This is a genomic window from Oligella ureolytica DSM 18253 (assembly GCF_000373745.1).
GTDB classification, from domain to species: Bacteria; Pseudomonadota; Gammaproteobacteria; order Burkholderiales; family Burkholderiaceae_B; genus Oligella; species Oligella ureolytica.
Genome location: NZ_KB892283.1, coordinates 1 through 57,671 on the forward strand (window position 1 = coordinate 1; position 57,671 = coordinate 57,671).

At 45.5% G+C, this 57,671-nt stretch carries 53 protein-coding genes and 7 tRNA genes (1 of these 60 running past the window's edge); 24 read left to right on the forward strand and 36 right to left on the reverse strand.

Going from position 1 to position 57,671, the window contains the following annotated elements:
- A partial coding sequence (locus B092_RS0102015) for a transposase (RefSeq protein WP_018573577.1) occupies window positions 1–217 on the reverse strand: 217 nt, incomplete at its 3' end.
- Window positions 218–357: 140 nt separating this feature from the next.
- Here B092_RS0102015 and B092_RS13485 point away from each other — a divergent pair.
- Window positions 358–669 (forward strand): IS3 family transposase, encoded by a 312-nt coding sequence (locus B092_RS13485; protein ID WP_018573579.1) that lies wholly within the window; start codon window positions 358–360, stop codon window positions 667–669.
- An 89-nt stretch (window positions 670–758) separates the two neighbouring features.
- Here B092_RS13485 and B092_RS0102030 read toward each other — a convergent pair whose 3' ends face one another.
- From B092_RS0102030 to B092_RS0102040, 3 genes are all read right to left on the reverse strand, one after another.
- Complete coding sequence (locus B092_RS0102030) at window positions 759–1,865, reverse strand: alpha-hydroxy acid oxidase (protein ID WP_018573580.1); 1,107 nt, start codon at window positions 1,863–1,865, stop codon at window positions 759–761.
- Window position 1,866: 1 nt separating this feature from the next.
- Window positions 1,867–2,547, reverse strand: a complete 681-nt coding sequence (locus tag B092_RS0102035) for a Fe2+-dependent dioxygenase (protein WP_018573581.1) — start codon at window positions 2,545–2,547, stop codon at window positions 1,867–1,869.
- A gap of 163 nt (window positions 2,548–2,710) precedes the next feature.
- Complete coding sequence (locus B092_RS0102040; protein ID WP_018573582.1) at window positions 2,711–4,915, reverse strand: TonB-dependent receptor; 2,205 nt, start codon at window positions 4,913–4,915, stop codon at window positions 2,711–2,713.
- Between the two features lie 780 nt (window positions 4,916–5,695).
- Here B092_RS0102040 and B092_RS0102045 point away from each other — a divergent pair.
- A complete protein-coding gene (locus B092_RS0102045; RefSeq protein ID WP_018573583.1) occupies window positions 5,696–6,616 on the forward strand; it encodes a DMT family transporter in 921 nt (306 codons plus the stop codon).
- A gap of 49 nt (window positions 6,617–6,665) precedes the next feature.
- Here B092_RS0102045 and B092_RS0102050 read toward each other — a convergent pair whose 3' ends face one another.
- From B092_RS0102050 to B092_RS0102060, 3 genes are read right to left on the reverse strand one after another with little or no spacing between them, the layout of a single operon-like run.
- Window positions 6,666–7,556 carry an NAD(P)H-hydrate dehydratase gene (locus B092_RS0102050; RefSeq protein WP_018573584.1) on the reverse strand — a complete coding sequence of 297 codons (891 nt, stop codon included), beginning with the start codon at window positions 7,554–7,556 and terminating at the stop codon, window positions 6,666–6,668.
- Window positions 7,557–7,587: 31 nt separating this feature from the next.
- A complete protein-coding gene (locus B092_RS14625; protein ID WP_018573585.1) occupies window positions 7,588–10,884 on the reverse strand; it encodes an AAA family ATPase in 3,297 nt (1,098 codons plus the stop codon).
- The gene (locus B092_RS0102060; RefSeq protein WP_026253542.1) at window positions 10,881–12,119 is read right to left on the reverse strand and encodes an exonuclease SbcCD subunit D C-terminal domain-containing protein; all 1,239 of its coding nucleotides are present in this window, start codon (window positions 12,117–12,119) and stop codon (window positions 10,881–10,883) included. Before B092_RS0102060 ends, B092_RS14625 begins: the two co-directional genes overlap by 4 nt.
- A 133-nt stretch (window positions 12,120–12,252) precedes the next feature.
- Between B092_RS0102060 and B092_RS0102065 the strand changes: the two genes are divergently transcribed.
- The 3 genes from B092_RS0102065 to B092_RS0102075 are packed head-to-tail and all read left to right on the forward strand — an operon-like array spanning window position 12,253 to window position 13,331.
- Window positions 12,253–12,750, forward strand: a complete 498-nt coding sequence (locus B092_RS0102065; protein ID WP_018573587.1) for a HugZ family pyridoxamine 5'-phosphate oxidase — start codon at window positions 12,253–12,255, stop codon at window positions 12,748–12,750.
- Window positions 12,751–12,781: 31 nt separating this feature from the next.
- Window positions 12,782–13,060, forward strand: coding sequence for a hypothetical protein (locus B092_RS0102070; RefSeq protein WP_018573588.1), 279 nt, complete (start codon window positions 12,782–12,784; stop codon window positions 13,058–13,060).
- A 34-nt stretch (window positions 13,061–13,094) separates the two neighbouring features.
- Window positions 13,095–13,331 carry a hypothetical protein gene (locus B092_RS0102075; protein ID WP_018573589.1) on the forward strand — a complete coding sequence of 79 codons (237 nt, stop codon included), beginning with the start codon at window positions 13,095–13,097 and terminating at the stop codon, window positions 13,329–13,331.
- Here B092_RS0102075 and rnhA read toward each other — a convergent pair.
- Together rnhA and B092_RS0102085 are read right to left on the reverse strand one after the other, a co-directional pair.
- Window positions 13,328–13,807 carry a ribonuclease HI gene (gene rnhA / locus B092_RS0102080; protein ID WP_018573590.1) on the reverse strand — a complete coding sequence of 160 codons (480 nt, stop codon included), beginning with the start codon at window positions 13,805–13,807 and terminating at the stop codon, window positions 13,328–13,330. The genes B092_RS0102075 and rnhA overlap by 4 nt on opposite strands.
- 8 nt (window positions 13,808–13,815) lie before the next feature.
- Window positions 13,816–14,685: a class I SAM-dependent methyltransferase gene (locus B092_RS0102085; RefSeq protein WP_018573591.1), complete on the reverse strand. Its 870-nt coding sequence runs from the start codon at window positions 14,683–14,685 to the stop codon at window positions 13,816–13,818.
- 26 nt (window positions 14,686–14,711) lie between these two features.
- Between B092_RS0102085 and gloB the strand changes: the two genes are divergently transcribed.
- The 10 genes from gloB to ttdB all read left to right on the forward strand — a co-directional run bounded on the left by gloB (window position 14,712) and on the right by ttdB (window position 24,137).
- Window positions 14,712–15,500: a hydroxyacylglutathione hydrolase gene (gene gloB, locus B092_RS0102090; RefSeq protein WP_018573592.1), complete on the forward strand. Its 789-nt coding sequence runs from the start codon at window positions 14,712–14,714 to the stop codon at window positions 15,498–15,500.
- Between the two features lie 100 nt (window positions 15,501–15,600).
- On the forward strand, window positions 15,601–17,427 hold the full coding sequence (locus B092_RS0102095; protein ID WP_018573593.1) for a lytic transglycosylase: 1,827 nt from the start codon (window positions 15,601–15,603) through the stop codon (window positions 17,425–17,427).
- Between the two features lie 116 nt (window positions 17,428–17,543).
- Complete coding sequence (locus B092_RS0102100; protein WP_018573594.1) at window positions 17,544–18,326, forward strand: enoyl-ACP reductase FabI; 783 nt, start codon at window positions 17,544–17,546, stop codon at window positions 18,324–18,326.
- A 79-nt stretch (window positions 18,327–18,405) separates the two neighbouring features.
- Window positions 18,406–19,119, forward strand: coding sequence for a DNA polymerase III subunit epsilon (dnaQ, locus tag B092_RS0102105; RefSeq protein ID WP_018573595.1), 714 nt, complete (start codon window positions 18,406–18,408; stop codon window positions 19,117–19,119).
- Between the two features lie 173 nt (window positions 19,120–19,292).
- Entirely contained in the window at window positions 19,293–19,643 is a 351-nt protein-coding gene (locus B092_RS0102110) for a protein tyrosine phosphatase family protein (RefSeq protein WP_018573596.1), read from the forward strand.
- A gap of 13 nt (window positions 19,644–19,656) precedes the next feature.
- Window positions 19,657–20,121, forward strand: coding sequence for a universal stress protein (locus B092_RS0102115; RefSeq protein WP_018573597.1), 465 nt, complete (start codon window positions 19,657–19,659; stop codon window positions 20,119–20,121).
- A 190-nt stretch (window positions 20,122–20,311) separates the two neighbouring features.
- Window positions 20,312–21,217: a LysR family transcriptional regulator gene (locus tag B092_RS0102120; RefSeq protein WP_018573598.1), complete on the forward strand. Its 906-nt coding sequence runs from the start codon at window positions 20,312–20,314 to the stop codon at window positions 21,215–21,217.
- 105 nt (window positions 21,218–21,322) lie between these two features.
- Entirely contained in the window at window positions 21,323–22,612 is a 1,290-nt protein-coding gene (locus tag B092_RS0102125) for an SLC13 family permease (protein ID WP_018573599.1), read from the forward strand.
- A 17-nt stretch (window positions 22,613–22,629) separates the two neighbouring features.
- Window positions 22,630–23,529: a L(+)-tartrate dehydratase subunit alpha gene (gene ttdA / locus B092_RS0102130; RefSeq protein WP_018573600.1), complete on the forward strand. Its 900-nt coding sequence runs from the start codon at window positions 22,630–22,632 to the stop codon at window positions 23,527–23,529.
- Entirely contained in the window at window positions 23,526–24,137 is a 612-nt protein-coding gene (gene ttdB / locus B092_RS0102135) for a L(+)-tartrate dehydratase subunit beta (protein ID WP_018573601.1), read from the forward strand. Before ttdA ends, ttdB begins: the two co-directional genes overlap by 4 nt.
- Window positions 24,138–24,189: 52 nt before the next feature.
- On the opposite strand, the gene bioB is transcribed toward ttdB, so the two are convergent.
- Window positions 24,190–25,167, reverse strand: coding sequence for a biotin synthase BioB (bioB, locus tag B092_RS0102140; RefSeq protein WP_018573602.1), 978 nt, complete (start codon window positions 25,165–25,167; stop codon window positions 24,190–24,192).
- 246 nt (window positions 25,168–25,413) lie between these two features.
- On the opposite strand from bioB, the gene B092_RS0102145 reads away from it, so the two are divergent.
- On the forward strand, window positions 25,414–26,547 hold the full coding sequence (locus tag B092_RS0102145; protein WP_018573603.1) for a succinylglutamate desuccinylase/aspartoacylase family protein: 1,134 nt from the start codon (window positions 25,414–25,416) through the stop codon (window positions 26,545–26,547).
- On the opposite strand, the gene rarD (B092_RS0102150) is transcribed toward B092_RS0102145, so the two are convergent.
- From rarD (B092_RS0102150) to B092_RS0102205, 12 genes are all read right to left on the reverse strand, one after another.
- A complete protein-coding gene (gene rarD / locus B092_RS0102150; protein ID WP_018573604.1) occupies window positions 26,539–27,525 on the reverse strand; it encodes an EamA family transporter RarD in 987 nt (328 codons plus the stop codon). The two genes, B092_RS0102145 and rarD (B092_RS0102150), sit on opposite strands and share 9 nt — an antisense overlap.
- Before the next feature lie 6 nt (window positions 27,526–27,531).
- Window positions 27,532–28,086 (reverse strand): NUDIX hydrolase, encoded by a 555-nt coding sequence (locus tag B092_RS0102155; RefSeq protein WP_018573605.1) that lies wholly within the window; start codon window positions 28,084–28,086, stop codon window positions 27,532–27,534.
- Between the two features lie 40 nt (window positions 28,087–28,126).
- Window positions 28,127–29,047, reverse strand: coding sequence for an EamA family transporter RarD (gene rarD / locus B092_RS0102160; protein ID WP_018573606.1), 921 nt, complete (start codon window positions 29,045–29,047; stop codon window positions 28,127–28,129).
- A 15-nt stretch (window positions 29,048–29,062) separates the two neighbouring features.
- Window positions 29,063–30,544, reverse strand: coding sequence for a cardiolipin synthase (gene cls, locus B092_RS0102165; RefSeq protein WP_018573607.1), 1,482 nt, complete (start codon window positions 30,542–30,544; stop codon window positions 29,063–29,065).
- A gap of 181 nt (window positions 30,545–30,725) precedes the next feature.
- On the reverse strand, window positions 30,726–31,676 hold the full coding sequence (locus B092_RS0102170; RefSeq protein WP_018573608.1) for a glutathione S-transferase family protein: 951 nt from the start codon (window positions 31,674–31,676) through the stop codon (window positions 30,726–30,728).
- A 140-nt stretch (window positions 31,677–31,816) separates the two neighbouring features.
- A complete protein-coding gene (locus B092_RS0102175; RefSeq protein ID WP_018573609.1) occupies window positions 31,817–32,818 on the reverse strand; it encodes an ABC transporter ATP-binding protein in 1,002 nt (333 codons plus the stop codon).
- A complete protein-coding gene (locus B092_RS0102180; RefSeq protein ID WP_018573610.1) occupies window positions 32,815–33,786 on the reverse strand; it encodes an ABC transporter ATP-binding protein in 972 nt (323 codons plus the stop codon). The genes B092_RS0102175 and B092_RS0102180 overlap by 4 nt, the downstream gene beginning before the upstream one ends.
- 10 nt (window positions 33,787–33,796) lie before the next feature.
- Entirely contained in the window at window positions 33,797–34,711 is a 915-nt protein-coding gene (locus B092_RS0102185; protein ID WP_026253544.1) for an ABC transporter permease, read from the reverse strand.
- Window positions 34,711–35,694: an ABC transporter permease gene (locus B092_RS0102190; protein ID WP_018573612.1), complete on the reverse strand. Its 984-nt coding sequence runs from the start codon at window positions 35,692–35,694 to the stop codon at window positions 34,711–34,713. The genes B092_RS0102185 and B092_RS0102190 overlap by 1 nt, the downstream gene beginning before the upstream one ends.
- Before the next feature lie 96 nt (window positions 35,695–35,790).
- The gene (locus tag B092_RS0102195; RefSeq protein WP_018573613.1) at window positions 35,791–37,368 is read right to left on the reverse strand and encodes an ABC transporter substrate-binding protein; all 1,578 of its coding nucleotides are present in this window, start codon (window positions 37,366–37,368) and stop codon (window positions 35,791–35,793) included.
- 357 nt (window positions 37,369–37,725) lie between these two features.
- Window positions 37,726–37,802, reverse strand: a tRNA-Asp gene (locus B092_RS0102200).
- A gap of 54 nt (window positions 37,803–37,856) precedes the next feature.
- Window positions 37,857–37,932, reverse strand: a tRNA-Glu gene (locus B092_RS0102205).
- Window positions 37,933–38,118: 186 nt separating this feature from the next.
- Here B092_RS0102205 and B092_RS0102210 point away from each other — a divergent pair.
- Both B092_RS0102210 and B092_RS0102215 read left to right on the forward strand, forming a co-directional pair.
- Entirely contained in the window at window positions 38,119–39,279 is a 1,161-nt protein-coding gene (locus B092_RS0102210; protein ID WP_018573614.1) for a M20 aminoacylase family protein, read from the forward strand.
- Complete coding sequence (locus B092_RS0102215) at window positions 39,276–40,592, forward strand: DUF3100 domain-containing protein (protein ID WP_018573615.1); 1,317 nt, start codon at window positions 39,276–39,278, stop codon at window positions 40,590–40,592. The genes B092_RS0102210 and B092_RS0102215 overlap by 4 nt, the downstream gene beginning before the upstream one ends.
- 122 nt (window positions 40,593–40,714) lie before the next feature.
- Here B092_RS0102215 and B092_RS0102220 read toward each other — a convergent pair.
- The 14 genes from B092_RS0102220 to icd form a co-directional block, all read right to left on the reverse strand.
- Window positions 40,715–40,791, reverse strand: a tRNA-Asp gene (locus B092_RS0102220).
- A gap of 55 nt (window positions 40,792–40,846) precedes the next feature.
- Window positions 40,847–40,922 (reverse strand) — tRNA-Glu (locus B092_RS0102225).
- 16 nt (window positions 40,923–40,938) lie between these two features.
- A tRNA-Ala gene (locus B092_RS0102230) sits at window positions 40,939–41,014 on the reverse strand.
- Between the two features lie 162 nt (window positions 41,015–41,176).
- Window positions 41,177–42,829, reverse strand: a complete 1,653-nt coding sequence (gene lnt / locus B092_RS0102235) for an apolipoprotein N-acyltransferase (protein WP_018573616.1) — start codon at window positions 42,827–42,829, stop codon at window positions 41,177–41,179.
- A 21-nt stretch (window positions 42,830–42,850) separates the two neighbouring features.
- Window positions 42,851–43,771, reverse strand: coding sequence for a CorC family transporter (locus tag B092_RS0102240; protein ID WP_026253545.1), 921 nt, complete (start codon window positions 43,769–43,771; stop codon window positions 42,851–42,853).
- A gap of 75 nt (window positions 43,772–43,846) precedes the next feature.
- Window positions 43,847–44,347, reverse strand: coding sequence for an rRNA maturation RNase YbeY (ybeY, locus tag B092_RS0102245; protein ID WP_018573618.1), 501 nt, complete (start codon window positions 44,345–44,347; stop codon window positions 43,847–43,849).
- Window positions 44,347–45,471 (reverse strand): PhoH family protein, encoded by a 1,125-nt coding sequence (locus tag B092_RS0102250; RefSeq protein WP_018573619.1) that lies wholly within the window; start codon window positions 45,469–45,471, stop codon window positions 44,347–44,349. Before B092_RS0102250 ends, ybeY begins: the two co-directional genes overlap by 1 nt.
- Window positions 45,471–46,973 carry a tRNA (N6-isopentenyl adenosine(37)-C2)-methylthiotransferase MiaB gene (gene miaB, locus B092_RS0102255; RefSeq protein WP_018573620.1) on the reverse strand — a complete coding sequence of 501 codons (1,503 nt, stop codon included), beginning with the start codon at window positions 46,971–46,973 and terminating at the stop codon, window positions 45,471–45,473. Before miaB ends, B092_RS0102250 begins: the two co-directional genes overlap by 1 nt.
- Before the next feature lie 167 nt (window positions 46,974–47,140).
- Complete coding sequence (gene secF / locus B092_RS0102260; RefSeq protein WP_026253547.1) at window positions 47,141–48,082, reverse strand: protein translocase subunit SecF; 942 nt, start codon at window positions 48,080–48,082, stop codon at window positions 47,141–47,143.
- A 32-nt stretch (window positions 48,083–48,114) separates the two neighbouring features.
- Window positions 48,115–50,052 (reverse strand): protein translocase subunit SecD, encoded by a 1,938-nt coding sequence (gene secD, locus B092_RS0102265; RefSeq protein WP_018573622.1) that lies wholly within the window; start codon window positions 50,050–50,052, stop codon window positions 48,115–48,117.
- 85 nt (window positions 50,053–50,137) lie between these two features.
- Entirely contained in the window at window positions 50,138–50,476 is a 339-nt protein-coding gene (gene yajC / locus B092_RS0102270; protein ID WP_018573623.1) for a preprotein translocase subunit YajC, read from the reverse strand.
- Window positions 50,477–50,562: 86 nt separating this feature from the next.
- Window positions 50,563–51,702: a tRNA guanosine(34) transglycosylase Tgt gene (gene tgt, locus B092_RS0102275; RefSeq protein WP_018573624.1), complete on the reverse strand. Its 1,140-nt coding sequence runs from the start codon at window positions 51,700–51,702 to the stop codon at window positions 50,563–50,565.
- A 26-nt stretch (window positions 51,703–51,728) separates the two neighbouring features.
- Window positions 51,729–52,811 (reverse strand): tRNA preQ1(34) S-adenosylmethionine ribosyltransferase-isomerase QueA, encoded by a 1,083-nt coding sequence (queA, locus tag B092_RS0102280; protein WP_018573625.1) that lies wholly within the window; start codon window positions 52,809–52,811, stop codon window positions 51,729–51,731.
- Window positions 52,812–53,023: 212 nt separating this feature from the next.
- Complete coding sequence (icd, locus tag B092_RS0102285) at window positions 53,024–54,280, reverse strand: NADP-dependent isocitrate dehydrogenase (RefSeq protein WP_018573626.1); 1,257 nt, start codon at window positions 54,278–54,280, stop codon at window positions 53,024–53,026.
- 253 nt (window positions 54,281–54,533) lie between these two features.
- Here icd and B092_RS0102290 point away from each other — a divergent pair, with 253 nt between their 5' ends.
- The 6 genes from B092_RS0102290 to rhuM form a co-directional block, all read left to right on the forward strand.
- The gene (locus tag B092_RS0102290; RefSeq protein ID WP_026253549.1) at window positions 54,534–54,962 is read left to right on the forward strand and encodes a DUF1841 family protein; all 429 of its coding nucleotides are present in this window, start codon (window positions 54,534–54,536) and stop codon (window positions 54,960–54,962) included.
- 13 nt (window positions 54,963–54,975) lie between these two features.
- A complete protein-coding gene (locus B092_RS0102295; protein ID WP_018573628.1) occupies window positions 54,976–55,821 on the forward strand; it encodes an AAA family ATPase in 846 nt (281 codons plus the stop codon).
- Between the two features lie 2 nt (window positions 55,822–55,823).
- The gene (locus B092_RS0102300) at window positions 55,824–56,993 is read left to right on the forward strand and encodes a vWA domain-containing protein (protein ID WP_018573629.1); all 1,170 of its coding nucleotides are present in this window, start codon (window positions 55,824–55,826) and stop codon (window positions 56,991–56,993) included.
- 131 nt (window positions 56,994–57,124) lie between these two features.
- Window positions 57,125–57,211, forward strand: a tRNA-Leu gene (locus tag B092_RS0102305).
- A 5-nt stretch (window positions 57,212–57,216) separates the two neighbouring features.
- Window positions 57,217–57,307 (forward strand) — tRNA-Ser (locus B092_RS0102310).
- Between the two features lie 348 nt (window positions 57,308–57,655).
- Window positions 57,656–57,671, forward strand: partial view of a RhuM family protein gene (rhuM, locus tag B092_RS16095; RefSeq protein WP_018573630.1) — the beginning only. Its footprint extends 203 nt past the window's final position; the window shows 16 of its 219 coding nt (coding positions 1–16); it begins with the start codon at window positions 57,656–57,658; the stop codon falls past the right edge of the window.

Consider the following 57,671-nt stretch of genomic DNA (forward strand, 5'->3'; position numbering starts at 1 on the left):
AGAGGCTATGCCATTGACCCAATAGGACTGCCTTAAACATGGCGAGCACGGGATAACTCGGACGACCTTGTTGAGTCGTCAATCGACGCTGCTTTTGTGAATTGAGGTAGCATTCAATCGGTCGCCAATCAATCACTTGATCTAACTTAAGTAACGGAAAACGATCAAGGTGTTTGGCAATACGGGCTTTGGCGGTTTGTTGAAAGAAACTACTCATAGGACTAAAGTAAGAATGCAAGAAAACAAGCTATATTTTAGGAAATTTGAGGGGTTATTGCAAAGGTCTCACCTTAAGCAAATGTATGCCGAGTTAAGCTTAACGTCTCAGCTACAGGAAGAAATTATAAAAAAGCTATAGTGCCTGTAGCAACACGTAAGCAATGGGCTAGTGAACTACAGGCAGAATACCGAGTAAGTATCGTCATCAGCTGTCAGGTAGTAGGTATCAGTCGGACGGCGTATTACTTTCGTAAACGGTTAGTAGACGATAGCAAGGTGATTCACGAGCTACAAGATCTTGTTGAACATTATCCTCGTTGGGGATTTCTTAAGTATTTTATGCAACTAAGGAAGTTAGGTTATCGTTGGAGTCATAAGCGTGTCCAACGTGTGTATAGCGCCTTAAAGCTTCAGTTGAGAAGTAAGGAAAATTTCGTACCTTCAACGTGATTGATGATTTTAACCGTGAGGTACTGGGTATTGAGGTGGCTACTAGTATCATCTTTATTAGTGCTGCTAAATGCCAGGTAGCTAGTAAGTCATTGCGCCTTAATGAGTTCTACTTGTCTTATTTCATCCAATGTTCTACAGCCTGTTAGTGCCATTGTTACCTCAAGTTCAGTTCTTAATATATGTAAAACATGGGCTACGCCGCTTGCACCGGCTGCTGCCATAGCCCAGATATAGGGACGACCGATTAAAACAGCACTTGCACCAAGAGCAAGGGCGGTAAAAATATCAGAGCCACGACGAATGCCACCGTCAACCAGTATGGGAATATGACCGTCGATACTATCGCAAATTCGACCCAAAATGCTGGCAGTTGCTGGTAGAGTGTCTAGGGTACGTCCCCCGTGATTGGAGACTACAATGCCTGCGGCACCTATCTGAACCGCTTTAAGAGCGTCTGAGGGGTTTAGGATTCCTTTTAAAATGACCGGTAGGGGGCTGTGTTGAATAAACTGTTCTACTAAATCCCAAGTGGGTGCATTGGTTAAAAAACCGCTGCCAAATAATGGGCTTTCGCCTGCCGATCCAACTGTTAGAGGGGCTGATTTAAAGTTCTTTAATAGTACGGCTTCTACGCCACTTGGTACTGAAAAACCGACACGTTGTTCACGATTACGCACACCATTAACCGGTGCATCGATGGTCAAAACAATGGCTTCAACTCCTAGTTTGGCAGCTTCAGCTAAAAGCTTCTGTGAGGCGATTTGATCCGGTTGCCAGTACCATTGCAACCATTTTGTGCCAGGTATCTGCTCACAAAGTAGTGTCAGTGAGGTCGAGCTCTGCATGCTGATAATATAAGGTGTCTGCATTGCAGCAGCAGCCAGAGCAGAGATAAACTCACCGTCAGGGTGAAGCATTTTTTGATAGGCAACGGGTGCTAATAAAATCGGAAAATCATGGCGTTGTCCGAGAAGCGTGTAGTGAGTGTGTGCCTCTTCAAAATCCTTTAACATACTGGGTAACACTTGATATTGTTGCCAAGCTGTCTGGTTTCTAGCTAATAATTTCTCATCAGCCACGCCACCTGAAAAATAAGCCCAAACTTCCGGGCTAATACGTTCTTTTGCGTAGGGAATATAGTCATCCGCTGCGACAATGCTAGCAGGGATTTCGTTTAAAGGTGCTAATGACATTTTAGACTTCTGCCCATTCACGAATTAGGTTGTGATAAATACCACTGAGTGCAGTGGCTTCGCTTAAGCCATCATCTTGCATTGATAAGCGTTGGATACTCTGATCTAATTGCCATAAAAGACGGCGACGATGGGCATGTCGGATCATGCTTTGAGTCCAAAAAAATGAGGCAAATCTAATACCCTGTGTAACCGGCTCTACGCGGTGTAAGCTGTCGCCCGGATAAACCACCATATCACCTGCTTTTAGCTTCACTGAGTGTGTACCGTAAGTGTCTTCAATGATTAGCTCACCGCCTTCATACTCCTCGGGTTCACTAAAGAAAATGGTGCTAGACACATCGGTACGCATGATGCCTTGCGTATCCGGAAGATTGAAAATGGAGTTATCAATGTGATTGCCATAGCTGCCGCTGTCTTCGTAGCGATTAAAGCGTGGAGGAAGGATTTTTGCGGGTAGTGCTGCGGCAATAAAACCGGGATCGGCTCTTAAGACTTGTTTAAGAAAGTTTCCTAATTCCAGTGCTAACGGGGATTGCGGGCTTAGCTGTAAATTTTCTTTAACTTCCTGTGCTAGATAGCCAGCTGTTTTTTTACCGTCTTCCCATTCAGCTGTTTCCAGTTTCTGACGAATAATTTTTATTTCTTCAGGCTTAAGTACCTGTTCCAATATAATGATCATTATCACTCCGTGCTAGTTCTATTGGTAGTTCGACATTTATTTTAGTTTAGCGTTTATACTCAAAAAACTGAGGTTATTTTATTGAAAAACCCCGATGTGGGTTGATTATAATCAAAACATCGGGGTTTTTAAGTGTCGCTTTAGAGACTAGTCTTTGGGTGGATTAGTACCTAAAGTTAGCATTTAAAGTAGCAGAGCGACCATAGCCTACGTTAGCGAATAAGCCCACGTGAGAGGCGTCATAGCTACGAGCGTCAGTGATGTTATTAACGTTAAGTTGTAGGTCAACATGTTTGTTGATGTCCCAACGTACCATGGCATCCCAAATCAGATGTGATGGTAGCTGTAGGGTATTGGCATCATTCACCATGCGCTTACCGACATAGGTTAAACCGGTACCGACGGTCCAATCAGGAAGTACTCTATAAGTAGTCCATACGTTGGCACTGTGTTTAGCGACAAACTTAGTTTGATTGCCATCAAATACGTTAAAAGTTCCGTCTCTATTCTGGCTTTGATACTTAAGAACCTTAGGATCTAGGTAGGTATAGCCTGCCCAAATATCCCATTGATCAGTTAGAGAACCAGCAGCAGAAAGCTCAAGACCCCTTACGCGGTTTTTACCGATATTTTGTACTGAGCCATCAATATCACTTGAACGGGCATTACTCTTGCGAGTTTCAAAGATAGAAGCGTTGAGACTTAAGCGCTCATTGAGAACTTCCCATTTGGTTCCTAGCTCAATACTGCGCGCGCGTTCCGGATCCAGGTCGCGAATGGCAGCAGAGCCAGCTGGGCCGTCAGCACCACCCGCTTGACCTAGGTTTTCACCTGCCGGGTTCGCAGAAGTAGAATAAGATAGGTAAATAGAACCGTTATGAGTGGGTTTGAAAATTACAGCACCTTGCCAACTCCAAATGTTTTGTGTTGATTCTTTTGAACCGTCACTTACCTTAAAGTTATCAAAACGCACTCCCGCATTAATTAACCAACTTGGCGTAAGTTCAATGGTGTCAAATACGTATAAAGATTTGGTTTTAATGTCGCCCGCTTTGCTTCTGGCGCCAAAGGTTTTGTTAAGAGCACCCCAGTTCTGGTGAGGATTAGGGTGCCAGAAGTAGTCTGTGCTTGAACCTACCCCAACACCTGTTGTACTTCGGTTATAGATATCCTCTTTAGAAAACTCCATACCTGCGCTGATGTTGTGCTTAATAGAGCCTGTATTGAAAGAGCCATAAATATCAGTTTGGTTAACAATGGACTCAGCCATACGCCAGCGAGCTCTATCAGCTCGAGTAAACATGAGGTCCCCATCTAAGGTGTAGCATGATAAAGCCGGTGTATTTCTTCTACTTGGGGTGCAATTATCAAATGATGGGCGAGTAAAGACATATCTGTTAAGGCTTTTACCATAGCGAGTGATGTTACGGATGGTAAAGTTTTCATTGAGATCGTGCTCGATTTCAGCAGTTGCTGTATCAAAGATATTGTCTCGGAAGTCCACGCCCGCTCGGCCATAGTAATGATTACGATCCGGTTTTAGTGGCTCTGTGATATCAGGCCTGGATTGATTTTGAAACGGTATACCCATGTCAGGCGTGTCGTTGTTTTCGATATGAGAATAGCTTAAGGTCACGCGTGTCGGTGTACCTAGGCCAAAAGCCAATGAAGGAGCAAGACCCCAACGATCAAATTCGACTTCCGCACGACCCGGTACATTACCACCCATGCGCATGGCATTTAAACGGAAAGCCGCACTATCAGTAAGTGCTACGTTACCGTCAAAGGTGAAACGATGCTGGCCGCGATTACCATAAGAGGCTGAACCGCGGAAAAAGTTATCTAATTGAGGTTTTTTGGTAACCATATTGACGCTACCACCGGTACCACCACGGCCTGTATAGGCTGAGCTAGGACCTTTAATAACTTCAACGGATTCAAGGTTAAAAATCTCATGTGAACCACGAGCATAATCGCGGACACCATCGATAAAGATATCCGTGCTGGCTTCATAACCGCGGATAATCGGTCTGTCTCCCACAGGAGTGCCACCCTCACCTGAGCCTAAAGTGACTCCCGGTGTGGTTCTTAGGACATCTTTAAATGAAGTCAGACCACGATCTTTCATAAGCTTCTCGCTAACTACATTAACAGTGCGTGGTGTGTCAAGTAGTGGGGCAGTCATTTTCGGTGACTGCGCACGAGTAGGCTGGTAACCGGGGATGGTTACCTCTAACCCGATAGCTGGTAGTTGCTGTACCTCTTCCTGTTCTTGTGCAACTGCAATACTAGCACCTAATGAGGCTGATATTGTTGAAAACAAGACAGTCTGAGTAACGGGTTTAGAGAGTCTGTTCCTTTTAGACATGCGTCTTTCCTTGTTATAATAAATAATAATTAAGCGTAAGGTCTGTAATAGTTTTAATTTTAAAACCCACCAAGAATAGTAATGGTTATCATTACAACAGTCAAGACGATTAGGGTTGTATGTAATAAGTTGTGAGTTAATTACAACAAAGTGTATCTCATATCACAAAAGTCGTTTAACACAACCACAAGCTAATAGTCCTGACGGACAAATACCGTTCACTTGAGTTTTATCATCGGTGAGAGTCTTTTATAAATATTTGCTATGTGGTGAGGGTTAACTGGTGCTTTTAATAAATTGGCATAGTTTTTTATAATTTTTTTGAGCTGTGTCGAACATTGAATATTACTAATAGACAGAGTGGAATAATCACTATGCCCACCACCTGTTGAGTCTAACGGTGCTAATGAGTTACAACACATACCCATGGAAGAAGTGCCGGATGATAGTGAGCACTCTTTTAGGTTAGGCGCTCAGTAGACGGTAGATACGCCGCCTCGTACAGTCCAAGAGTCAAGTTGGGTGGCAAACCATATAAGCGTGTGGGCTTACATAGAAATCATAACCGTCGAATTTGTCACTACGGGTATCTAAGATTAAGTTGAGGTCATGTCATTTGGTCGGTCAGGTCGTAGATGAGTGGGTAAGTTTGTTTAGTAAAAAGCATTGACGGCAAAATTTGGGGCATACTATCTTAAGTTTTATTAAAAAGCTGATAAAAAAATAATTAATCATCTCGGGTGAACGTGTTGTTTGTCCATTTAGCGCTTCTAGGCAACTATGTCCAATCATCGTCCTTTTGTCGGTATTATCGTTTTAATTCTTTCCACGTGGGCACTTTCGTCTTTAGATGCGGGTGGCAAGTGGTTGATGCAGTTTGGTTTATCGTTGGCGGCTCTCTCATGGGTACGCTATTTAATTCACGCGGTGTTGGTGTTGGCGTTTACTTTACCTACCCGTGGCCCGGCAATTTTTAAATCCAAGCAGATGAAGTTCCAGGTGTTGCGAGGGGCGCTTGTCTTATCGGCAACGATGACATTTTTCTCAGCGCTAAGCTATTTACCGCAAGCAGAGGCCACTGCCATTAATTTTCTAGCGCCATTATTGGTGCTGTGTTTGGCGCCATTTTTCTTAAAAGAGCCGTCGCGTATTCATCGATGGATCGCTGCTTTTTGTGGGTTTATAGGGGTCTTTGTCATTGTGCGACCGGATTCCGGTTTGCATCCTTTGGGGGTGATGTTTGGCTTGATGACCGCAACTATTTTCTCTTTGCAGTTTATGGTGACGCGTAAATTGGCAGAAGATGATTCCATGACCACCTTGCTTTGGACTGGCCTTGTTGGCATGGCACTGAGTAGCGTGTTGGTGTTTTTCTCTCTGGAAAATTTAGCACATATTGTGACTACCTATGATTGGCTAGATTGGGCAGTACTTGCCTCAACAGGTGTTTTTGGTACTCTAGGTCATTGGTTGCAAATCAAGGCCTATCAAAATGCACCCGCTTCATTATTAGCACCTTTTGTGTATTTGCAGATTGTTGCCGCGACGGTGTTAGGCTGGATCATCTGGCGTCAGTTTCCGGATGCGTTGAGCTGGTTGGGAATCGCTATCGTGTGTGGTAGTGGTGTCGTTGTATCTATTATTGAGTGGCGTGATAATCAGGCGGTCAAGCGCATGATACGGCAGTCTTTGTCTAATTAATTACGAACAAGGTCAATATGGCGGTAACTTGCCGGTGCTAGTCAGCTTTTTAAGCGGCTATCAGTACATTACGCAAAAATCTGGCTGCTGTCGCTATTTCACCACTGCAAAGTCCGATAGGACCGATTTGATTAAGAGCGAGTAAATCGGCTGCTGCACCATGGAGCCAAACGGCACCGGCGACGGCTTCATCAGCCGCTATGCCTTGTGCTAATAGGCTGCTAATCATGCCGCTTAAGACATCACCGCTGCCGGCTGTCGCTAGGCCGGGGTTGCCGCTTTGGTTGATGATTAGCGCTTCATCGGGGGCGGCGATGATGCTTTGGTGGCCTTTTAATACCACTCGACTAAAGTATTTTTCGGCGAGTTCCAGCGCCGCTTCTTCTCTATTAGCTTGTATTTCATCGGTGCTGCAAGCTAATAAACGGGCGGCTTCTGCCGGGTGAGGAGTAAGAATAGCTGGGATTAGTCTTGCGCTTAAGTGCTCTGATAATTCAGGGTAGAGACTCAGTAGGTTCAGGGCATCAGCATCAAGTAGCAAAGGTTGGTGTTTTGCTACTTGCAGCAGCGTAACTAATACGTCATAGGCTGCTTGATCCGTGCCCATCCCGCACCCTACTGCCCAGTGTGTGATGTCCTTGCGTTTAAGTAGAACATCAGCAGTTGCCAGCATCAGCTCCGGTCTTTCGCTAATAAAAGGTAGGGGAAGTTTGTCTTGGCAAAAGCCGAGCCATAACTTACCGCAGCCATTAACCAGGGCAGCTGTGCCGGCCAGCACAATAGCGCCGCTCATGCCTTCGGTACTGCCGATAATGCCGACCGTACCGAAGCTGCCCTTATGGCTGTCTAGGGTCCGCTCAAGTAGGAGCCCGGGGAAGTTCTGATGACAATGGGTAAGCCATTCTTCAAGTAAGTTGTCACTTAGTTCATAGATTGTCATCAATTAACTCCTTGGCTATATACCTGATGTCTTATGCCGGCTTGACACCGGGACCTTCTAAACGGCTACGTCCGCCACTCATCGGAATAACTTGGATTTGTGTGCTGATTCTTTCTTTTAAGGCGGCGACATGAGAAATAATACCGATGGTTTTTCCGCTTTGCTGTAAATTGGACAAAGAACTTAAGGCAATATCCAGACTATCCTCATCCAAGGTACCAAAGCCCTCATCTAAAAATAAGGATTGCAGCTGCATACTACCCGATACCATCTGCGATAAGCCGAGTGCCAGCGCTAAGCTGACAATAAAGCTTTCGCCACCTGAGAGGTTTTTGATTGAGCGGATTTCATCACCTTGGTAATGATCTTCTACCGTAAGCTCCAACTTGCTATCAAGACGATTGTCAATGCACAGGGAGTAACGGTCGCTCATTTGATTTAACTGTAAATTGGCATAATGAAGGACCAATTCAAAGGTCAGGTTTTGAGCGAAATTGCGATACTTTTTACCATCTGCTGAGCCGATCAGCTCATGTAACATGCGCCAACGGTTAGTCTCTTTTTCTTGAGCCTCGATGAGTTTATTTTGTTCGGCCACTCGTGAGACGGCGTCCAGATGCATAGACAGCCTTTCCTGGTCTCTACCTTTGACAGCGTTTAGTTTTGCTTTTTGAGCTTCAAGCGACTCGTGTTCTAAGCGATAAATATTTAAGGCTTTGTGCTGCTCAGGTTGTTGCTCAGCTAAGAACTGTAAATTAGCCTCAACTTGCTGTAGCTGCTCTTTTAACGTGCTTTTGCGTTCGGCTAATAAGCGCTGCTGTTGGTCTAAATGGAGGCGCTGCTCCTCATTCATGCAGGCAGCTAAGAAGCTTTCTTCATTATCAAATTGCTGCTTCTCCAGTTGCTTGTTAAATTGAGGTTCCAGTAAATGCAGTCGCTCTTTAAGTGTCTCAATCGCTTCTTGAAGGCTTTTGATTTGTTGCTTCAGACGAATAAAAATAGCATCAGCTTCTTGTTGTTCTGTGCTTTTTTCGTCCAACTGCGCTTCAATGCGCTTAAGTTCAAGCCTGAGCTGCTCTTCCGCTTTATTTGGATCCTTATCACCAAAAAGTGCTTGCCTTGTATCTCTTGATACATTCAAGGCGTGTTGCTTGTTGCTCTTGCTTTCTTGGAGTGCTTTGGTGTCCGCTTCATATGCCTTGATCTGTTCGCTAAGGTAGGCGATATTGACTTTGACTCGCTCAAAGGTTGTGCTTGTGTTGTTACTCCAATGCAGTGCATTATTTCTGACCGTCAGCTCTTTTTCGTGTCGTTTAATTTGCTCTTGGAGGCGTTGGATTTGAGTTTTGAACGCAGCAGGCGAAATTTGTTGCTGATTGAGTGCGTTTTTTAAATCAGCGGTGTTTTGGATGGCTAAGCTCGAGCCGAAGGTGTTGATTAACAGTTCATGCTTGACTTCGATATTGCTTAATAGCTTGGCGAGATCAGCGGCATCTTCGCTTAGTTGCTGTTCAACTGCCTTGGCACCAGCATCAAGATGAGCGATTTGTCGCGCATTATCATTAAGCATCATTAGCACGGCTCTTTCGGTTTTTTTGCTTTCTTCTAAGTCACGCTCAGAGATTTTAGGCACGCTTAGCTCACCCTTGATTAATGGGTGTTCTAAGGCACCGCACAGAGGGCAGGGGCTACCGTCGGCTAAGTCATGGCGATGCTCTTCCAGTGATTTAATGGTGACGGCCAATTTGTACTCGGCTTCATGCTGGGCTACTTTGGCTTCATGAAGTTTATGCTCTTGCTCTAATCTTGTGCGTTGTGCGATGCGTTGGTTGATTTCATCATAAAACTGCTTAATAGACGCGCGATGCTTGCCTAACTTCGCATTTTTGTCGTAGTAGCGTTGTGTTTCATCACGAATTGCCTCTAAATTACGTAAGTCATCTTTTAAACCATCAATCAGATGATTCAGCTTAGTAATTTCCGTGTTGTCTTTTAGGAGTATAAAGAGCTTTTCAATGGCCTCTGCTGTTGAGCATTGTGCGAGTGAGCTCAGGTTTAAATCACCCAAGGAATAGCCCTGCTCAAGAATACGCTGACAAAGCTGCTTAATCAGCGTCGTGATTTGCTCATAATGGGTATGATGGTTTTCAAGTTCAGTCGTACTGTTATTTAGGCGGGTGGCGATAAGCGCTAGGCGTGCTTGCTCTTCATCGAGCAACTTTTTCTCTTGCGCAATAAGACTGTCCAGTTCGCGCACCTTATTAAAGGTGACTCTTTGCTCCTCAAGAAATTGAGCGGTACTGCTTTTTTGATGTCTGATTTCAATTAATTGCTTTTCTCTAAGCTCGCGAGCGTGTGCAATGTCGTCTAATTGAGGGCTTAGTTTTGTTAACGATTGTTGGTTGTGTTTAAGGCTGTCACGTAAGCCGTTAATCTCGGTGTGGGTTTTGATGAGCGGCAATGTTTTATTGGCTAGTGCAAGTGTGTGTGCTTGAGGGGAAAAGTCTTGCTCCGCCTGTAGGCATTGTGCCAATTGATCGTTGAGGTTTTGTTGAGACCTCTGATTTTGTAGTGATTCTTCCCACCATTTAATACCTGCAGCAGCATGTTTTTGCTGCTCATTAACGTGGCTGAGTTGTTGCTCAAGATTGGCTAGTGAGTTCTGTAATGCGTCGACTTCGTCCGTTTTTAATAAGCTGATGCTATTGACGCCGATAGCCAGTTCAGTGAGCTTTTTCTCTTCCTCATTTTTTATTTGATGCACTTTAATCGAGATGTCGCTATAAATCTCAGTGCCGGTAATTTGCTCAAGAATGGGTGAACGTTCTTCTTCTTTAGCATTTAAGAAGTCAGCAAAACGGCCCTGAGCTAGCAGAACAGTACGGGTAAAGCGTTGAAAATCCAGCCCACTGATTTGAGTGATTAATTGAGACACCTCATTAATTCGGCTGGAAAGTAATTTCCCCGAAATCATATCAAATAATTCACGCTTAACCGGCTGCAATTTGCCGTCAGGTCGATTATGCGCTTTGCGTTGACTCCAGTGCGCGTTATAGGTGCCACTGGCGGTTTGAAACTCAAGTTCAGCAAAACACTCTGCGTGCTGTTTAGAGATAATCTCGTTTTGTGATTGAGAAATGGTCTCTAATCTTGGTGTACAGCCAAAAAGTGCCAAGCAAATGGCGTCTAAGAGGGTGGTTTTGCCGGCACCGGTCGGTCCGGATATGGCGAAAATACCGTTTTGTTCATACTCCGGATGAGTAAAGTCAATTAGCCATTCCCCTTCAAGAGAGTTCAGGTTTTTAAAACGTAAGGCGAGTAATTTCATACTGTTTCTGTGGTGCTTTCTTGTTCTTGATGCAGTCTAAAAATAGTTTCCTGGTAGGTTTTTATCAATTCGCTTTGTTGCTCTTCGGGAATGTTTTGACGTTCGAGTAGTCGTTTAAACACTTCCTCAACGCTAAGCTCGTTGAGTGTTTCAAGTGACTCCTCGCTCTGTAGACGCTGGTTGCGACGTTGATGATTAATGAGTTTTAATATCTCAACCTCTGAGTTTTTGATGCATTCCTGCAGCAAAGAACGTAAATTTGGTTGCAGCTCCTCACTGTCATAGGTGACTTCTAACCAAATGGGTTCGTTTAGGGCTTTGAGCGCTTCTAATTGAGAGAGTAAAGACGTTAAATTACCGGAAATTTTATCCAGACGTTGGAAACTGGGCACTTCAAGCTCATTAATGTCAGCCTCATGGTGCTCATTGAAGTCGATGATTAATACTTTTTTGGAACGTCCGGCTTCAGCAAAACACATAGCCAACGGGCTGCCACTATAGCGAATATGGTTGAAACCACCCACTTTTTGATGTTGGTGGATATGACCCAAGGCGACATAATTAAAGTCCGTGCTGAATAGATCGGTTTTTAACTGTCCCAGGGTGCCCACATATAAGTCGCGCACTCCGTCACCGTCGTTAGTCAGGCCGCCAGTCATAAATAGGTGACCCGTAGCCACTATCGGTACATTGTGTTGAGTCGCTAATTGTTTGGCGTACTCGGCTACCGCTTGATAGTGCTGATGATGGGCTTCGATAATGCGTTGATCTTTATCTTCTAAGCTCTCCAGAGGTATATAGCGACGAATATCTCTATCACTTAGAAAGGGTACCGCACAGACAATCAGCTTCACCTGATTTTGCTCATCTTTGAGAACAAGAACTTCGTCTTTGAGGTCTTCACAGGCCTGACCTACCACATGGATATCAAGACTTTTTAAAATAGCTCCGGGAGCGTTTAAAAAATTGGGTGAATCGTGATTGCCGCCGATCACGACAATGTGCTGACAAGACGCTTTTGTCGCGGCTTTTGCTAAAAAATTATAGTATTGGTCCTGAGCGGTCACGCTGGGTGTGGTTGTATCAAAAATATCACCGGCGATAATCAACACGTTAATTTTTTGCTCGTCGATACACTGCAGCATCCAGTCAAGAAATTGAGTAAATTCCGGATACCGTCTTTTTCCTAATAAGGAACGACCTAAGTGCCAGTCAGAGGTGTGTAAAATTCGCATGTCGTACTAAGATAGTTGAGGTAGTAAAGCTGAATGGTGGATTCAATTAATAGTAAAGCAAATTATCTAAAGTGAGCGCTAAACGGTTATTATTTATCAAATTGCGCCTTAATAATTGAATGGAGGGTTGAGCGTGACCGAATCAAATGCTGATAAGCATAGAGAATTGGCAGAAAAGTTGTCTATATTACATCAACAGAAGACCATGATGATAGCGAGCCTTAATGAAGATGGGTCGCCTTTAATCAGCTATGCTCCTTTCGTTGAAAAAGAGGCTGCTTTTTATATTTTCATTAGCGATTTGGCAGAGCATACGCCAAACCTGATTGAGCGTCCAAAGGCGTCAATTATGCTGGTGGCAGATGAGTCGACGACGTCTAACCCCTTTGTTAGGGCGCGTGTGCGCTATGAGGTCGCGTGTACGGTGATTGAGCGTCAAGAGACACTGTTTGACGAAGTGCTTAATGACCTGGAGCAGCGACAAGGCAAAATGGTCACATTACTGAAAAGCTTGGGAGATTTTCGTCTGCTTTGTCTTAAGCCCCTCACAGGGAGTTTGGTGGTGGGTGCCGGCGCGGCTTATCGCTTTAAGCCGACGGTCCATGACTTTACACAGGTGACCGGTCGATAATCAGATAAAATAGCAGCTAAAGGAGATGTTAATGAAAAAAGTTGTGTTTTTACCCTTAGTGGCGTTGACGCTGAGTGCTTGTGTGCAACTGCCGGTTTATCCGCCCATGACAGAAACTGAAATGAGCGAGGTCAATTGCCGTGCCCTCTGGAAAGACGCCGAAAGGCTAAATCGTGTCATTTATAATGTTCGAGCTAAGTACCCTCATTCAACACCGGCTGGCCGTGATGCTGAGGTGATGGATGCGGCTCAAACGCGTTTGAATCAAGTACAAGAGTTGAGTGTGCAAAATATGTGCACTTATGGGTAGTTAAGTAAGTTTTAAGATTTTTTTGGTTTAATTGATGCTTAAATTTAAATTGGTTGCTGTGTTTGCCACAGCATTTACGTTGGCCGCATGCACAACTCAAGCCGGTCATGATCCTGAGGGCGATGGTTGTGCAGTTTCTAATCAGCGTATTATTCAAAGCGATGCACAGGTAGGTGCAGGCTCCGGTAATTTCTTAAATCGTCACCGGGTGGGCAAACAGGCAGACTATGAGCGCGAGCGCGCCCGTCGCCTGGGTTGTGGGCAGTTCTAGTTCGACCGGTGCCGGTCAGCGAGAACTTGCTCAACACCTTTGTTAGCAAGTTGATCTGCGCGTTCATTGCCGGCATCGCCACTATGGCCTTTGACCCAAAACCATTGGATTTGATGGCGATTCGTTTGTTCAAGCAGTTGTAGCCACAAGTCTTTGTTTTTTACCGGCTGGTTGGCTGAGTTTTTCCAATTCTTTTTGATCCAACCGCTTATCCACTCTGTCAGACCTTTTTTGACATATTGTGAGTCGACGTACAGTTCGATTGGCCAAGACTCTTTAAAAAATTCCAAAGCCTTGATAACCGCCATCATTTCCATGCGATTGTTGGTGGTTTCAAGCTCACCTCCAAAGAGCTCATGCTCCCGATTAGCAAGCTTTTTGTCTTTGTACTTCATGTAGACACCCCAGCCGCCGGGGCCGGGATTGCCTTTACAGGCACCATCAGTCCAAATTTGTACTATGGCTTTGTTTGACATCGTGTCCTCTAATTCATTTTGTTTTTTGTGACAACCGTAGCAGGTCTAAAGGCGTTTGTTTTCTTTTTTCTCGTGACCGGACCAACGAAGCTCGGGTTGATATGGCGCTTGATCGCCGAAAGGTAAAATATAGCACCGGCAAAAGGCCACCAACGGTTACCTGCTTTGTTCATAAAGGAGAATTGAGCCAATCTCTTTTGATTCATAAAGGCAGGCTCATAGCAAGCGAGTTGACCACGATCAATTTCAAAGGACAGTAATTGTAGCCAATCTTTGGTTTTTTGTAGCGAAATTTGCTTTTTATTGGGAATGGGGAGGTAAGGAAAGCGCGAAAGCTTGTTGCGTAATCCCCAGAGACTATAAGGATTGAGACCGAAAATGAGTAGTCTGCCCTCGTGAACTAAGATGCGATCAACTTCACGCAATATGTGGTGAGGGTTATCGTGCCAATCAAGCGTAAAAGGTAAGATAACTAAGTCAACTGACTCGTTGTCATAGTTAAGGTATTGAGAGGTGAATTGCTGCTCTTTAGCAAAAGGTTGGGGAATATCGCTTTCATCGTGATAGAGCTCCTCCAGCTCTTTTTGAAAGGGTAGGTCGCTTCTTTGCTCAGGCGCCGTATCAGCATCTGTGGCAAGATCCCTAGTGCCAATGTGTACTAAGTCATCTTGAGTTAGAATGACTTTGTTCCGAATTCGGTTGTTGCGTAATAAGTCGCATGACGCTAAGCCAAGTTGCAGGGCAGTATAGCCAAACACATTGACTAATAAGTCATCTGCTCTTGCTTGCATCCAGTTGCAGGCCAGCTCACCCATGGGGGTTGTCAGCCACTCGTCCGGAGATATTTGGCGCTGTGTGTGTTTTTGCTTGCTCGTCATCAAATTGAAATTCTTAGGAGAAATGTATGAATACCGAAATTTATCCAATATCCGCGTTTAATGATAATTATATATGGATTGTTCAACAGGGGACTAATGCCGTTGTTGTTGATCCGGGTCAAGCGGCTCCTGTCATCAGTGATTTAGAATCAAAAAACTTAAATTTAAAAGGCATCTTAATCACGCATCATCATGACGATCACACGGGTGGTGTGCAGGAGTTGGTAGCGCGTTATGACGTTCCTGTGTATGGTCCGGCGTTTGAAACAAGACCGATTCCCTGTTTGAACGAGGGGCTGACAGAGGGGGATAGTGTTCGCATTGAGGGTATCGATGCTGAGTTTCAGGTATTGGAAGTGCCGGGGCACACGATGGGTCATATTGCCTACACTACCCTCATTAGTAGCGATCAGCCCGTTTTGTTTTGTGGTGATACCTTATTTTCCTGCGGTTGTGGTCGTATATTTGAAGGAGATTCTAGGTTAATGCTGCAAAGTGTTGATAAATTAGGAGAAATGCCGCACAATACTCTTGTGTGTTGTGCTCATGAATATACCTTAAGCAATATTGATTGGGCGCTGGCAGTAGAACCTGATAATAGCGAGCTACAAAAATGGTCACATCGAGCGCGCGATTTGAGGGCACAAAATTTACCAACTTTACCGACGACGATGGCGCAAGAGCAGGCAACTAATCCTTTTTTGCGTGTGCGGGAGCCGTCAGTAATTAAAGCAGCACAGTCTTATGCAGGGACTGAGTTAGGTGAAGATGCCGCGGTTTTTGCCGCATTAAGGGAATGGAAAAATAACGCTTAGTATAAATATTGTTACCAAGGTAATATAGCATCGCTTTTTGCCTTATAATGCTAAACAATTTTTCCTTTCATCTCTTGAATCAATTTAAAAGCAAGGCCTTATGATTACGAGATTTTTTGTTTGCGCTTTATTAGCGACGACTGCGATTATCAGCGGCTGCTCTTCAACGGGCGGACAGCTCAAAAATAATAGCGCTGCAATCTCCAAGCAGTACAATAATGTCTGGGACCGTATCCGCGACGGTTACGCCATGCCTGATTTAAGAGATAGTCGCGTTGACTATTGGGTTGACTACTATGCTAAGCGCCCGGGTTCGGTGCAGACCATGGCCAATCGTTCCAGCAAATATATATACTACGTAACAACTGAGCTGCAAAAACGCGGTATGCCGACAGAGTTGGCTTTGTTGCCATTTGTTGAGAGCGCATACAATACCACGGCCTTATCACGTGTCAAGGCATCGGGACTCTGGCAGTTTATGCCGGCGACCGGTACGGATTTCAATTTGACTCAAAACTGGTGGCGCGATGAGCGACGTGACCCGGTCAGTTCAACACAAGCTGCGATTAATTACTTAGCTTATCTATATAATTTCCAAGACAATGACTGGCATTTGGCACTGGCTTCTTATAATTGGGGGCAGGGTTCAGTTAAGCGTGCTCGTGAGCGCAATCTTAGGCAGGGTCTAGGGACTGATTACCTATCGTTGAAGATGCCGACAGAAACGCGTGATTATGTACCCAAGCTGTTAGCCTTTAAGCGTATCATCAGCAATCCAAGCAAGTATGGTATTAGTTTACCTAATGTCCCGGATCAGCCGTATTTTGAAGAGGTTGCCAAAACAGTCGATATTGATGTGGATGTTGCTGCTAAGTTAGCAGGCATGTCTTTAACTGAGTTTAAAGAGATGAATCCACAGTTTCATCGCCCGGTGATTTTAGCTGAGCACCGACAGCGCATCCTTATTCCCAAAGCCAATGTCAATACCTACAAGAAAAATCTTGCCAGCTACAAGGGTAATTTAGCCTCTTACTCGGGCTATACGCCTAACTCAGGCGAGTCTTTAGCGAGCATCGCTCAGCGACATGGTGTCGATTTAGCTTTACTTAAGCAGCTAAATGGCTATAGCGGTAGCCAAAGTGTCGCCATTAGCGGCAGAACACTTATGTTGCCGCGCGGTAATGGTATTTCACCAAGCGCTTCGCCATCAGGGATTAGAGCGACTCCGCCTGCACCTATCCGACCTCAAGCGGTGCCTGAAGCAGCACCCGGTCCTGATATGATGTTGGCATTAATTGAGCGTACCCAGGCAAATCAGGCGGCACCTGCGCTAGCACAAAATCGTATAGCAGCGTCAGCTCCGGTGCCTGCCGCACGCCCAGCGTCGGCGCCTACAACCTCTCAAGCACCTGCATTGGCTAGCAATACGCCAAGAGCAGCGGCTGTTTCGGATCCTTTGGCTGATTTGATTCGTGCTGATGGTTCAGTGGGAACCGCAGTCCCTAGTTTGGCATCCGCTAGCGTCAGTGCCTCGAGCGCCGTTGCTGAACCGACCAGCGCGATGGTGGCAGCCAATAGCCAACCAACAGCGTCCTTACCTAATGTCGGTGGTAGTCGTTCACTCGCAAGCAATGTACAAACAAGTGGTGCAGTCGTTCAACGTGTCAGTTGGGAAGATAGCTCGAGTGCCGCTACCGTAGGAGCTCGCCCGGCCAGTTATCAGCCACAGGCAGCCACGGCTAGCGCTTCATCAGGCGCGTATCGCAATCCGGCGACGCACCGAGTCGCCAAGGGTGAAACACTCTATACGCTGGCACGTCGTTATAATACAAACGTTAGCGATCTGGCTGCCTTAAATCATATCGAAGTCAATGGGTTACAAGCCGGAATGGTGTTAAGATTGCCACACTCAGGCGCTGAAGGATAATCTCAGTCAGACGAGTAGTTGATATTGCCTAAGCCGCTAAGTTGGTTTAGGCATTCCTTGTTTATAAAAAGAAGTTATAATTAATCATTTTAAATTAAGTTGTTACGGAAAAATTCATGGGTATTTTAGCGAATAAACGAATTGTATTGACCGGTTTGATTTCAAATCGTTCTATAGCCTACGGGATCGCCAAAGCTTGTCATGAGCAGGGCGCTGAATTGGCCTTTACTTACGCCGGCGAACGCTTTGAAGATCGTGTCAAAGAATTCGCTGAAGAGTTTGGTACTAATATTGTTGTTCCCTGTGATGTGTCCTCTGACGACAGCATCGAAAACTGCGTCAAGCAGATTGGTGAGCACTGGGGTGATGGTGTTGACGCCGTAGTCCACTCGATTGGTTTTGCACCACGTGATTCAATTGCCGGCAACTTCCTCGATGGCTATAATCGCGAAAACTTCCGCCAGGCGCATGACGTCTCAGCATACAGCTTTGCTGCCATGGCTAAAGAGTTTTTACCTTTGGTTGAAAAGCGCCAAGGTAACTTCTTAACTCTAACTTACTTAGGTGCAGAGCGAGCGATTACCCATTACAATATGATGGGCTTGGCTAAGGCATCACTTGAGGCAAGCGTACGCTACTTGGCCAAAGCGGTTGGCGACAAAGGTATCCGTGTTAATGGTATCTCTGCCGGGCCGATCAAGACACTTGCCGCTGCAGGTATCAAGGACTTTAATTACATTTTTAATTTTGTTGCAGAGCATGCGCCACTTAAGCGCGGTGTAGATATTGACGATGTCGGTAAGTCTGCTGCCTTCTTATTGTCCGATCTGGCGTCAGGTATTACCGGCGAGATCCTACACGTTGATGCAGGTTTCAATGCTGTCGTGTCAGGTCTATAGTTGTTAAGTGTTAATTGATAAAAGCCTAGGTTGATTTTGTCACTTAGGCTTTTTTATTTGAAGGTATAGTATTTCAAAGATGCGTCAAATTGTTTTAGATACGGAAACTACGGGTATAGATGCTAAAAATGGCGATCGTATTATCGAAATTGGTTGCGTTGAATTAGTTAATCGTCAGCCTACAGGCAATAATTTACATATTTACATTAACCCTGAAAGAGAGTCAGATCCCGGGGCGTTAGCAGTTCACGGATTAACTACTGAGTTCTTAAGCCAGTATAATACCTTCGATCAGCATGCTCAGGAAATTGCTGATTATCTGGCCGATGCAGAGCTGCTTATTCATAACGCGCCCTTTGACGTGGGTTTCCTAAATGCTGAGTTTGCGCGCTACAACATGGCTCCGGTTCAGGAGATCGCCGGCAAGGTTACCGATACCTTGGCATTAGCCCGTTCAAAGTTTCCCGGTCAGCGTAATAGCTTAGATGCACTCTGTGACCGACTAAAAATCTCTAATGAGCACCGTGTCTTACACGGCGCCTTACTGGATGCTGAGCTTCTGGCCGAAGTCTGGCTTGCCATGACGCGAGAGCAGTTTGGCTTATTAGACGCTTTTCAAAATGAAGATCAAGCGTCTGTCTCTCAGTCAGACACAGCGGCGGCCGGCTTTATCAATGCCTTAAATTTGCCGGTGATTCAGGCAGATGCAGAAGAGCTTAAAGAGCATCAGGTCTATGTTGAGGTGTTGGACAAAGCAATTGGTGAGCAGTCGCTTTGGCATCGATTCAAGTAATTATCGTATAAATTATGTATGTATTGGGTGACAGCCTGTATACTTTTTCTTGTTTAAAAGCAAATTAATTTAATAATAAAGCAAATAAGCATGGAAATAGCGAATTAGTTATTTATTTAATTGCTTAGATGTTTATAATAGGGATAAGGCACAGTTTTTATGAGTTATCTATCATGAGTGAAGTATCATTTACACAGCTTAATGACGAGTATGCGGTTACCCCTCAGCTTAGACTGGAGGATGTACAGGCAGTTAGCCAAGCCGGTTTTCGCACCTTGTTGATTAATCGTCCTGATGGTGAGGGCGGGCCACAGCAGCCCACCTCGGCAGAGATGATTGCAGCAGCCGAAAGTTTAGGAATCAAGGCCGTTTATTTACCCATTATTAGTGGTGGACCGACTGAGGCTGAGGTTGAGGAGTTCTCAGTCATCATTGAAGAGTTGCCTAAGCCTGTCTTAGCCTACTGTCGTAGTGGTAATCGTAGCGCAACTATTTATGCCATAGCGGCAGCGAGAGAATCTTAACAAGGAGATAATTATGTATAAGAAAATTTTATTACCGATCGACGGTTCTGATATTTCAGTACAAACTGCAAATTCGGGTATTTCATTTGCTCGTCAAATTGGTGCGGAGATTGTAGTTCTTAACGTCACCCAGCCTTTTTCAACCCTAGTCGGTTTTGATGGTGTGGCTGCGTCTTATGCTATCTCTGATACAGACTATGAGGAAGCTGCTCGCAGAGAAGCCGAAGAGTACTTGAAGCCGGTGATGGACCGCGCAGAAACCGCCGGTGTCAAGGCAAATTCTGTCATCGTGTCTAATTACAATGTGGCCGATGGTGTCGTTGAAGCAGCTAAGGACCATGGTTGTGATTTAATTTATATCGCCACTCACGGTCGCAGCGGCTTGTCCCGTTTGCTGTTAGGTAGTGTGACTTCTAAAGTCATTCAACTAGCACCCGTATCAGTGCTCGTATACCGCTTAGAAGGCGATAAGAGCTAGTTGTCAGTTTGACTTTCTTCATTTAGATAAGCACATAAGCACATAAGCCCATGAGTTTTCATGGGCTTTTTTCTTGCCTGCGTCTGTGTGTCATCTACGATAGTGTTGCTTGACCTAAGCTAACGTTGAGGTTTTTAGTTTCAGCTATGATAATTAATTAAGTGTTATTTATAAAAAGGAGAAATTAATAATGCGTTTGGATTGGTTGGAAGATTACATTGCTTTAGCAAAAACCGGTAGCTTCAGTCTTGCTGCACAGAGCCGTTTTGTGACTCATCCTGCTTTTGGACGCCGTATCAAGGCAGTAGAAGAGTGGGTTGGTACACCTTTAATTATTCGTAGTCAGCCTATCAAACTTACGCAGGCGGGTATGGTGTTTTTAGAGGCTGCGCTGCAAGTTGTCGAGTGCCTTCGCTCGGTCAAGGTTCAGTTAAGTGATGACTATCAGGATAACGAAGAGAGTCTGCGTATCACGACGGGACGTGCGTTGGCGAGTTTGTTTTTCCCGCAGTGGTACAAAGACATTGTGGATGATTTGGGATTTTTTCATGCGCACATCTCAACGAGTGGTGCTGAAGGCTCGATCTATAAGCTCATTTCCAGAGAATCTGATTTACTCATTGCATATAAAACACCCTTGACTGAGCTCCTTATTGATGAGCAGGATTTTGACTCTATCGTGGTCGGACACGAGCCAATTGTTCCGGTGAGTGCGGTAGGGGCTTCAGGGGCTCCCTTATTTAATTTAGATCTAAAGTCAAGCGGCGCTATTCCGTGGTTAAGTTTTAGTCAAGCTCTTTCACTTCGCGCAATACTGGTTAGACACTTACAGGAATTAGATTGTTTGCGTCATTTTAAGAGCGTATTTGAAGCCGATACTTACGACACGATACTGGAAATGGTCAAAAAAGGGGTAGGTATTGCCTGGTTACCTTACTCGGTGATTAAAAAAGATATTCAAAGTCAAAAAGTTAAAATTATCGGTGAAAAGCGCTTTCAATTTCAAACAGATATCCTACTCTATAAGCACAAAGACATGCTGCATCCCTACTTAGAGCGTATTTGGCAGCGCAATACCTCCCTTTCTTTGTCCTAAACTTCCCCATTAAGCAAATAGCACAAGATTGTGTCTAAATAGCAATTATTAAAATTTAGCGATTGCTAAGATGGTCTCCTCAATAATGATAATGAGGAGACTACGATGAGTGATGCCACAATCACCATTCTATTTTTACTATTTGCGATTATATTTTTTGTTTCAGAAATTATTCCACTAGCGGTCACAGCAATGCTGTTGAGCGTGGGGCTTGCTCTTACCGGCGTGCTCCCGGCCAAAGATGCGTTTGCAGGTTTTGTGGATTCCAACGTGTTGCTCTTTATGGCGATGTTCATCATAGGGGCGGCTATTTTTGAAACCGGCATGGCAAAACGCATAGGGGGGCATGTGACCCGTTTTGCTAAAACCGAGTCACACTTAATTATTGCTCTGATGGTGATTACCGGGCTAATGTCGGGTTTGTTATCAAACACAGGGACAGCAGCTGTTTTGATCCCGATGGTGTTAGGTATTGCACAGAAAACCGGCTTTAATAAAAAGAGACTTTTGCTGCCTTTAGTGATTGCAGCTGCCATGGGCGGTAATCTCAGTCTGATTGGTGCGCCGGGCAATCTGATCGCTCAAGCAGGTTTACAACAAATGGGCTTGTCCTTTGGTTTCTTTGAGTTTGCCAAAGTGGGATTGCCTATTTTGGGTGTTGGGATTTTGTACTTCGTATTTTTTGGCCAAAAACTTTTACCCAACACGACGTCTGAGGATGTTGCCAAAGGCGATTCAATCAACTTTTTTGATCAAGAGCAAGACGAATCCTGTGAGTCACGCTGGAAGCAAAACGTAGCATTTATTGTGCTTGTGCTCACGGTATTGGCCATGGTGTTTGAGAAGAAATTAGGTGTACCTCTCTTTGTCAGTGCTTGGGCTGGCGCCTTGATTTTAATCGTTAGCGGCGTGATCAGCGAAAACTCGGCGATGCGTTCGATTGATATGAAAACCATCATGCTGTTTGTGGGTTCATTGTCACTTGCGGTCGCGCTCAATAAGTCCGGTGCCGGAGAAATCATTGCAGGCGGCATGATTAATCTGATGGGGTCCGATCCTTCGCCTTTTGTCGTCTTATTGGTCGTGTTCCTGGTTGCCGTTGTTTTGACTAATTTTATGTCTAACACAGCCACGACGGCATTGCTGGTACCTATTTGTTTAGCCATTGCCGAACAGCTACAGGCTGATCCTAAAGCCGTTTTAATGGCGACTGTGGTTGGCGGATCGTTGGCTTATGCAACACCGATTGGGATGCCTGCCAACACAATGATCTATGGCATTGGTAACTATCGCTTTATGGACTACGTAAAAGTCGGTTTACCACTCATTGTATTAGCGATGGTTGTGGCGCTCGTACTACTACCTATTATTTTCCCTTTTTTCCCTAACCATTAATTGATAGAGGGCTCGACATGAGTAAAGAAGATCAAATTCAAACCATGCATGACACGATGAGTAAGTTTATTTCTCTCGTAAGTTATAAATTACCGGATGATGTGACGGCTAAATTATCTGATTTAAAAGCACAAGAAGAATATCCTCTGGCTAAAGTGATTTACGCCACCATGGAGCGTAATCAGGAGTTGGCAGAGGATCTGAAGCGACCGAGTTGCCAAGACACCGGTGTCATGCAGTTTTTTGTGAGTTGCGGTGGGAATTTTCCACTGATAGGCCAAGTGGACAAGATTCTAAAACAAGCGGTTATCAAAGCCACTGTCGATACGCCATTACGCCATAACTCCGTGGAAACCTTTGATGAATACAACACAGGGCTAAATGTGGGTGATGGTACCCCATCTATTTTCTGGGAAATTAAAGAAGATAGTGATGACTGTGAAATTTACACCTACATGGCAGGAGGCGGTTGTACCTTGCCCGGTCAAGCCACTGTTTTGATGCCTGGCGAGGGCTATGAAGGGGTCGTACGTTTTGTGCTTGATCGTATGACGAGTTATGGCCTCAATGCTTGTCCGCCATTATTAGTAGGAATAGGTGTGGCGACTTCTGTTGAAACGGCGGCTTTATTATCCAAAAAAGCCTTGATGCGTCCTGTCGGTAGTCGTAACCCTAATGAACGCGCTTCACGATTAGAGGAGTTATTAGAAGAAGGTATGAACCAACTCGGTATTGGTCCTCAGGGATTGTCAGGCAGCAAAACCGTGATGGGCGTAAATATTGAAAACTCAGCACGCCACCCGTCAACGATCGGCGTTGCTTTAAATACAGGTTGTTGGTCACATCGCCGCGGCAAAATTGTATTTGACCGTGACCTTAACTACACCACACCATCACATCAAGGAGCGCAGCTATGACTAAACACATTTTAATGACACCCATTAAAGATGAAGATATTAATGCTTTAAAGGTGGGTGACATTGTTTATCTCACCGGTATTATGGTGACCTGTAGAGACGTGGCGCATCGCCGTTTAATTGAGCATGGACGTGAATTACCGGTGAATCTGGAGGGCGGTGCCATCTTACATGCGGGTCCGATTGTTAAACAAATGGACGATCAACACTATGAAATGATCTCTATTGGGCCGACCACTAGTATGCGCATGGAAAAATTCGAAAAAGAGTTTATTGCGCAGACGGGTGTCAAGCTGATCATTGGTAAAGGTGGCATGGGGGCGCAAACCCAAGCAGCCTGTAAAGAGCATAAAGCGCTGCACTTGGTGTACCCCGCGGGTAATGCAGTTTTTGCAGCCACTAAAGTCAAAAGAATTGTTGATGCCCAGTGGACTGACTTAGGAATGCCGGAAACGCTCTGGGTATGTGAGGTAGAAGAATTTGGGCCGCTCATCGTATCGATTGATACGGAAGGCCGTAATGTGTTTGAAGAAAATAAAATACGTTACAACGCCCGTAAAGAAGAAGTCTATCAAAACATTATCAAAGAAGTCGGCTTTATTAAATAGTCGTATGGGGTCGTCTTTGTGTCAGCCAAGACAAAGACGACCCGTGTCTTGGTTATGAATAAAGATCTAAGCGTTCAAAGAGCGCTTGATCTTTTTCTCTTTGTGGGTTGGCAGTAGTTAGTAAGCAATCACCATAAAAAATAGAGTTGGCGCCCGCCATGAAGCAAAGTGCTTGCGTGCCATCGTCCATTTGTTCGCGTCCAGCTGATAGACGGACTTTGGCATTAGGCATCAAAATCCGTGCGACAGCGATGGTACGAATAAACTCAAAGGGATCTAAATCCTCTTCGTCTGCGAGTGGGGTACCCGCGACCTTAACCAAATGGTTAATAGGTACGGATTGTGACGGCGGATTCATATTGGCTAATTCAGCAAGCAAACCGGCACGCTCACGGCGTGATTCTCCTAAACCGACAATACCGCCGCAACATACATTAATCCCGGCATTGCGTACACGCTCAAGCGTATCCAGACGATCTTGATAGGTCCGGGTGGTGATGATGTTTCCATAAAACTCAGGTGCTGTATCAATGTTGTGGTTGTAGTAATCAAGGCCGGCTTCTTTTAATTGCTCGGCTTGACCGTCTTTTAGCATACCGAGCGTGACACAGGTTTCCATCCCCAGGGCTTTGACTTGGCGAACCATTTCACTAACGACTTCGACCTGATGCTCTTTTGGACCGCGCCAAGCGGCGCCCATACAGAATCGTGAAGCGCCTTGCTCTTTAGCTGCTTGAGCGGCTTTAACGACTTCTTCGACGGCCATGAGTTTTTCTTTTTCTACGTTGGTGGTGTAGCGCGATGATTGAGGGCAATAGCTACAATCTTCCGGGCAACCCCCGGTTTTAATGGATAAAAGAGTTGATAACTGAACCTCACCGACTGGATGAAACTGTCGATGAATAGTTTGTGCTTGAAACATGAGCTCCATAAAGGGCAGTTCAAAAAGTTTAGTTACCTCAGTAATTGACCACTTGTTTATGTCGAGTTGGTCAGCATTGTGTGTGCGTGATAAAGCAATCGTTTCCATCTAAATCTCCAGTTGAATGCTAACTATCGTAGAGTGTCTTAATCTATTCTGCAAACAATAGTTTTTGCAAGATAGACGAAGTTAAGAGGAGTTGTTGAGTTTTGTGGTTTAATTTTGCTTTTTAGTAAAAACACTAGGTCAATAGTTATTGCTTTTGACAAGATTTTTAGATGTAATTTGAAATAAACACCTTAACTTCCTGTTAAGTTAAACTAGTTATTATCACGTTAAAGATTTGAGGTTTTTATGCAGACACAAACGCTAAGTTTAGTAGGCTCGACGCCGGGGACTACTTATCAACTGAGGGCGCTTCATTTTGGTCCTTCAGGTGGCAAAAAGGTCTATTTACAAGCGAGTTTGCATGGTGATGAATTACCGGGGTCATTGGTAAGCTATTATTTACATCACGAATTGCTAAGGCTTGAACAGGAAAATCGCTTAGAAGCGCACATTGTTTTAGTGCCTTTTTGTAATCCCATCGGTTTAGGCCAGATGCTCGATTATCAGCATATTGGGCGTTTCCATTTAGCCACAGCACAAAACTTTAATCGCCTACAGATCGGTACGGATCTTTTTTCTAAGCTTGTCGATATCATCGAACGCGAAGAGCATGTTTGGTTTGATAATGTCGCAGACAATACACGCTTGATACGCTCTTACTTAAAGCGCCTGATCGACGAGTTGCCGGTGCTTACCGAGACGGACTCTTTACACAAAAGCTTACTTAGTTTGTCCTATGATGCCGATCTGGTGTTGGATTTGCATTGTGATAATCAATCCGTCATGCATTTATATGGTACGCCTGCTGCATGGCCTAAATTAGAGCCACTAGCACGTTATTTGGGGAGTCATTGCCAATTACTCTCCGAGGACTCAGGTACCAATTCCTTTGACGAGGTGTTGTCATTGATCTGGGCACGTTTACAGGCCCAGTATCCTGAGGTGGCGTTAGAATTAGCATGCACCAGTAGTACGGTTGAGTTCAGAGGGGAGTATGACCTGTCCCACGAATTAGCTGAGCAGGATGCAAAAGCCATTATCCAATATTTAAATCATCAGGGTTTTGTCAGTTTGGCGGCCGAATCGGTAGAGGAGCCACCGGCGTTGGTTAATGAGGCTCATCCCTTGGGCGGCATCTGTTATGTGGATGCACCGGTAGCAGGGATTGCTGTGTATCTGGTTCAGCCGGGCGATTGGGTTGAGGCGGGTCAAGCCATTGTTGATATTTTAGATCCGATCAGTCTTAGCAAAACAACCGTCACCAGTCCTGCCAGAGGCGTCGTCTTTGCACATAGTGCTCAGCGTTTGGCTCGTCCGGAGCGGAAGCTGATGAGTATTTCCAGTCCGGATGAGCAGGGTAATACCGGGCTGTCACCTTGATGGTTGATGAGTGTGGGCGTGCGTTTGCGCGTGTGTCTTTTTGTACTGGATATAGCTGCTACTGCTAAAAATAATAACGGCAATCCACACAAACACATAGGCAATAAAACGCATGCCGTCAAAGGGTTCTTTGAGGACGAGCCAGCCTAGAAGAAACTGCATGGTTGGGTTGATATAGAGCAAAATGCCCAGGGTGCTAAGACTCACCCTTTTAGCAGCCGCTGCAAAAAACAATAAGGGGTAGCTGGTCAATAAGCCTGTGCCAATCACTAAAAGGATGATCCCGGTATCCAGCTCAAAGAACCTGAATTCGCCAAGGGTATTAAGCCAAGCCAGATAGACGATAGCAATTGGCAGCATCAGGAGAGTCTCCAGCGTCAAGCCGGGTATGGCGGGCAGGCTGGCTTTTTTACGCAATAAGCTGTAAAAGCTCCATGAGATACTGATGCCAAGGGCTATCCAGGGGATTTGCCCGCCCAATATAGCGAGCCATAAAACACCACAACAGGCGAGAATGACGGCAAAGACCTGCGCTCGATTGATTGTTTCACCAATAAAAATACGCGCTAAGGCGATACTCATGAGTGGTGACATAAAGTAGCCTAAACTTGCCTCAATCACTCGGTTAATGCCGACGCCGTAAATATAGACTAACCAATTCGTGCCTAATGCCATTGAGGCGACAAAGAAGATAGCGACTGTTTTGGGGCTTTTTAGCGCGTTCCATAGGTGCTGCTGTTGTCGAGTCACAGCAAGGAGTAAAAGTGCCCAGATAGTAGCCCAGACCACACGATGCCCCATCAGTTGGGCGGCTGACATGTCTTGGCCATTAAGCATAGACCAATACAGAGGGAAGAAGCCCCAAGTGCAGTAGCAGATGAGAGCGTAAACGACACCAAGACGGGTTTCTTTGTCTTGGCTCGCAGCAGCGTCTAAGGCAGTGGCCTTGGTGCGTGTGGGGCTAGGGTGTATTGACATAGGGGCTTAGCGTGTTTCAAGTAACCAATGCTGTAATGCCGTGATGGTTTTGACATCTTCGATTTCTTTGTTTTTGAGTGCATCAATCACCTCATCGCGTGAGCACAACACCGTATCTACAAACTCACCCTCATCGGGCTCAAGTTGGCTATTTTTCTGGAGACCACTGGCTCGGTATAAATACATATACTCATCACAGAACCCGGGAGCCGTATAGAATTGATGAATCAATTCGAACTTCTCGGCGGTATAGGGTGTTTCTTCAGCTAACTCTCTTGCTGCCGTACCCTCAGGGGTTTCAGATTCATCACCATCCATTTTGCCGGCAGGGACCTCTAATAACGGTTTATCGATAGGGTAGCGGAACTGGCGTACTAAGACGACTTTATCGTCATTCGTAATCGCTAGTACCGCAACAGCAGGACAATGACGTACCACCTCTCGGGTTGCTTGCTGACCATTTGCTAAGGTGACCGTATCCACATACACCTGCACGATTTGTCCATCGTAAATTTCTTTGCTGGATAGTGTTTGTTCGTGAAGATGTGCAAATTCTGTCATGAGTCGGTCCTTTATTAAATAATTGATTGTTAAAACTGCTTTACTCGTGGTGTGATTTTTTGTACTGTCTAAAGGAACTGACACTGAAGACAATCACTGCTAACCAGACCAAAAGATAGCCAAAGAAACGGGTCAGGTCAAAGGCTTCATTCATGATGAGTAAACCAATTAGAAACTGAATGGTAGGTGAAATATATTGTAGTATGCTGATGGTGCCTAAACTACTTCTTTTAACGGCTGCGGCAAATAGTAAGAGCGGTAGGGCAGTAACGACGCCGGTGCTGACAACAACACTCATCTGCAGGGTCGACAGACCGCTAAACACGAGCATCTCTTGGTGATTAAGCCAAGCTAAATATAATAAAGCAAAGGGCAACATTAATAAGGTCTCAAGTGCAAAACCGGGGATAACAGCCAATCTGACCTTTTTTCTGAATAGGCTATAAATGCCCCACGTGCCGCTTAGAATGAGTGCAAGCCAGGGAAAGTCGCCACTTAAAAATGCTAACCATACCACCCCCGCACCTGCTAGTATGACGGCAAGCAGTTGGCTTCTGTTAATCCTCTCACCAACAAAGAGCCTTGCCAATAAAATACTCACAATAGGCGACATAAAATAACCCAAACTGGTGTCTAGTACGCGATGAATTGAAATGCCATAGATATAGGTCATCCAATTAACCGACAAGGTGAGTGCAGATAAAAAGAAGACAAACAGCACATTAGGCTGTGTAATTGCCGCTAGAAAGACCTTATATTGCTTAGAAACCGCGAGCAGAAAAAGGGCAAACACTGAACACCAGACAATGCGTTGGGCCAGTACTTGATCAGGACCTAAGCCAAAGCCGGTCAGTACATCCCAGTATAGAGGAAATGCCCCCCAGAAAAGATAGCAGCCTACGGCGAGGCTAATGCCTAATTTAGCCTCCGTCTGTGTAGGGTGTTTGCGTTTATTATTCATCGTTGGGAAATAGCTTTATAAAATTGGTGACAGCAGGCGGGCTGATGCTTGGATTAGGCGTTCATTAAGTGGCAGTTTTGTCAGTGCCACCAGTTCAGATTGCTCCAAGGTTTGGTAAAACTCATCGGATAAGCTTTTATTGATTTTGTCACTGTAGCTTATAACTGATAGTTCGAAGTTCAAATAAAAGCTGCGGTAGTCAAAGTTTGTACTGCCTATAAAGCTGATATCATCATCAACGATCATCGTTTTAGTATGCAGCATCCTGGGGAGATAGGTGTACACCTCGATGCCACAGGTAATCAGGTCCTCATACCAAGACTGGGCGGCTTTGCCGACAATATAGGTATCTGTTTTTTTAGGTACTAAGACTTTTACATCGACTCCGCGTAAGGCAGCTGATGTCAGTGCGAAAAGTGCTGATTGGTCAGGGACAAAATACGGGGTAGTGAGATATATGCGGCGCTGCGCTAAATGCATGGCCTCGACCATCACACGTAAAATAGGGGCTAACTCATTATCTGGCCCTGAGGGGATAAGCTGCATGGACAGTGAAGGAATTTTAGTCTTTTCGGTGAGGAGTTCTGCCTGTTCTTTTTGTTGTAGCAGACGCGCGTCGCTTTTATTCTTCAGGAACTCCAGCAGTTTGCCATCATTACGATTGGAATAGTACCAATCCTCTGTAAAAACGGTTTCGAACCAATCGACAATCGGTCCCTCAAAGCGCATATGTACATCGTGATAGGCCCCGGGGTCAAGGCGTAAGTCTTGCGTATCAGTGATATTTACACCACCGGTGAAGGCTACGTTGCCATCACAGATGATGATTTTACGGTGATTGCGGAAGTTGATCAGTGATAGCATGCCACCACCTAAGCCTAACTTATGGAAGTAGCACAGGTGACCGCCAGCACGCTCGAAATCTTGCATAAAGCGGCGGCGTAATTTGATTGAGCCCATACTGTCAACCAATAAATATATTTTGAGCCCCTCATTGAGCTTTTTAATCAGCAGATCGCGCAGTGCTGTGCCGGTTTGGTCCGGAGCAAAAATATAGTATTCAAGCAGGATATACTCTGTGGCTTTTTCAATGGCGCTGAATATGGCTTTGTATGTTGCCTCACCACCTGAATAAATTTCATAAGCAGTGGTGTAGGTGGGTGGCATATTGGTGATTTGACGGATTAGATTAACAATCGGGCAATGCCTGTCATCGATGGCGTTAGGCTCTATTTTGTGTTTCCAGATTTCTTGCTGTCGATGAACAAATAGTCGCTTTTCAGCACGCGACATTTTTTGTCTTTCAATTTTTTTAGGGCCAAAGAAATGATAAATAAATAAACCAAGGACAGGTAAAAGAGCTAGCGATAAAATCCATGCGATGGAAGAAATTGGGTTACGTTTTTGTAGGAGAATGGTGCCTACTAACAGTGCAAAATACACTAGCCATATGGTAAATATAATTTGCTGCCAGTGCTCTATAAGCCATGTGATCATTGATTATCTAAAAAGAAAAGTTAATACCTTGGGAAATATGCATACGTTAATACTCGCTAGTTAAGCTTATATGAAAATTATTAAAATTGAAAGTATATGCGCAATTAGTACAAATTGAAAAAATGCCTAGACGGTGTTTGACGCTAGGCATTTAATCAGAATATAAGAGATAAAGAAGTGATTAGTACATCACGTCGGGACCGTGAGGTACGATACCACTTGGATTGATTTGCTTGTGACTGCCGTAGTAGTGATGCTTGATATGGTGGAAATTCACTGTGGCAGCGATTTTTTGATTGCTCATAAAGCGCTCAACAAAACGATGCAAATTCGGGTAGTCTTGGATGCGTTTTTTATTACATTTAAAGTGGCTATAGTAGACAGAATCAAAGCGTATTAAGGTGGGAAATAAGCGAATATCAGCTTCAGTCAACTGGTTGCCCACCAGATAATCTGATTGACTCAGCTCTTCTTCCAGAAAATCCAATGTTTCAAAAAGCGGGACGTAGGCTTCTTCATAGGCTTCTTGCGTCGTGGCAAAGCCACACTTATATACCCCATTATTCAGGGTGTGATAGATGCGCTCGTTAATCTCGTCAATTTCACCACGTAAGGGGGCGGGGTAGTAGTGTCCCGGTAGAGCGCCTAAGTCATCAAACGCTTCGTTGAAGATACGAATGATTTCTGAGGACTCATTATTAATGATGGTCCTTTCTTTTTTATCAAAGAGTACCGGTACGGTTACTTTGCCACTCATGCCCGGTTTGGCAAGTGTGTAAATTTGATGTAGAAACTGAGCATTCATGACCGGATCAGCGACGACACCGGGGGCGTCCTCAAAATTCCAACTCTGAGCGCCCATGTGCCAGTGCACGACGGAGACGCTAATCATATCTTCAAGTCCTTTTAGCACTCTGGTAATCAGCGTGCGGTGAGCCCAAGGACAGGCTAGGCTAACATAGAGATGATAGCGGCCTTTTTCAGCGGGAGAGGCTTTTTGTCCCTCAGGACCCGGACTGCCGTCAGTGGTTATCCAGTCTCTAAAAGCAGAGTCCGGACGAATGAATTTTCCATCTTCTTTGTTTTTAATGAGATTGTCTTCTTGCCAGACGCCGTCAACTAAAATGCCCATGATGATTCCTTAAAAGTGAGTGTTAATTAGTTATAACAAAAGTCAGCGCGGTTGAGGAGTGGTATTTTTCTAATGGATTGTTTTTAAATGTGAAACAATGGAGCTAAGCAGGGTAGGTTTTAGTTACTTACCCATGGTGCTTAGCCCTCAGAATCACGGCCTTCAGCGACGGCATGGCAAGCAATCTGAATTCCTTGAAATTCTAATAGTCCAGGAATTTCCTGACGGCAACGCTCGTTGGCGAGCGGGCAGCGCGGATGGAAGGTACAGCCACTGGGTGGGTTGAGAGGATTCGGAACTTCACCCGCTACCTGTACGCGACGCTTACCACTACCACTCATATCGGGAATGGCGCCTAAGAGCATTTTTGTATAGGGGTGACGAGGTTTAGTAAACAACTCATCACGAGAAGCGATCTCAACAATTCTTCCAAGGTACATCACACCCACACGGTCGGCCATATGATGAATAACGGCTAGGTTATGGGAAATAAATAAGTAGCTTAGACCGAGCTCTTTTTGTAGCTTTTTCATCAAATTGAGTACTTGAGCTTGTACAGACACGTCTAGGGCTGAGGTTGGCTCATCGCAGACAATAAACTCCGGATTTAAGGCCAAGGCTCGGGCAATAGAAATACGCTGACGTTGACCGCCTGAGAATTGATGGGGATAGCGATTGATATCGCTTGCACTTAAACCCACTTGCTCCAGCAGCTCAGCAACACGGGCTTTTTGTTCTGTTGTCGATAAGATGCTGTGAGCGCGTAGCGGTTCCGCAATAATGCGACCCACGCGCCAGCGTGGATTGAGGCTGGCATAGGGATCCTGAAAAATCATTTGCAGACGGCGACGCATGGCCTGGTTTTGCTGTTTAGTCATTGTAGACAGCTCTTGGCCATCGAACTTAATACTGCCTTTACTGAGATCGTATAGACCGGTCAATAGGCGTGCAACAGTCGATTTGCCACAGCCTGACTCGCCCACAAGGGCTAAGGTCTCACCCTTATTGAGGGTAAAGCTGACATCATCAACGGCACGTAAAAGTACCTTTGGTCGACGATAAATGACGCGCTCCAGCCAAGGGGAGGAAACATCAAAGTAACGTGCAATATGCTTAACTTCAATCAAAGGATGTTGGCTCATGCCTTCGCCTCCTCGTGTAACCAACAGGCGACTTGACGGTCATTCACGGTGATTAACTCAGGTCGTTCGACTAAACACTTGTCAAATGCTTCGCGGCAGCGTGGATTAAAGGCGCAGCCTTTAGGAATGGCGTTTAAGCGAGGCATACTGCCGGGAATTTGCTCTAATTCACTAACCTCGGCGTCAAGCGTAGGAATGGAGCGCATGAGACCATTGGTGTAGGGATGAAGTGCATGTTGAATCACGTCTTGAACGGCTCCTATCTCAATAATACGACCTGCATACATGACAGCCACTCGATCGGCCGTCTCTGCAATTACGCCCATATCATGGGTAATCAGCATGACGGAGGTGCCATTTTCTTTGCAGAGTTTTTTTAAGAGGTCAATAATCTGTGCTTGGATTGAAACGTCTAAGGCGGTTGTCGGTTCATCGGCCACAATGAGCTTTGGGTCAGCCGCCAGAGCTAAGGCAATAACGACACGTTGACGCATCCCACCTGAGAACTGGTGGGGATAGTGATCAATGCGTTCCCGGGCGGCCGGAATACCGGTGGATTCAAGCAGTTCAATGGCTCGCTCTTTGGCCTGTTTGCTGCTTAGATTCAGGTGTGTCTGTATGGTCTCTACGATTTGGTAGCCTACGGTATAGAGCGGGTTTAAAGAAGTCAGGGGGTCTTGGAAAATAGCCCCAATTTCACGACCGCGTACCTTGCGCATTTCTTTTGCATCTAAGTTATCGATGCGCTTGTCATCTAAGTAAATCTCACCACCGCTAATACGGCCCGGAGGATCGAGTAGACCGATAATAGAGGCACCGGTAAGCGATTTGCCGGCGCCTGACTCACCAACGACACCTAATACTTCACCACGACTGATACTGAACGATATATCATCGAGTGCTTTTAGTACGCCCCGGCGGGTGGGAAATTCCACCTGAAGATGTTTTACTTCTAATAACGAACTCATTGTCTTTAGCCTAGTTCAGTTTAGGATTGAGCGCATCGCGTAGCCAATCACCTAATAAATTCACTGATAGTACGAGTAGTACCAACATGACACCGGGGAAGATAGTAATCCACCATTCACCGGAAAAGAGAAAGTCATTGCCTACACGGATTAGCGTACCGAGTGAGGGGGAGGTCGGTGGCACGCCCACACCTAAGAAGGAGAGGGTAGCTTCGGTGATAATGGCTGTGGCTAAATGCACGGTTGCTAAGACGAGCACCGGCCCCATGACATTAGGTAGCACATGGGTCAGCATAATCCGTGTGCTTGAAATGCCGATGACCTTAGCTGCTTGGATATATTCCTTGTTTTTCTCCACCATGGTTGAACCGCGTACCGTGCGAGCATATTGAGGCCAGCCGGCAAGAGCAATGGCGCCGATAAGCACAGGAAAGGAAATGCTGTCCAGCATGTGTTGAGGAACCATTGCACGAGCGACACCATCAATTAAGAGGGCGATTAAAATGGCCGGAAATGACAGCTGCACATCGGCAACACGCATAATAAACGCTTCGACCCGACCACCGGCATAGCCTGCCAACAAGCCTAGTAAGATGCCGATAAACATAGCAAGGGCAACAGAGGCAAAGCCGATAAGTAGGGAAATGCGAGTGCCGTAGAGCAGTGATGAAAATAAATCGCGGCCTTGGCTGTCGGTACCTAAGAGGTAAGTAAATTTGCCATGCTCTTCCCAAGCCGGTGGTAAGAGTGCATCAAATAAATCGATAGAGGCTAAATCAAAAGGATTATGAGGTGCCAGTATGGGTGCACCAAAGGCGCCGATAAATAAGACCAGTGTGATGATGGTGCCAAAAATGGCTGTCGGTGTATGACGCCAAGACCAAGCAAGATCATTATCCCAAAAACGTTTTAGAGCACTCATGATTATGCTCCTGCACGGTTGATATTGACGCGTAGGCGCGGATCAACCACAAAATAAAGTAAATCAACAATCAAATTAATCGTCACAAAAACCAGTGCGATTAAACATAAGTAAGCCGCCATGACCGGTACATCAGCAAATTGCACTGCTTGTATGAAAAGTAATCCCATGCCCGGCCATTGGAAAACCGTCTCTGTAACAATCGAAAAGGCGATAATGCCACCAAGTTGCAGACCGGTAATGGTAATGACAGGCACCATGGTGTTTTTTAGGGCATGACCGAAGTGAATAGCTTTTTGGCTGAGACCGCGAGCTCTCGCAAACTTAATGTAGTCAGCTCTCAATACCTCCAGCATTTCAGAACGCACCAGACGCAAAATTAAGGTTAACTGAAATAAACAGAGGGTAATAGATGGAAGGATTAGGTGTTTGATACCGTCCCACGAAAATAAACCGCTGCTCCACCAGCCGAATTTGATAGTATCACCGCGTCCGTAGCTGGGCAGCCACCCTAAATGCACAGAGAAAATAAGAATTAATAAAATACCGATTAAAAAAGTCGGTAAGGAAATGCCCAATAACGAAAAAGACAGAATAGCCTGTGATATCCAAGAGTTGCGCTTAAGTGCAGTGTACACACCTAAGGGCAAGCCGATAAATAAAGCCAGAAAGGCTGCAATAACCGATAGCTCAACCGTAGCCGGTAGGCGATCTTTAATTAAGGTAGAAACGGCTTGGCCTTGACGCAAGGATAGGCCAAATTCGCCTTGCACTGCTTGTTGCAGAAAATTCCAGAATTGTATGAGGGCGGATTGGTCTAAACCTAGGCTTTGACGCAATAATTGGCGGTCCAGATCCGTCGCATCTTGCCCCAGCATGATGGTCACCGGATCGCCCACGTAGCGAAAGAGTAGAAAGGCCAATAGGGTAACTACCAGCATCACAATGATTGCCTGCAAGAGGCGGCGCAGTAGAAAGACTAGCATAGGGCAAATGATGCAAGTCCTCACTAGTTAAACTAGCTAAGACTTGCTTTTTTATGTGTATTGAAAATTAATAAGCACGTAACTTAGGGTGAGACGCTAGTCGTTAACCACGACCCATTCCACGGTTAGGCGGTTGTCTGCGCGATGGATGACGTCAACGTTTTTAGCCATTGCCCAAGGAATCACCTGGTCATGAATAGGTAAGTGACCAAATTCTTCGCCGTGAATTTTGAGTGCTTGATGAATCGCATCGTTGCGCTTGGTTTCATCCGTTTCTACTTTCACTGTGTCAATGAGCTTATCAACCTCAGCGTTTTCGTAGTTACCAAAGTTAAATGAGCCGTCCGCACCTTCACCCTTGCTGTGCATTAGGCTTTGTAGCGTATACAACGAGTCAAAGGTCGGTACACCCCAGCCGAATAAATAAGCGCTGGTGTCATAGGACTGTACTTTAGGGAAGTAGGTTGCACGCGGCATTGAGTTAAGGTTGGCTTTGACACCGATACGAGCCCACATGGCAACGATGGCTTGGCAAATGGCTTCATCGTTGATATAGCGGTTATTAGGGCAGTCTAAGGTGAAGTTAATCTCATTAGGCTGATAACCTGCTTCCGCAATTAAGGTCTTGGCTTTTTCAGCGTCCGGTTTAGGGCGCTGCGCTAAGTCTTCGCTCCAGCCGTTGACCTGCGGTGCAACCATGGTACCGGTAGGGGCAGAAGAGCCGCGCATAACAGAGCGCTTGATCGCGTCTGTGTCAATGGCTAGATAGAGCGCTTCACGCACGCGAACATCAGCAAAGGGATTTTTGCCCTTGAGCGTGCTGTATTTAAGCTCATCACTCTTTTGGTCTAAACCGATGTAAATGGTACGGTACTCATTGCCTTCGACGACTTTGGCTTGACGCTTAATGCGCTCAATATCTTGTGCCGGCGGGTCTAACACAAAATCAATTTCACCCGATAAAAGGGCAGCAGTACGGGTGGCATTTTGGCTAATTGGCGTGTAAACAATGCGGGTGACATTACCCACCTTGTTAGCCTTATTCCACCAATCCTCGTGCTCGCTGTACTCGGTGCGAATATCAACCTCGCGCGAGACAAGTTTGTATGGGCCTGTACCCATGGCGTGGCGAGCAGAGTGGGTCTCTTCGTTTTTGGTGAAGTCTTGGGGAACGGTGGTGTTGTTAGACTCTGACCATGCCTTGCTCATCATAAACACGTTTGTCAGCTGACGCAGTAATACAGGGTTAGCGCCTTCCAGTTCAATTTCTAAGGTGTGTGAGTCAGCGGCACGAGCTTCTTTGATGCCGTTGACATAGGCCTTGAAGTTTGACGTTGGTGCCATGGCTCTTTGGATAGAAAAAGCAGCATCTTCGGCAGTAAACTCTGAACCATCATGGAACTTAACACCCTCACGGATTTTAAAACGCCAAAGCGTGTCAGATGGGGTTTCCCACTCCGTGGCTAAGGCAGGAGTAATTTGGAAATCCTTGTCGTACTGAACCAGTGGCTCATAGACGTAGCTGCTGGCGGCAATATTTAGACCCTCATTTTGTGCGTGAGGGTCTAAGGTTAAGATATCGCCTTGACTGGCCCAGCGGAGTGTTTTGGATTGTGCAGCCAAAGGAAGAAATAGGGCGGCGGACAGAGCAGCCACTAATAATTTCTTATGCATGAGGTGAAGCTCCTATTTTGTTTTAAATGTGGCTATGCAATTTAACCTATTTTTGCTAAGCCTAGTATTGGTAGTTATACCATGGAGAGCTTTCTGAGCATATTAGAAATATATATTTTTTTTCTTTAAGCTTATATTGTTTGATTATGATTAAACTTATGCACGGGTGTACGCAGGGGGTGCGGATTGTAGGGTAAGGCTAGATTGCAGATTTGGTGGCTATATGACAGTGCTTTACCCTAAACAGATATAGGCTATGTAGCGTATAGGCGTAAATAAAGCGTAAATAGCGTGTAAACAAAACACGCAGACAATAAAAAAACCTTTGTAAATAAATTACAAAGGTTTAGTAATTACTGGCGGAGTGGACGGGACTCGAACCCGCGACCCCCGGCGTGACAGGCCGGTATTCTAACCAACTGAACTACCACTCCGCAGTGGTAAATAATTACCAAGCTTTTAAACTCTATGGATAAAATTTAAAAGCCTGGCGTCCCCACGGGGATTCGAACCCCGGTTGCCGCCGTGAAAGGGCGATGTCCTAGGCCTCTAGACGATGGGGACCAGAAGCTAAGAAGATAATTATATAGAGGTTTTTTTATTAGTGCAAGTGTTGTTTAAGAAAGTGTGGTTTTTTGTTGTAATTATGTACAATCTATACCTAAGCACAGAAAAAGAATTAAAGTCTTATCGCCGTATTTTACAGTATTTTTACGCTATTATTTTGTTCGAGAATTGATGGAGAAATTAATGAAAATTCCTAAAGAAATTGTCGACCAGGCAGTTGCTTGGCGTCGTTATTTGCATGCCAACCCCGAGTTGGGCTATGAGGAGCACAAAACCAGTGCCTTTATCGCTGAAATTTTAGAGGGTTTAGGCATTGAGGTGCACCGTGGTCTGGCAAAGACGGGTGTGGTTGGTGTGTTAAAGCGCGGAAGTAGTGATAAGAGTATTGCTTTGCGTGCGGATATGGACGCCTTGCCATTGGTTGAACTGGGTGATGTGGCGCATCGCTCCCAAACTGAGGGCCGCATGCATGCTTGCGGTCATGATGGTCATACGGCTATGTTACTTGGAGCGGCCAGCTATCTCAGTCAATATGGTGAGTTTGACGGCACGATTTACTTTGTTTTTCAACCGGCCGAAGAGAATTTAGCCGGTGGGCGTGCCATGGTTGAAGATGGTCTGTTTGAGCGTTTTCAAATTGATCAGGTATATGGTATGCATAATTGGCCCGGTCGACCACTCGGAGATGTTTGTGTTAATGACACAGCGATGATGGCTTCATTTGATATCTTTGATATTAGTCTGATGGGGCGCGGCGGCCATGCTGCTATCCCTGAAAAATCACGAGACCCTATTGTTGCAGCAGCTGAATTAGTGCAGCACTTGCAGTCGATTGTTTCCCGTCGTGTGTCAGCTCATGATTCTGCTGTGCTGAGTATTACGCAGATTAGTGGTGGTGAGACGTATAACATCATTCCCGAAGAGGTTAAGCTTAAAGGGACGGTGAGGGCGTTGAATGAGTCTGTTCGTCTTGAGGTCAAGGAGCAATTAATTAAGGCGGTCGAGACTTTACCAAGCTTGCGTGAGGTGACAGGTACGATTGAGTATCAGGACTGTTATCCCGCGACAATTAATACGCCGGACAAAGCAGCCAAAGTACGTGCGATTGCAGCTGAGGTATTTTCAAAAGAAAAGGTCTTTGAGGGTTTATTGCCGAGTATGGCATCTGAGGACTTTTCTTTTATGTTGCGTGAAAAGCCGGGGGCTTATATTTGGTTAGGGGTCGATGGTGAAAAGCCGTCTGCTGCCTTGCATAATCCTTATTATGATTTTAATGACGACGTCTTGCCAATCGGGATTCGTCTTTGGGTTAGCTTAGCTGAGCAGGTAGGGGGCGGTCTATGACAGTCGCTTTGAGGCAGTTATTTAATTGGCGTATTCATGTGTTGGCATTGCTCTTAGCGTGTTTAGCTGAGCTGATTGGCATTGCGCGTTTTGATATCGGTATTGGCACAGTGTTGCTGTTGCCTTTACTTTATGCGTTTTTATTTTCTCTGTTCTTCAATCCCAATATTGTTCCTCCGCTAGGGCGTGCAGTTGGTCGAGAGGGTAATAAGATTTCCGCTCAGTGGATCTTGATATTCTTAATGCCCTTCATTGCTAAGTTTGCCGTCGGTATCGGGCCAAATATCAATGAAATTATGGCTGCCGGTCCGTCCCTGGTTTTGCAGGAATTGGGTAATGTAGGTACAGCCGTCTTTGCAATGCCCATTGCTGTATTGGTATTTGGTATGGGGCGTGAGGCGATTGGTGCGACTCATTCTATTGCACGCGAGCCTAATATTGCGTTAATTGCCGACCGCTATGGACTCAAGACGCCGGAAGGTATTGGTGTGATGGGTGTGTATGTCATGGGTACCGTGTTTGGTGCAATTTATTTTTCAATTGTACCCAGTCTGGTTGCCTCTTGGGAGGTGTTTGATATACGTGCGCTAGCCATGGCGTGTGGCGTAGGTTCGGGTAGTATGATGGGTGCTTGTTCGGCCTCCCTGGCTGAATTGTTGCCCGAGCGACAAGAAGAGATTATTGCCTTTGCTGCCAGCAGTAACTTATTAACTTATGGTACGGGTTTATTTTTATCTATATTTGTGGCTCTGCCTTTTGCTGAATGGTTCTATAGCGTATTAGCTAAAGCTCGCTCAGCAAGAGGGTTGGACGATAAGGCATCAAATAAAAAGGCAACAGAAATAGATTTAGTCGGTTTAGATGATAGTGAAGTCAGTCAGTTGAGCGTTCCGCAAGTGCTGATCGCTGTCAGCTTTTCTGCGATCACTGTGTTAATAGTAAATTGGGTGGGTAACGGCGTTAGTCCGTTGGCGGCTTTGCCCGGTATGCTGATTTTGCTGCTTTGTTGCTATCTTGGGGTGCTGATTAAGGAAATTATTCCTATCAATATTCCGAGTATTGCCTGGATTTCTATCGTCGCAATTTTTGCGGCCTTACCGTTTATGCCAATGGCTGATTATGTGATTGAGGCGACCAATCAGTTAGGTTTGCTTTCGATGATTAGCCCGGCGTTGGCTTATGCCGGTTTCGCTATCTCTCAGTCTGAGGTTAGTTTATTTAAAAAATCCGGTATCAAAATTATCATTGTGGCCTTACTGGTCTTTACAGGTACCTATCTGGGGTCCGTGATTATTGCGGACGCCTTGCTGTAGTTGGAGAGGAGAGTAGTCTTTACGACTGCTCTCTTATGATGTGAGTAGATGGACGTAGTCACAAAAGTAGAAGCCACAAAAAAACGCTCATATAAAAATATGAGCGTTTTTTTGTGATGCTTTGGCGGAGTGGACGGGACTCGAACCCGCGACCCCCGGCGTGACAGGCCGGTATTCTAACCAACTGAACTACCACTCCGCAGTGGTATTGTAATTACCAGGATTTTAAACTCTACGGATAAAATTTAAAAGCCTGGCGTCCCCACGGGGATTCGAACCCCGGTTGCCGCCGTGAAAGGGCGATGTCCTAGGCCTCTAGACGATGGGGACAAGGACGATTATGTTTTGGTGGAGGTAAGCGGGATCGAACCGCTGACCTCTTGCATGCCATGCAAGCGCTCTCCCAGCTGAGCTATACCCCCAAACAACTAAATCTATTGATTAGGTTGTGACATAAAAGAATAATGATATATGGAATTGCTGATGTCGTCAAGTAGTTGTTCGCGGATTGTAATGTTTTGTTGTTTTTTGTTGTTTTTTTGTAGACTAAGGCGCTTTTAAGGGGTAGAGCGGCGCTAAGCTTTTTAAATATTTGTGTTTATTTTGGCGGGCCTGCGAAACCAGCTCAGTCCTAAAATCACCAGCGAGAAAATAAAGATCGGCAGATTACTGACATAAGCATACCAAGTGAGGCCTTGTGTGCCTTGGACATAGACATCAAGGAAGCCGGCTTGCATTGTCGGTAAGACTGCGGTTACTTTGCCATCAGCATTTATTACCGCGGTAGAGCCGGTATTAGTTGAGCGAATCATTGGTCGGGCAGTCTCCAGCGCGCGCATGCGGGAGATTTCTAAATGCTGTTTAAGCGCGATGGTATCGCCAAACCAGGCCAGATTGCTGATATTAAATAAAATACTGGCACCGGTGTCGTTATTATGACGAGGAAAGAGTTGTGCTAAGAGCTCCTCGCCAAATAAGTCTTCGTAGCAAATATTTGGAGCAAAGTATTGGTCTTCAATCTTCATCAGCTGCTGATTGTCTTGGCCGCGATCAAAGCTGCCTAAAGGCACTTGCATCATGTCGACAAACCACTGAAACCCAAAGGGGATAAATTCACCAAAAGGAACAAGATGGCGTTTATTGTAAATAGCCAAGTCCTGACCATTGATGATTTCATGAAGCTCGGTAAAGTTATTGATTGCGATCACACTGTTGGTCATGCGAAAGCTGGCGTCATTATTGGGAAGATAGAGCGGCGCGCCAATTAAAAAAGTTGCGTTGGTTTTTGTGCTCATACCAATAATGTCCAACCAAGTCTGATTGCTTAGTTGGTGTTGAAAAACCGGAATAGTTGTTTCGGGGAATATGATGACAGCAGGCGGCCTTGCCGGATCAGAGGCGGGTAACTGAGCCAGTAAAAACTGCTCGTATAAGCGCTCGAGGCCCTGTTGCATATCAAACTTCTGCGACATGGGAATATTGCTTTGAATTAATCGCACGGAGATAGGGTCGCCGTAGGGCTGCCACCATTGGATAAAGCCCAAACCCCAGCTTAGCAATACGGTGCACACAAATTGAATCGCATAGCGGACTCTGAAAAGCCGTGATGTGTGAAACGCTATCAGTGCCAGCAAGGCGCTACTGAGACTCACAATAAATACCACAGCATACATCCCACCGATGGGAACCCATGCACTGTAGATGGTGTCTACGTAGGCATACGCAATGGCATTCCATGGGAAGCCTGTAAAGACATAGCCTCGTGCTAATTCGGCTAATGTTATGCTTGCTGCCCAGATGAAGGGAGCGAGCCAATAACGATATTGCTTAGATGAAAGGCGACTAAATTGTGTGGTATCGGTGTCGTCTGAGGAGTGGCGATCGCTCCTTCTTAAGTGCTGCAAAAACTTAGCGGTAATAAGGGCGGCTAAGCCATAATATAGGGCAAGATAAAGGGAAAATAAAAAAACCGCAATCGCCGCCATAACGGCATGCATGTGCCCATGGACATGCATGCTGATGTAAAGCCAGTAAAGGCTTGAACAAAAGCTAGCAATGCCAAACAGATAGGCATTTAAAAAGGCTTGCTTTGCTGATTGAGCGCGTAATACCAGGATGAATAAGACGGCAAAGCTCAGCATTTGGATAGGAGCATGAGCCCAGGCCGGCAGAGCGCCATGATAAAAGCTCAGGGCATGAAGTAAACCTAAAACTAAAGCTGCTATCCGGTTAATCATTAGCGTGTCTCATTGCCTATACTATTTGCTACCATCTTCTTTTTTGTTGGCGTCGTTGGCGATAGGGCTTCGACGCACGTGTAGCCATTGGGCTCGTTTTTCGTCGGCCCGCAATACATAGAAACGGAGATCTGCGTATTTGTAGCTATCGCCACGCTTAGGAATCTGATCTAGCTCTGACGCTAACCAGCCGCCAATGGTGTCGTGCTCGTCGTCTGGAATATTAGCATGTAGTGCTTCGTTAAAATTCTCGATAGGCGTAAATGCCATGATGCGCCAAGCTACATCAGACTCAGGGAAGATGGTTTGCTCGGCTTCATCATCGTATTCGTCTTCGATGTCACCGACAATCTCTTCAAGAATGTCTTCCATGGTGACGAGACCGGTGATGCTGCCATATTCGTCGATGACGAGAGCTAAATGACTACGGGTTTCCTTAAACTCTTTGAGCAGTTGATTTAAGCGCTTGGTCTCGGGTACAAAGTGCGCCGGTCGCAAAAGCGACTTAATATTAACGTTCGGTTCGATTAATTTGCGTAACAGGTCTTTGGCCAATAATAAACCAATGATGTTGTCGCGCTCGCCTTCATAGACAGGAAAACGTGAATGCGCCGTATCGATCATAAAATCAACAATCTCGTCAATGGGCCATTCGATATTGATCATGTCCATTTTAGAGCGGGAGATTTGAATGTCATCCACTGATTTATCAGCAAATGTCATGGTGCCTGCAATGATGCTGTACGACTCATCGTCCAAAATATCTTTGGCGTGAGCGCTTTGAATAACATCATGTAGGTCTTGGCGATCCTCAGGCTCAGCATTGCCTAAATAATTAGAGAATCGCTTCAATGGTGGGAAACGCCTTAGTAGACCTTTAAGTCTTGATGACCTATGGTCTTCATCAGTAGTAGGGGATGGGGGGTTAGGTTCTGTTGACATCTCTGACGTCGTGAATTTTAAAAGTTAAGAATACGCTATATTTTACCTAGTTTCTATGAAACTTTAGAAAAATAACTAAATATAAGGGTTTTTTATTAAAAAATGAGCGAGGATTGCAATTTCTAAGGCTTCCATGGCGTCAGCTTCCTCGTCATTTTGGTGGTCAAAACCGAGCGAATGCAAGATGCCGTGCACTAGTAAATGTTTGAAGTGTGCCGCAAATGCCTTGTTTTGCTCATCCGCTTCTTTTTGTACAACCGCCGCACAGATGACAATATCGGCTCTCAGGGTGGCGCTCTCATCAGTACCGTACTCAAAGGTTAGGACATTGGTTGGGTAGTCTTTATGACGATACTGTCGATTTAATTGCTGAGCTTCTTTCTCATCGACAATGCGAAGGGTGAGTTCAATCTCTTCAAAGTCATTTTCATAGTCTGCTGATACGATGTCGATGCTTTTTAAGCTGAGCTCATGAAGGGTGTCTTCACTGAGCTCTTCATTTAATACCAGATGAGCTGATTCATTTTGTACGATTAAATGCAATTGCTCGGCACGGAACGGAGACGTGTTACTCATCAGTAATTACTACCATCAACGGATTCATAGGCCTCAATGATGCGGGCAACTAAAGGATGTCGCACGACGTCTTTGCTATTAAAAATAGTGGTCTTAATGCCATCGACCGATTTGAGAATATTCAGTGAATGCATAAGTCCGCTAAACTGACCTTTGGGTAAGTCAACTTGCGATGGATCGCCGGTAATGACTGCCTTGCTGCCAAAGCCGATACGGGTGAGGAACATTTTCATTTGTTCCGGTGTTGTGTTTTGCGCCTCATCTAAAATCACGAAGGCATGATTGAGCGTGCGCCCACGCATGTAGGCGAGTGGGGCAATTTCAATGGTTTGCTTTTCAAATAGCTTTTGTACCTTTTCAAAGCCCATCAGATCGTATAGCGCGTCATAAAGCGGGCGTAGATAAGGGTCAACCTTTTGAGCTAAATCGCCCGGTAAGAAACCTAGACGCTCACCGGCTTCAACCGCAGGACGAGTGAGGATAATTCGTTGTACATTGTCGCGTTCCAAGGCGTCAATTGCACAGGCAACGGCTAACCAGGTCTTGCCGGTACCGGCCGGACCCACGCCAAAAGTAATATCCGCGTTTAAAATTTGCTCTAGATATTGACGTTGACGAGGCGTGCGTGGTCGCAGATTTGTGCGACGAACACGTAAATTAAATGTCGGATGTGCCTCATCTAAATCAATGGCGTCTTCATTGGCTTCTTGCGCTAATTCTTTGTACGCTTTTAGTTGTTCAGCTGGAGTCTGAAAACCATAGTTTGCCAGATTTTCACTGGACTTTTTAGTCGATGCGACGGAGCGGGAGCTGTTTTCGCCGGTGTCGATGGTGCGTTGTGGTTTGTCTTCACGCTGTGACTTAAGCTCCACAATACCTAATTGAATATCATCAATCGTGAGCTCCGTATGGCGTGCACGGCGATGAAAAACCATCAGCGCATGGATAGCTTCTTCGGTTTCATTGCCTTCAATGGTAAAACGTGAACCATGGCGACCGATTTTCACACCCCAAGCTTGAGCGATTTGCTCAAGGTTCTCATCTAGGGGACCACATAGATTGGCTAGCTGTGTATTGTCCCCCTCGAGGTGAATTACTTGGGGCAGTTTACGCTCATTAGTCATTAAGCCACTGTCTCCGTGGTCACTACCTCACCGCGTAGAGAATTAGTAAGTACTTCAGTGATACGAATATCAACCATCTGACCAATCATACGCTCTGAACCGACAAAGTTGACGATGCGGTTATTTTCGGTACGGCCGCTGAACTCGTTTTCGTCACGACGTGAGCGACCTTCAACCAGTACTTTTTGTACCGTGTTAAGCATGCCTTGGCTAATCGCTCTGGCTTGCTTATTGATTTGCGCTTGCAGGCGCTGTAGACGACGTAATTTTACTTCGTAAGGCGTATCATCGTGCAGATCGGCGGCCGGCGTGCCGGGGCGACGAGAGTAGATAAATGAGAATGAGGTATCAAAATTAAGCTCCTCAATTAACTTCATGGTGTTCTCAAACTCCTGATCTGTTTCGCCGGGGAAGCCGACAATGAAGTCAGAAGAGAGTGTTAGTCCCGGGCGAGCTTTGTATAGGCGACGCACAATCGACTTAAACTCTAGCGTAGTATAGCCACGTTTCATTGCAGCTAAGACACGATCAGAACCGGTCTGAATCGGTAAGTGCAAAAATGGAACTAATTTAGGCAAGTTGGCATGTGCTTCGATTAGGCGAGTGGTCATTTCCTTGGGGTGAGAGGTGGTATAGCGAATACGCTCAATACCCGGAATCTCATGGACATACTCTAAGAGCATAGCAAAGTCAGCTAACTCACCACTGTCACCTAATGGACCGCGATATGCGTTAACGTTTTGACCGAGGAGATTCACTTCCTTAACACCTTGGTCAGCTAAGTCAGCAATTTCTACCAACACATCCTCGAACGGACGAGAGATCTCTTCGCCGCGAGTATAAGGAACGACACAGTAGCTACAGTACTTACTACAACCTTCCATGATGGAGACGAAAGCAGATGGACCGTCGACGCGGGCAGGCGGTAGCGCGTCAAACTTCTCAATTTCCGGGAAGCTGATATCAACTTGCGACTTACCTGTATTTTTGCGCATGTCGATTAGGTCCGGTAAGCGGTGCAGTGTTTGAGGGCCAAAAACCACATCAACAAAGGGTGCGCGACGAATAATAGTGGCACCTTCCTGGCTCGCTACACAGCCGCCAACGCCGATTAATAAGTTGGGTTTTTTTTCTTTGAGAAGGCGTGCGCGACCTAAGTCGGAAAACACTTTTTCTTGTGCTTTTTCGCGAATTGAGCAGGTGTTAAATAAAATAACATCGGCGTCTTCGGGATTTTGTGTTAATTCCATGCCTTGTGATGCATGGAGTACATCAATCATTTTGTCAGAGTCGTATTCATTCATCTGACAGCCAAAAGTCTTGATATAGAGTTTCTTTGGGCTGTCGCCTTCGCTTAATTTAGCCAGTTTGTCCAGAGCTTCAGCACTTGGCGTAGGTTCAGCGGCAAGTGACGCTTTAGCGTCTTTGGCAGCTTGTGCTAATGTTTTGATGTTGCTGTGGGCGTCAGTTGTGGCGCCTCTTTTGATCATTGTTTCTTGCATCATAATCACCGTTGCGGGCTTAGACCCCGAGGGTAAGTGTTATAGAGTGTAAAAGTAAAAACTCACTAGTGAAGATGCTAGTGAGTTTCTTTATTAGAGGTAGCTCTCAATTTTACTGAAAATTTAAGCTGATTACTTGAAATAGGTCTGAATAATCAAGCTTTTAGTTAGCCCTCAACCAATTCTGTTGTATTTTCTTCAGTTTTAGGCGCTTTAATCATATCTTCACGCTTGATGCCTAACCACATTGCGATGGATGTCCCAACGAACATAGATGAATAAATACCGAACCAGATACCTATGGTTAACGCCATGGCGAAGTAGTGTAGGCTTGGGCCGCCGAAAAACAGCATGGACAAAACCATCATTTGAGTTGAACCGTGAGTAATAATGGTTCTAGAAATGGTTTGAGTAATTGAGCTGTTAATGACTTCACGGGTATTGGCCTTGCGCATCTTGCGGAAGTTTTCACGAATACGGTCCATAATAACGACCGATTCGTTGACCGAGTAACCTAAAACTGCCAGGACCCCTGCCAGTACAGGTAGCGAAAACTCCCACTGGAAGAAGGCAAAGAAGCCCAGAATAATGACCACGTCATGCAGGTTTGCAAAAATCCCGGCAATGGCAAATTTCCACTCAAACCTGAAGCCCAGGTAAACCATGATACCGATAACAACAAAGAAGAAAGCCTTTAGACCATTGGCATATAGCTCGCTACCGATTTGTGGGCCGACAAATTCAACGCGACGCATTTCCACGGGGTTGGTGGATTGCTCCAATGCGCCCATAATCGCTTCACTTTGCTCGGCGGTATTGAGATTTTCAACCACCGGTAAGCGAATCATGACGTCGCGAGAGGTACCAAAGTTTTGTACCTGATAGTCGCTGTATCCTAGACCGGAAATTTGTGTGCGTACTTCTTCTAAGTCGGCAGGCTGCTCATAAGCAACCTCCATGATCGTGCCGCCGGTAAACTCAATGGACAGGTTAAAACCACGCGTCACTATAAAGAAAATAGCTAATAAGAAGAATATCAAACTAAGTAGGTTCGTGACTAACGAGTAGTTCATGAACGGGATGGTTCGACGTATACGAAATAATTCCATGATGATTAAACCTTTTTAGTGCGCCTTGCTTGTTAACGTTTTTGGGCTGTAGTGACAGCGCTTTTGGTTTTGTTTTTGCTATCGCTCTTTGGTGTGTCGTCGGCATCAGGACGCCAAACAGTACCAATGGCGAGTGTTTTTAGGCCACGGCGGCCGCCATACCATAAATTCACAAGAGCACGTACGCCAATAACGGAAGAGAACATGGAGGTTAAAATACCCAAACAATGCACAATGGCAAAACCTCTGATTGGACCCGGACCACTAAAGGCTAAGAGTGCAATACCGACAATTAAGGAGGTTGAGTTGGAGTCAAAAATGGTTCCCCACGCTCTGTCAAAGCCTGCATTAATGGCTTGTTGAGGTGTGGCTCCGGAGCGTAGCTCTTCACGGATACGCTCGTTAATCAGCACGTTGGCGTCGATCGCCATACCAAGGGTTAGTGCAATCGCTGCAATACCAGGTAGCGTAAGAGTTGCTTGGAGTACTGAAAGCAGGGCGATCAGCAAAACAACGTTAAACAGTAGACCGATGGTCGAGAAAATACCAAAAAGATGATAGTAAATAACCATGAAAATGGCGATGGCAATAAAGCCCCAAAGGGTGGACTTAAAGCCTTTTTCAATGTTTTCGGCACCTAAGCTTGGACCAATAGTGCGCTCCTCAATGATTGACATGGGCGCTGCTAATGAACCGGCTCTTAGTAAGAGTGCGGTGTCAGCGGCTTCAGGTAAGCTCATGGCACCGGAAATTTCAACCTGGCCGTTAGGAATTTCAGAACGAATCACCGGTGCAGTAACCACTTGGGCGCGGTTATTTTCAAACAACACAATGGCGATACGCTTACCGATGTTGTTGCGGGTTGTTTCACGGAAAATACGAGCGCCGTTGTCGTCCAGGCTGAGATTGACCGTTGGTTCTTGAGTTTGTTGGTTGCGACCGGCGCTGGCATTTTGCAGGTTTTCACCGGTTAATAAGACTTGGCGGCGTAACAGCATGGTTTGACCGTTGGTGTCTTGGAAAGCTTCCATACCAAAGGGTACGGTGCCGGAGGCAATGGCTGCCATGGCGGCAGGAGAATCCTCGACTAAGCGCATTTGTAGCGTAGCGGTACGACCAAGAATTTCTTTGGCGCGAGCAACATCCTGAATACCTGGCAATTGAACCACAATACGATCCGTGCCTTGTTGCTGGATGACCGGCTCTGCAACGCCTAATTCGTTAATACGGTTATGTAAGGTAATGATGTTCTGACGTAATGCGGTGTCTTGGATATTGGCAATTTCGCTTTCGTTGATCGAGCCGATTAATAAATACTGACCGTCTCTATCCTGCGTGCTAAAGCTAAGCTCCGGCATCATATTGCGTAATTGAGCAAGTGCCTGATCGCGAACATCTGCGCTGGCAAATAGCGCCTGAATGGATGAACCCTCACGGCTGACTTGCTGTGAATCAATGCGACGCGAGCGTAGGTTATTACGTACCTCATTGCTGAGGCTGTCATATCTTGACTCTAAAGCGCCATCCATATCGACTTGAAGGAGGAAATGCACACCGCCACGCAAGTCAAGACCTAAGAACATAGGACGAGCATTAATCGCGGTAAGCCAATCAGGTGAATCGGATAATAAATTAAGAGCAACCGTATATTCGGGTTCGTCAGCATTTTGAATGAGGACGCGCTCAATGACGTCTTTGGCTCTTAATTGAATATCGGGCGAAGCAAAACGTACGCGGATATTACCGATTGAGTTATTAACTGAATAATAGGCGCCGGTGTAGGGAATTTGCTCGCGTTGAAATACGCTTTCTACCTGTCTTAAGGTGTTTTCGTCTACTTTGCGAGTGACATTAGTACTGGTAATCTGAATGGCCGGAGACTCACCGAAAAAATTAGGTAAGGTATATAGTAAGCCTAGTACTAGTGTCACTAGCACGACGAGATATTTCCATAAAGGGTAACGATTCATGCCGAATGTCTTTAGAGTTTTTGTGAGGGTCAGAGTTACCGAGCTTTAGCAGTGTAAAGCTCGGTAAAGGAATAAAAATTGAAAATTAAAGACTTTTAATGGTGTCTTTTGGTAAAACAGCAGTAACTGCTTGGCGTTGAACCAAGATTTCTACAGGCTTCGCAGCTAAGTCAGCAACTTCTAACGTGAGGTAGCCGGCATCAGAAATACGAGAAATGCGGCCGACGATACCGCCCGCTGTGACGACTTCGCTACCCACGGTGAGATTATCCACCATGTTTTTGTGATCTTTTTGACGCTTCATTTGTGGACGAATCATAAGGAAATATAGCACCACAAACATCAAAATAATCGGCAAGAAGCCCATGAGGCCAGCGCCTTCTTGCTGTGCTAAGGATACGCCTAGTAAATCTACGAAGTTCATAAAAATCTCCAGATCTCTTTATATAAGAGGTTTTTAAATGTTGTAAAGAAATAAATTTTAATCGATTATTGTAGCCTTTTCTGGCTTTATTCAATGCCTTTTGCGCGATCTTTATGGAATTGCTCTTGCCATTGATCAAACTGGTTATGTTCAAGTGCGTTACGCATTTCTTCCATCAAGGTCAGGTAGTAGTGCAAATTATGTAAAGTATTTAAACGGGCACCGGTAATTTCATTGGCGCGGTGTAGGTGATGCAAGTAGGCTCTGGAAAAATGCTGACAGCTATGACAAGTACAACTTGGGTCCAAAGGCTTAGTATCATCTTTGTAGCGGGCATTGCGGATTTTAATGTCACCAAAGCGAGTAAATAGCCAGCCATTACGTGCATTGCGCGTGGGCATCACACAGTCAAACATATCCACGCCTTGAGAAACGGCATAAACCAAATCTTCAGGCGTACCCACACCCATCAGATAGCGAGGGGCGTTGTCAGGTAGTTTATGGGCAATGTGTTCCAAAATGCGGACCATGTCTTCTTTTGGCTCACCCACTGATAAACCGCCAATGGCATAGCCGTGGAAGCCGATATCAACGAGACCCTCTAGCGATTCCTGACGGAGATCCTCAAACATACCGCCTTGGACAATACCGAAAAGTGCATTTGGATTTTCTAATTCAGTAAAAGCGGTTTTAGAGCGCTTGGCCCAGCGTAACGATAAGCGCATAGAACGTGCGGCTTCTTCATGAGTGGCCGGACGGCCGTCAATCTCATAGGGTGTACATTCATCTAACACCATGGCGATATCGGAGTTTAAAACCGTTTGAATACGCATGGATTCTTCGGGATCAAGAAAAAGCTTTTCACCGTTGAGAGGAGATGAAAAACGCACACCTTCTTCGGTAAGCTTGCTTCGGAGGTTGCTTAGGCTAAAGACTTGGAAGCCACCAGAGTCGGTCAAAATCGGCTTTTGCCATTGCATAAAATCATGGAGGCCGCCGAATTTCTTGATGATCTCAGTGCCGGGGCGTAACCACAGGTGGAAGGTGTTACCTAAAATAACTTGAGAGCCGACTTCTTCAAGTTCATGAGGGAGCATGGCTTTGACTGATCCATACGTACCAACCGGCATAAACATGGGTGTCTGTACGGTGCCGTGGTTGAGCTTGATACTGGCTCGTCTGGCTTTGCCTTGGGTATTAAGTAGTTTAAATTCTAAAGCTGACATTGTGTATTAAGTGTAATGAGTGTGTTTTACATATCGATGAACATGGAATCGCCATAGCTGAAAAAGCGATATTTTTGTTGAATCGCATGTTCATAGGTTTTTTTCATCGTGTCCAATCCCATCAGCGCTGCGACCAGCATGAGGAGGGTGGATTGGGGTAGATGGAAGTTGGTAATTAATGCGTCCACTACCTTAAACTGATAGCCCGGGGTGATAAATAAACGTGTATCACCCTGGTGGGCAATGGGACAGCGCATGTCGTCAATGGTGCCGCCAAATTGTGCTGCCGACTCCAGTGCCCGTACGCTCGTTGTGCCGACGGCAATGACTCGGCCACCTGCCGCGCGCGCTGCTTTTATCGCCTCAACGACGTCTGCTGACACATCATACAACTCGGCATGCATGACGTGGTCTCTAATGTCATCGACACGAACCGGCTGAAAAGTGCCGGCACCGACATGTAAGGTGACAAAGGCAGTATGAATATTGTTTTTGTTAAGTTGCTCTAACAGTCCATCATCAAAATGTAATCCGGCAGTCGGAGCAGCGACTGCGCCCGGTGTTTTGGCATACACCGTTTGGTATCGCTCATCATCGTCGCTATCCGGAGTGTGCGTAATATAAGGTGGCAGTGGCGTTTGGCCATATTGCTCGAGTAATGGCAATAAGGACTCAGAAAATACTAATTCAAAGAGTGCGTCCTCACGATCCACAACCTCTGCACTAAATGCGCCATCGGCAAAGATAATTTCGCTATTGAGCTTTGGTGATTTGCTTGCTCTGATGTGAGCCAAGGCACGCTGCTCATCCAATAGGCGCTCAATTAATAACTCTACCTTGCCGCCGGTGGTCTTTTGTCCAAATAAACGAGCCTTAATCACCTTGGTATTATTAAAAACCAATAGGTCATGCGGTTTCAAAAACTGTAGTAAGTCAGTGAATTGATGGTCATGACATTGGCCCTGCGCATCAATACGCAATAAGCGGCTCTTATTGCGCTGCTCAGCAGGGGACTGGGCGATTAATTCGTCAGGCAATTGGTAATCAAAGTCGCTGAGTAATAAGTCAGCGACCGGCAAAGGATTTGGTAGGGAGCTATTATTCATCATCTTTTTTATCATCTAAAGCGCAATTATAAGCTTTTGCTCGTTTAGGTAGACGTTCTGTCCGGAAAGCTTGAGATTTTGTGAGGGGAGGGGGTGGTTAGTACGTCTTCAATAAGTCTATACCACTCTAACTGCACGCACTAAAAAGCCGCCTTGGGTAAATAGTACCTAAGGCGGCTTTGTCTAATCAGAATCTAAAAGTTCAGATTGCTTGATTACATGTGCTCGATCATTACATCGCCGAACTCAGAGCAGCTTACTTGTGTAGAGCCGTCAAGAGCGCGAGCAAAGTCATAGGTCACACGCTTAGACTTAATAGCACCAGCCATTGAAGAGATAACTAAGTCAGCGGCTTCAGTCCAGCCCATGTGACGAAGCATCATTTCAGCTGAAAGAATCACTGAACCCGGGTTAACCATGTCTTTGCCGGCGTACTTAGGAGCAGTACCGTGAGTCGCTTCAAACATAGCAACGGTGTCAGAAAGGTTAGCACCCGGTGCAATACCGATACCACCAACTTGTGCGGCTAGCGCGTCAGATACGTAGTCACCGTTAAGGTTTAGTGTCGCGATAACAGAGTACTCTTCGGGACGCAATAGAATCTGCTGTAAGAAAGCGTCAGCGATATTGTCTTTGATAACGATTTCTTTGCCGGTTTTAGGGTTCTTGAATGAGCACCATGGGCCGCCATCAATCAACTCAGCACCAAACTCTTCACGAGCCAACTCGTAACCCCAGTCACGGAAGCCACCCTCGGTGAACTTCATGATGTTACCCTTGTGAACTAAGGTAACGCTGTCGCGATCATTATCGATAGCGTACTGGATTGCTTGACGTACTAAGCGCTTAGTACCGTCTTTAGAGACCGGCTTAACACCGATGCCTGAAGTCTCAGGGAAGCGGATTTTGTCAACAGCGAGCTCTTCCTGTAAGAATTTGATTAGTTTCTTAGCGTTGTCAGACTCAGCTTCAAACTCAATACCGGCATAAATGTCTTCAGAGTTTTCGCGGAAAATAACCATGTTAGTTTTTTCCGGTTCTTTAACGGGAGAAGGAACACCTTCGAAGTACTGGATAGGACGTAAACAAACGTATAAATCCAACTGCTGACGTAAAGCGACGTTAAGTGAACGGATGCCGCCACCAACTGGTGTTGTTAGAGGGCCTTTGATAGAAACAACGTAGTTTTTAACTGCATCAAGAGTTTCTTCAGGTAACCAAACGTCCGGACCGTAAACTTGGGTAGATTTTTCGCCTGCGTAAACTTCCATCCAGTGAATTTTACGCTCGCCACCGTATGACTTTTCAACAGCGGCGTCAATTACTTTGATCATAACAGGGCTAACATCAACACCAATACCATCACCCTCGATGTAAGGGATGATCGGGTTGTTAGGTACGTTTAATGTATGATCAGCATTGACAGTTATTTTTTCGCCGTTTGTCGGCACTTTGATGTGTTGGTAAGACATGCTTTTCTCCATAACTGGTTTGCAATGAATAGACTAGCTAAATAGCGTTAATATAAAGACAAGGCAACGTATATATAAGAGATTAAGTGTGAATGCGATGACTAAGCATGGCGGCTCAATACTTAATATGTTGTTGAAGTGACTGTTATACACTACGTAATTATCTAGTCTTATATAAGACTCGGTAAGTTTACCCTATTATTATTAAATTTACTGCTAATATCGGCAATCTGTAATAAATTATTCTATGGCAATTTTTAATCCTACGCGCGAGCAGGTTAGGGAGTTTTTTATTTTAACCTGGCAAAAGTACCAACAAAAACAATCCCTTAGTGGGATGGAGAAAATAGCGGTTGGCTGGATCTTGCAGCATCCGGAGTACCATGAGATTTTGGAAAGTCCTGAAGCACGGAGTAAGGACTATGAAGTGGCTGAGGGGCAGACCAATCCTTTTTTGCATCTTTCCATGCATATCGCTATCGAAGAACAGGTCTCTATCGACAGTCCGCCGGGAATACGTAAGGTCTTTGAGCACCTGAGTGCCCGAAGCAATGAGCATGAGGCTCATCACGAAATTATGGAGTGTTTGGGTCAGGTTATCTGGCAATCACAACGCAACCGCACTCCTCTGGACCACCAGCTGTATATTGAGTTGTTGCAGCAACGAATTAACACGCACTAACTATAGGCATGATATGAATTTGAAGCAATCTTTTCAAAGTACGGACAGTTATGTTGCCACGGATGACCTGCGCTTGGCGGTAGATGCCGCATTAAGTTTGCAGCGGCCCTTATTAGTCAAGGGTGAGCCCGGCACAGGTAAGACGATGTTGGCTGAGGAGGTCGCTAAGTATTTGGGGCGCCCCTTATTGCAGTGGCATATTAAGTCAACGACCAAGGCCCAACAAGGTCTCTATGAGTATGATGCGGTGTCTCGTTTGCGTGACTCTCAACTGGGTGATGAGCGCGTTAAGGATATCGCCAATTACATCCGTCCCGGTGTGTTGTGGCAGGCGTTTGAGGCAGAGGAACCGGTGGTGGTCTTAATTGATGAAATTGACAAGGCCGATATTGAGTTTCCTAATGATTTATTGCGTGAACTGGATCAGATGGAGTTTCATGTCTATGAGACTGCGCAGACCATCGTGGCAAAGCATCGCCCGTTAGTGATTATCACCTCAAATAACGAAAAGGATTTGCCTGATGCCTTCTTACGTCGCTGTTTCTTTCACTATATTGAATTTCCGGATGAGCACACATTAAAGCAGATCGTTGCTGTGCATTATCCGAATATTGATAATGAATTAGTAAGCTGTGCGATGCAGCGCTTTTTTGAGTTACGAGATATTCCGGGACTTAAGAAAAAGCCGTCAACGTCTGAGTTTTTGGATTGGTTGGCGTTATTAAGTGCGTCAAATGTCACGCCTCAATACCTCGAAGAGGGCGATGTGTTTTTAGCGGGCGCCTTAATTAAAAATGAGCAAGACATGGCCTTAGTTGAGCGTTTGGCGGCGATGGTCGGCGGAGTGGGGCGACGTTAGTCATGCTAATTAATTTCTTTTACCTTTTGCGGCAGCACGGTATCCCCGTCTCGATTAATGAGTTACTCACATTGATTGAGTTGCTGCGCCGTCCTATTATGATGCCGACGTTGGATGATTTTTATCGTACGGCACGTATGACCTTGGTAAAGGATGAAAGTCATTTTGACCGTTATGATCAGGCATTTGCTGCCTTTGTCAAACGAGCTGAACCGATTATTGAGCAGTATAAAGAGATTCCCGAGCATTGGTTATTGGCGGATTTTAAAAAGAACCTAACGGACGAGCAAAAAGCCGCAATTGAAAAGCATGGTTGGGACAAGCTGATGGCGCTTTTTAAAGAGCGACTAGAAGAGCAAAAGGGGCGTCATGCCGGTGGTAACAAGTGGATAGGTACCGGTGGTACGTCGCCTTTTGGTCATAGTGGTTACCATCCGGAAGGGATTCGTGTGGGAGGGCCTTCCGCAGGTCATCGTACCGCGGTAAAGGTATGGGAAGAGCGTAATTTTCGCGAGTATGACAGCAATCAAACACTCGGTATCCGTAACTTTAAAATGGCGTTGCGCCGCTTGCGTCGCTTTGCTCGTGAGGGGGCGGCGGAGGAGTTGGATTTAGAAGGCACGATTCGCGAGACCTCTAAAAATGCCGGTTATTTAAATCTGCAAATGATGCCTGAGCATCATAATACGGTCAAAGTTCTGATGCTGCTTGACTCCGGTGGTAGTATGGATGATCACATTGCTATTGTAGAAGAGCTGTTTTCTGCTGCGCGTAGTGAGTTTAAGCATTTTGAAGCCTATTATTTCCATAACTGCCTGTACGAAAGGGTGTGGCGCTATGAGCAAGGTCGCCGGGTATACAAGAGTACGTGGGACTTGCTACGTAGCTTTAATGAGGATTGGCGTTTGATTCTTGTGGGTGATGCTGCCATGAGTCCTTATGAAATTATGCACCCGGGCGGTTCGGTGGAGCATCACAATAAAGAGGCCGGTGGCGTTTGGATTAAACGGGCGGTAGCGCATTGGCCGAAGTCAGTCTGGTTGAATCCTGAGCCACAAGGGCATTGGAAATATCATCACTCAACCAAGATACTTCATGAATTGATGCAAGGGCGTATGCATGGATTGACGATGTCAGATATTGATGAGGCAATGCGCTTTTTGTCAAAATAATAAGCATTGTAGTAAATTTAAAACAAAAATGACACATTTACGCAACAAATTAAAAAGAATAGCAAAATAGACTAGACAGACTGCGATTTCGTTGCTATAGTTATGAGCTTATCCTGATGCATTGCAGAAGGGCACTCGTGGTGAAATAGGTAGACACAAGAGATTTAAAATCTCTCGGACATTAGTCCATGCCGGTTCGATTCCGGCCGAGTGCACCAAGACTGGAAGCTTGGCAGAGCGGTTGAATGCACCGGTCTTGAAAACCGGCGAGGGTTAATAGCCCTCCGTGAGTTCGAATCTCACAGCTTCCGCCATAGTCTTATGAAATTAAGTCCTTGTATATTGAGGGCTTTTTTTTTGCCTATCGATTAGAGTGGTATGGATTTATTGGACACGTAGGAGTGTCACTATGAGCCTGCCTATCTCAACCAAACAAGCAGCCTGCAAAGGCTCTTTCTTTTTTATCCATTAAGACCGATTACTTGCGAATGAGGCGTATCCGCCGGAGCTATTCGTGTCCGATCCATTCATAGCAATACAACTGCTGTAAGATGAGTTAATTAACAAAGCGCCATTTCATTAATGACAAGGTGTGGCTGACGCTTGACCAAAATTCAGAGCTGTTTGACGTAACAAATCTATGGTTTCTAGGTACATAAAAAATGTTTGATGAGAGGG

Excerpts from the sequence above, each read along its gene's own strand:
- ttdA (WP_018573600.1), top strand. The coding sequence starts at position 22,630 with ATGAGTAAAGAAGATCAAATTCAAACCATGCATGACACGATGAGTAAG.
- B092_RS0102060 (WP_026253542.1), bottom strand. The coding sequence starts at position 12,119 with ATGCGAATTTTACACACCTCTGACTGGCACTTAGGTCGTTCCTTATTA.
- B092_RS0102085 (WP_018573591.1), bottom strand. The coding sequence starts at position 14,685 with ATGACGAGCAAGCAAAAACACACACAGCGCCAAATATCTCCGGACGAG.
- ttdB (WP_018573601.1), top strand. The coding sequence starts at position 23,526 with ATGACTAAACACATTTTAATGACACCCATTAAAGATGAAGATATTAAT.
- yajC (WP_018573623.1), bottom strand. The coding sequence starts at position 50,476 with ATGAACTTCGTAGATTTACTAGGCGTATCCTTAGCACAGCAAGAAGGC.
- B092_RS0102075 (WP_018573589.1), top strand. The coding sequence starts at position 13,095 with ATGCTTAAATTTAAATTGGTTGCTGTGTTTGCCACAGCATTTACGTTG.
- B092_RS0102030 (WP_018573580.1), bottom strand. The coding sequence starts at position 1,865 with ATGTCATTAGCACCTTTAAACGAAATCCCTGCTAGCATTGTCGCAGCG.
- queA (WP_018573625.1), bottom strand. The coding sequence starts at position 52,811 with ATGATGAATAATAGCTCCCTACCAAATCCTTTGCCGGTCGCTGACTTA.
- B092_RS0102210 (WP_018573614.1), top strand. The coding sequence starts at position 38,119 with ATGAAAATTCCTAAAGAAATTGTCGACCAGGCAGTTGCTTGGCGTCGT.
- rarD (WP_018573604.1), bottom strand. The coding sequence starts at position 27,525 with ATGTCAATACACCCTAGCCCCACACGCACCAAGGCCACTGCCTTAGAC.
- B092_RS0102195 (WP_018573613.1), bottom strand. The coding sequence starts at position 37,368 with ATGCATAAGAAATTATTAGTGGCTGCTCTGTCCGCCGCCCTATTTCTT.
- B092_RS14625 (WP_018573585.1), bottom strand. The coding sequence starts at position 10,884 with ATGAAATTACTCGCCTTACGTTTTAAAAACCTGAACTCTCTTGAAGGG.
- secF (WP_026253547.1), bottom strand. The coding sequence starts at position 48,082 with ATGGAATTATTTCGTATACGTCGAACCATCCCGTTCATGAACTACTCG.
- B092_RS0102050 (WP_018573584.1), bottom strand. The coding sequence starts at position 7,556 with ATGACAATCTATGAACTAAGTGACAACTTACTTGAAGAATGGCTTACC.
- B092_RS0102215 (WP_018573615.1), top strand. The coding sequence starts at position 39,276 with ATGACAGTCGCTTTGAGGCAGTTATTTAATTGGCGTATTCATGTGTTG.
- rnhA (WP_018573590.1), bottom strand. The coding sequence starts at position 13,807 with ATGTCAAACAAAGCCATAGTACAAATTTGGACTGATGGTGCCTGTAAA.
- dnaQ (WP_018573595.1), top strand. The coding sequence starts at position 18,406 with ATGCGTCAAATTGTTTTAGATACGGAAACTACGGGTATAGATGCTAAA.
- B092_RS0102190 (WP_018573612.1), bottom strand. The coding sequence starts at position 35,694 with ATGCTAGTCTTTCTACTGCGCCGCCTCTTGCAGGCAATCATTGTGATG.
- B092_RS0102300 (WP_018573629.1), top strand. The coding sequence starts at position 55,824 with ATGCTAATTAATTTCTTTTACCTTTTGCGGCAGCACGGTATCCCCGTC.
- secD (WP_018573622.1), bottom strand. The coding sequence starts at position 50,052 with ATGAATCGTTACCCTTTATGGAAATATCTCGTCGTGCTAGTGACACTA.
- B092_RS0102155 (WP_018573605.1), bottom strand. The coding sequence starts at position 28,086 with ATGACAGAATTTGCACATCTTCACGAACAAACACTATCCAGCAAAGAA.
- B092_RS0102180 (WP_018573610.1), bottom strand. The coding sequence starts at position 33,786 with ATGAGTTCGTTATTAGAAGTAAAACATCTTCAGGTGGAATTTCCCACC.
- B092_RS0102045 (WP_018573583.1), top strand. The coding sequence starts at position 5,696 with ATGTCCAATCATCGTCCTTTTGTCGGTATTATCGTTTTAATTCTTTCC.
- B092_RS0102250 (WP_018573619.1), bottom strand. The coding sequence starts at position 45,471 with ATGACTAATGAGCGTAAACTGCCCCAAGTAATTCACCTCGAGGGGGAC.
- bioB (WP_018573602.1), bottom strand. The coding sequence starts at position 25,167 with ATGGAAACGATTGCTTTATCACGCACACACAATGCTGACCAACTCGAC.
- B092_RS0102035 (WP_018573581.1), bottom strand. The coding sequence starts at position 2,547 with ATGATCATTATATTGGAACAGGTACTTAAGCCTGAAGAAATAAAAATT.
- B092_RS0102120 (WP_018573598.1), top strand. The coding sequence starts at position 20,312 with ATGCGTTTGGATTGGTTGGAAGATTACATTGCTTTAGCAAAAACCGGT.
- ybeY (WP_018573618.1), bottom strand. The coding sequence starts at position 44,347 with ATGAGTAACACGTCTCCGTTCCGTGCCGAGCAATTGCATTTAATCGTA.
- B092_RS0102240 (WP_026253545.1), bottom strand. The coding sequence starts at position 43,771 with ATGTCAACAGAACCTAACCCCCCATCCCCTACTACTGATGAAGACCAT.
- miaB (WP_018573620.1), bottom strand. The coding sequence starts at position 46,973 with ATGCAAGAAACAATGATCAAAAGAGGCGCCACAACTGACGCCCACAGC.
- gloB (WP_018573592.1), top strand. The coding sequence starts at position 14,712 with ATGAATACCGAAATTTATCCAATATCCGCGTTTAATGATAATTATATA.
- cls (WP_018573607.1), bottom strand. The coding sequence starts at position 30,544 with ATGATCACATGGCTTATAGAGCACTGGCAGCAAATTATATTTACCATA.
- B092_RS0102125 (WP_018573599.1), top strand. The coding sequence starts at position 21,323 with ATGAGTGATGCCACAATCACCATTCTATTTTTACTATTTGCGATTATA.
- B092_RS0102040 (WP_018573582.1), bottom strand. The coding sequence starts at position 4,915 with ATGTCTAAAAGGAACAGACTCTCTAAACCCGTTACTCAGACTGTCTTG.
- B092_RS0102175 (WP_018573609.1), bottom strand. The coding sequence starts at position 32,818 with ATGAGCCAACATCCTTTGATTGAAGTTAAGCATATTGCACGTTACTTT.
- B092_RS0102095 (WP_018573593.1), top strand. The coding sequence starts at position 15,601 with ATGATTACGAGATTTTTTGTTTGCGCTTTATTAGCGACGACTGCGATT.
- B092_RS0102170 (WP_018573608.1), bottom strand. The coding sequence starts at position 31,676 with ATGGGCATTTTAGTTGACGGCGTCTGGCAAGAAGACAATCTCATTAAA.
- B092_RS0102145 (WP_018573603.1), top strand. The coding sequence starts at position 25,414 with ATGCAGACACAAACGCTAAGTTTAGTAGGCTCGACGCCGGGGACTACT.
- B092_RS0102110 (WP_018573596.1), top strand. The coding sequence starts at position 19,293 with ATGAGTGAAGTATCATTTACACAGCTTAATGACGAGTATGCGGTTACC.
- lnt (WP_018573616.1), bottom strand. The coding sequence starts at position 42,829 with ATGATTAACCGGATAGCAGCTTTAGTTTTAGGTTTACTTCATGCCCTG.
- B092_RS0102100 (WP_018573594.1), top strand. The coding sequence starts at position 17,544 with ATGGGTATTTTAGCGAATAAACGAATTGTATTGACCGGTTTGATTTCA.
- icd (WP_018573626.1), bottom strand. The coding sequence starts at position 54,280 with ATGTCTTACCAACACATCAAAGTGCCGACAAACGGCGAAAAAATAACT.
- rarD (WP_018573606.1), bottom strand. The coding sequence starts at position 29,047 with ATGAATAATAAACGCAAACACCCTACACAGACGGAGGCTAAATTAGGC.
- B092_RS0102070 (WP_018573588.1), top strand. The coding sequence starts at position 12,782 with ATGAAAAAAGTTGTGTTTTTACCCTTAGTGGCGTTGACGCTGAGTGCT.
- tgt (WP_018573624.1), bottom strand. The coding sequence starts at position 51,702 with ATGTCAGCTTTAGAATTTAAACTACTTAATACCCAAGGCAAAGCCAGA.
- B092_RS0102115 (WP_018573597.1), top strand. The coding sequence starts at position 19,657 with ATGTATAAGAAAATTTTATTACCGATCGACGGTTCTGATATTTCAGTA.
- B092_RS0102295 (WP_018573628.1), top strand. The coding sequence starts at position 54,976 with ATGAATTTGAAGCAATCTTTTCAAAGTACGGACAGTTATGTTGCCACG.